General features: G+C 70.6%; 41 protein-coding genes, 2 tRNA genes, 1 pseudogene and 1 riboswitch. Of the genes and pseudogenes, 24 read left to right on the top strand and 20 right to left on the bottom strand.

Going from position 1 to position 45633, the window contains the following annotated elements:
• The 3 genes and pseudogenes from AADR41_RS08840 to AADR41_RS08830 form a co-directional block, all read left to right on the top strand.
• Nucleotides 1-902 (top strand): annotated as a pseudogene (locus AADR41_RS08840) (AIM24 family protein); the annotation flags it as partial.
• Between the two features lie 11 nt (nt 903-913).
• Nucleotides 914-1594 carry an AIM24 family protein gene (locus AADR41_RS08835; protein ID WP_342280750.1) on the top strand — a complete coding sequence of 227 codons (681 nt, stop codon included), beginning with the start codon at nt 914-916 and terminating at the stop codon, nt 1592-1594.
• A 19-nt stretch (nt 1595-1613) separates the two neighbouring features.
• On the top strand, nt 1614-2369 hold the full coding sequence (locus tag AADR41_RS08830) for an AIM24 family protein (protein WP_259928763.1): 756 nt from the start codon (nt 1614-1616) through the stop codon (nt 2367-2369).
• 82 nt (nt 2370-2451) lie between these two features.
• On the opposite strand, the gene AADR41_RS08825 is transcribed toward AADR41_RS08830, so the two are convergent.
• Together AADR41_RS08825 and AADR41_RS08820 are read right to left on the bottom strand one after the other, a co-directional pair.
• A complete protein-coding gene (locus AADR41_RS08825) occupies nt 2452-2997 on the bottom strand; it encodes an NUDIX hydrolase (protein WP_342280749.1) in 546 nt (181 codons plus the stop codon).
• The gene (locus AADR41_RS08820; protein WP_342280748.1) at nt 2994-4454 is read right to left on the bottom strand and encodes a zinc-dependent metalloprotease; all 1461 of its coding nucleotides are present in this window, start codon (nt 4452-4454) and stop codon (nt 2994-2996) included. Before AADR41_RS08820 ends, AADR41_RS08825 begins: the two co-directional genes overlap by 4 nt.
• Nucleotides 4455-4646: 192 nt before the next feature.
• Between AADR41_RS08820 and AADR41_RS08815 the strand changes: the two genes are divergently transcribed.
• From AADR41_RS08815 to AADR41_RS08800, 4 genes are all read left to right on the top strand, one after another.
• Nucleotides 4647-5789 (top strand): SDR family oxidoreductase, encoded by a 1143-nt coding sequence (locus tag AADR41_RS08815; RefSeq protein ID WP_342280747.1) that lies wholly within the window; start codon nt 4647-4649, stop codon nt 5787-5789.
• 120 nt (nt 5790-5909) lie between these two features.
• Nucleotides 5910-6371, top strand: a complete 462-nt coding sequence (locus tag AADR41_RS08810) for a molybdenum cofactor biosynthesis protein MoaE (protein WP_342280746.1) — start codon at nt 5910-5912, stop codon at nt 6369-6371.
• Between the two features lie 127 nt (nt 6372-6498).
• A complete protein-coding gene (locus tag AADR41_RS08805) occupies nt 6499-6669 on the top strand; it encodes a hypothetical protein (protein ID WP_266912420.1) in 171 nt (56 codons plus the stop codon).
• A gap of 144 nt (nt 6670-6813) precedes the next feature.
• Complete coding sequence (locus tag AADR41_RS08800; protein ID WP_342280745.1) at nt 6814-7902, top strand: YlbL family protein; 1089 nt, start codon at nt 6814-6816, stop codon at nt 7900-7902.
• Nucleotides 7903-7933: 31 nt separating this feature from the next.
• Here AADR41_RS08800 and AADR41_RS08795 read toward each other — a convergent pair whose 3' ends face one another.
• Complete coding sequence (locus AADR41_RS08795; RefSeq protein ID WP_342280744.1) at nt 7934-8503, bottom strand: PPA1309 family protein; 570 nt, start codon at nt 8501-8503, stop codon at nt 7934-7936.
• A 128-nt stretch (nt 8504-8631) separates the two neighbouring features.
• On the opposite strand from AADR41_RS08795, the gene AADR41_RS08790 reads away from it, so the two are divergent.
• The 4 genes from AADR41_RS08790 to AADR41_RS08775 all read left to right on the top strand — a co-directional run bounded on the left by AADR41_RS08790 (nt 8632) and on the right by AADR41_RS08775 (nt 14284).
• Nucleotides 8632-11637, top strand: coding sequence for a UPF0182 family protein (locus tag AADR41_RS08790; protein ID WP_342280753.1), 3006 nt, complete (start codon nt 8632-8634; stop codon nt 11635-11637).
• A 52-nt stretch (nt 11638-11689) separates the two neighbouring features.
• A tRNA-Met gene (locus AADR41_RS08785) sits at nt 11690-11763 on the top strand.
• Nucleotides 11764-11976: 213 nt separating this feature from the next.
• Entirely contained in the window at nt 11977-14097 is a 2121-nt protein-coding gene (locus tag AADR41_RS08780; RefSeq protein ID WP_446750999.1) for a tetratricopeptide repeat protein, read from the top strand.
• Nucleotides 14098-14210: 113 nt separating this feature from the next.
• Nucleotides 14211-14284, top strand: a tRNA-Met gene (locus AADR41_RS08775).
• Nucleotides 14285-14365: 81 nt separating this feature from the next.
• Here the strand turns inward: AADR41_RS08775 and AADR41_RS08770 are convergent.
• From AADR41_RS08770 to AADR41_RS08755, 4 genes are all read right to left on the bottom strand, one after another.
• Nucleotides 14366-15508, bottom strand: a complete 1143-nt coding sequence (locus tag AADR41_RS08770) for an ABC transporter substrate-binding protein (RefSeq protein WP_342280742.1) — start codon at nt 15506-15508, stop codon at nt 14366-14368.
• A gap of 32 nt (nt 15509-15540) precedes the next feature.
• Complete coding sequence (locus tag AADR41_RS08765) at nt 15541-16410, bottom strand: ABC transporter permease (RefSeq protein WP_342280741.1); 870 nt, start codon at nt 16408-16410, stop codon at nt 15541-15543.
• Nucleotides 16407-17216, bottom strand: a complete 810-nt coding sequence (locus AADR41_RS08760; protein ID WP_342280740.1) for an ABC transporter ATP-binding protein — start codon at nt 17214-17216, stop codon at nt 16407-16409. The genes AADR41_RS08765 and AADR41_RS08760 overlap by 4 nt, the downstream gene beginning before the upstream one ends.
• Nucleotides 17217-17423: 207 nt before the next feature.
• A complete protein-coding gene (locus AADR41_RS08755) occupies nt 17424-17843 on the bottom strand; it encodes a Fur family transcriptional regulator (RefSeq protein WP_342280739.1) in 420 nt (139 codons plus the stop codon).
• A gap of 161 nt (nt 17844-18004) precedes the next feature.
• Between AADR41_RS08755 and AADR41_RS08750 the strand changes: the two genes are divergently transcribed.
• Nucleotides 18005-19456: a catalase gene (locus tag AADR41_RS08750; RefSeq protein ID WP_342280738.1), complete on the top strand. Its 1452-nt coding sequence runs from the start codon at nt 18005-18007 to the stop codon at nt 19454-19456.
• Between the two features lie 71 nt (nt 19457-19527).
• Here AADR41_RS08750 and AADR41_RS08745 read toward each other — a convergent pair whose 3' ends face one another.
• Nucleotides 19528-19932: a CBS domain-containing protein gene (locus tag AADR41_RS08745; protein ID WP_342280737.1), complete on the bottom strand. Its 405-nt coding sequence runs from the start codon at nt 19930-19932 to the stop codon at nt 19528-19530.
• Nucleotides 19933-20162: 230 nt separating this feature from the next.
• Nucleotides 20163-20963, bottom strand: a complete 801-nt coding sequence (hisN, locus tag AADR41_RS08740) for a histidinol-phosphatase (protein ID WP_342280736.1) — start codon at nt 20961-20963, stop codon at nt 20163-20165.
• A 136-nt stretch (nt 20964-21099) separates the two neighbouring features.
• Between hisN and AADR41_RS08735 the strand changes: the two genes are divergently transcribed.
• A complete protein-coding gene (locus AADR41_RS08735) occupies nt 21100-21756 on the top strand; it encodes a TetR/AcrR family transcriptional regulator (RefSeq protein ID WP_342280735.1) in 657 nt (218 codons plus the stop codon).
• Here AADR41_RS08735 and AADR41_RS08730 read toward each other — a convergent pair.
• From AADR41_RS08730 to AADR41_RS08715, 4 genes are all read right to left on the bottom strand, one after another.
• The gene (locus AADR41_RS08730) at nt 21713-22036 is read right to left on the bottom strand and encodes a DMT family transporter (protein ID WP_342280734.1); all 324 of its coding nucleotides are present in this window, start codon (nt 22034-22036) and stop codon (nt 21713-21715) included. The two genes, AADR41_RS08735 and AADR41_RS08730, sit on opposite strands and share 44 nt — an antisense overlap.
• An 89-nt stretch (nt 22037-22125) precedes the next feature.
• The gene (gene rsgA, locus AADR41_RS08725) at nt 22126-23142 is read right to left on the bottom strand and encodes a ribosome small subunit-dependent GTPase A (protein ID WP_342280733.1); all 1017 of its coding nucleotides are present in this window, start codon (nt 23140-23142) and stop codon (nt 22126-22128) included.
• 3 nt (nt 23143-23145) lie between these two features.
• Nucleotides 23146-24462, bottom strand: a complete 1317-nt coding sequence (gene aroA, locus AADR41_RS08720) for a 3-phosphoshikimate 1-carboxyvinyltransferase (protein WP_259928747.1) — start codon at nt 24460-24462, stop codon at nt 23146-23148.
• Nucleotides 24463-24653: 191 nt separating this feature from the next.
• On the bottom strand, nt 24654-25367 hold the full coding sequence (locus AADR41_RS08715) for a M50 family metallopeptidase (RefSeq protein ID WP_342280732.1): 714 nt from the start codon (nt 25365-25367) through the stop codon (nt 24654-24656).
• 78 nt (nt 25368-25445) lie between these two features.
• Between AADR41_RS08715 and AADR41_RS08710 the strand changes: the two genes are divergently transcribed.
• The 9 genes from AADR41_RS08710 to AADR41_RS08670 all read left to right on the top strand — a co-directional run bounded on the left by AADR41_RS08710 (nt 25446) and on the right by AADR41_RS08670 (nt 33937).
• On the top strand, nt 25446-26261 hold the full coding sequence (locus AADR41_RS08710) for an SOS response-associated peptidase (protein WP_342280731.1): 816 nt from the start codon (nt 25446-25448) through the stop codon (nt 26259-26261).
• Between the two features lie 16 nt (nt 26262-26277).
• Nucleotides 26278-26970 carry an alpha/beta hydrolase family protein gene (locus AADR41_RS08705; RefSeq protein ID WP_446750997.1) on the top strand — a complete coding sequence of 231 codons (693 nt, stop codon included), beginning with the start codon at nt 26278-26280 and terminating at the stop codon, nt 26968-26970.
• A gap of 323 nt (nt 26971-27293) precedes the next feature.
• Nucleotides 27294-27950, top strand: coding sequence for a sigma-70 family RNA polymerase sigma factor (locus tag AADR41_RS08700; protein WP_266729806.1), 657 nt, complete (start codon nt 27294-27296; stop codon nt 27948-27950).
• Nucleotides 27947-28267: a mycothiol system anti-sigma-R factor gene (rsrA, locus tag AADR41_RS08695; protein ID WP_342280729.1), complete on the top strand. Its 321-nt coding sequence runs from the start codon at nt 27947-27949 to the stop codon at nt 28265-28267. The genes AADR41_RS08700 and rsrA overlap by 4 nt, the downstream gene beginning before the upstream one ends.
• A gap of 137 nt (nt 28268-28404) precedes the next feature.
• Nucleotides 28405-29835 (top strand): HD-GYP domain-containing protein, encoded by a 1431-nt coding sequence (locus AADR41_RS08690; RefSeq protein ID WP_342280728.1) that lies wholly within the window; start codon nt 28405-28407, stop codon nt 29833-29835.
• Nucleotides 29836-29879: 44 nt separating this feature from the next.
• Complete coding sequence (locus AADR41_RS08685; protein WP_446750996.1) at nt 29880-31163, top strand: HD-GYP domain-containing protein; 1284 nt, start codon at nt 29880-29882, stop codon at nt 31161-31163.
• A gap of 91 nt (nt 31164-31254) precedes the next feature.
• A complete protein-coding gene (locus AADR41_RS08680) occupies nt 31255-32247 on the top strand; it encodes a tetratricopeptide repeat protein (RefSeq protein WP_072483827.1) in 993 nt (330 codons plus the stop codon).
• A 143-nt stretch (nt 32248-32390) separates the two neighbouring features.
• Nucleotides 32391-33029 carry a peptide deformylase gene (def, locus tag AADR41_RS08675; protein WP_342280727.1) on the top strand — a complete coding sequence of 213 codons (639 nt, stop codon included), beginning with the start codon at nt 32391-32393 and terminating at the stop codon, nt 33027-33029.
• Nucleotides 33030-33205: 176 nt separating this feature from the next.
• Nucleotides 33206-33937, top strand: coding sequence for a D-Ala-D-Ala carboxypeptidase family metallohydrolase (locus AADR41_RS08670; protein WP_342280726.1), 732 nt, complete (start codon nt 33206-33208; stop codon nt 33935-33937).
• A gap of 49 nt (nt 33938-33986) precedes the next feature.
• Here the strand turns inward: AADR41_RS08670 and AADR41_RS08665 are convergent, their stop codons facing one another.
• Both AADR41_RS08665 and AADR41_RS08660 read right to left on the bottom strand, forming a co-directional pair.
• Nucleotides 33987-35906: a family 20 glycosylhydrolase gene (locus tag AADR41_RS08665; protein ID WP_446750998.1), complete on the bottom strand. Its 1920-nt coding sequence runs from the start codon at nt 35904-35906 to the stop codon at nt 33987-33989.
• Between the two features lie 109 nt (nt 35907-36015).
• On the bottom strand, nt 36016-36990 hold the full coding sequence (locus AADR41_RS08660; RefSeq protein WP_342280724.1) for a GlxA family transcriptional regulator: 975 nt from the start codon (nt 36988-36990) through the stop codon (nt 36016-36018).
• Nucleotides 36991-37071: 81 nt separating this feature from the next.
• Between AADR41_RS08660 and AADR41_RS08655 the strand changes: the two genes are divergently transcribed.
• Nucleotides 37072-37284 (top strand): hypothetical protein, encoded by a 213-nt coding sequence (locus tag AADR41_RS08655; RefSeq protein ID WP_342280723.1) that lies wholly within the window; start codon nt 37072-37074, stop codon nt 37282-37284.
• A 24-nt stretch (nt 37285-37308) separates the two neighbouring features.
• On the opposite strand, the gene AADR41_RS08650 is transcribed toward AADR41_RS08655, so the two are convergent.
• From AADR41_RS08650 to AADR41_RS08630, 5 genes are all read right to left on the bottom strand, one after another.
• Nucleotides 37309-38328, bottom strand: coding sequence for a ribonucleotide-diphosphate reductase subunit beta (locus AADR41_RS08650; RefSeq protein WP_259928740.1), 1020 nt, complete (start codon nt 38326-38328; stop codon nt 37309-37311).
• The gene (locus AADR41_RS08645) at nt 38328-40739 is read right to left on the bottom strand and encodes a ribonucleoside-diphosphate reductase subunit alpha (protein ID WP_342280722.1); all 2412 of its coding nucleotides are present in this window, start codon (nt 40737-40739) and stop codon (nt 38328-38330) included. The genes AADR41_RS08650 and AADR41_RS08645 overlap by 1 nt, the downstream gene beginning before the upstream one ends.
• Before the next feature lie 140 nt (nt 40740-40879).
• A riboswitch (cobalamin riboswitch) is annotated at nt 40880-41007 on the bottom strand.
• A 178-nt stretch (nt 41008-41185) separates the two neighbouring features.
• Nucleotides 41186-42820 carry a monocarboxylate uptake permease MctP gene (mctP, locus tag AADR41_RS08640; RefSeq protein WP_342280721.1) on the bottom strand — a complete coding sequence of 545 codons (1635 nt, stop codon included), beginning with the start codon at nt 42818-42820 and terminating at the stop codon, nt 41186-41188.
• A complete protein-coding gene (locus AADR41_RS08635) occupies nt 42817-43071 on the bottom strand; it encodes a DUF3311 domain-containing protein (protein ID WP_342280720.1) in 255 nt (84 codons plus the stop codon). The genes mctP and AADR41_RS08635 overlap by 4 nt, the downstream gene beginning before the upstream one ends.
• A 225-nt stretch (nt 43072-43296) precedes the next feature.
• Nucleotides 43297-44061: a GntR family transcriptional regulator gene (locus AADR41_RS08630; protein WP_342280719.1), complete on the bottom strand. Its 765-nt coding sequence runs from the start codon at nt 44059-44061 to the stop codon at nt 43297-43299.
• Between the two features lie 279 nt (nt 44062-44340).
• Here AADR41_RS08630 and AADR41_RS08625 point away from each other — a divergent pair, with 279 nt between their 5' ends.
• Nucleotides 44341-45624, top strand: a complete 1284-nt coding sequence (locus AADR41_RS08625) for an extracellular solute-binding protein (RefSeq protein WP_342280718.1) — start codon at nt 44341-44343, stop codon at nt 45622-45624.
• The last annotated feature ends 9 nt before the right edge of the window (nt 45625-45633 follow it).

The raw sequence follows: 45633 nt of genomic DNA, 5'->3' as shown, positions 1-45633 counted from the left end.
GTGCCGCCCACGCCGCAGCAGCAGATGCACGCCGCGCCGACGATGGCCGCGCCGCTGGCGCCGCAGGGCGGCACGGTGCCGCCGCCCCGTACGGCCAGCAGCCTCCCGGCCCGTACGGTCAGCAGGCCCCGGCTCCGTACGGTCAGCAGCCCCCCGGCATGCAGCCCCCCGGTATGCAGCCGCCGGGGATGCAGCCGCCCGGTGTGCCCCAGGGCGTGCCGCAAGGCGTTCCGCAGGCCGGTGCCGGTCTCCAGGCGGCGCTCCAGCCGTACAAGGAGACGCCCACCGGTCAGCGCTGGACCCCGCAGAACCAGCAGCTCATGCGCGTCGACCTCACCATGGGTGGTACGCCGGTGCTCGCCCGCCAGGGCAGCATGGTGATGTACCAGGGCAAGGTCGACTTCGGGTACAAGGGCGCCGGTTTCGCCGGCCGCATCGTCGGCAACGCCACCGGCCAGGAAATGCAGCTGATGCGCTGCAGCGGCCGCGGACAGGTCTTCCTCGCCGAGGACGGTTCCCATCTGCACGCCATCGAGCTCCAGGGCGACGGCATCTGCGTCTCGGCGGAGAACGTCCTCGCCTTCGACGAGTCGTTGCAGCACGAGGTCCGCCGGATCGAGGGCCACGGCATCCCCGGCGGGGCCCTGTTCACCATGCAGTTCCAGGGCACCGGCACGGTCGTCGTCAAGACCCACGGCGTCCCCGTCGTCCTGCCGGTCACGCCGACCACCTTCGCCGACTGCAACGCCGTCGTGGCCTGGTCGGCCGCGTCCCAGGTGATCATCTCCAGCCAGGTCCGGCTGCGCCGCAACGCGTACCCGGGACACAGCGGGGAGACCGTGAACCTCCAGTTCCGGGGCGCTCCCGGCAACTTCATCGTCGTCCAGCCCTACGAGGTCTGAGGGAGCCCGTCATGAACCAGCAGCTCGCGGGCTACGCCCCGACCCCCGTCACGGCCCGTATGGAGAACCACGGCCACACGATGCTCAAGGTCGCCATGGCCACCGGCCAGGACCTCTACGCACGTACCGGCTCGATGGTCGCGTACGAGGGCTTCATCCAGTACGAACCCAACCCGCCCGCCGTCCGGCAGATCGCCTCCCAGTGGATCACCGGCGAGGGCGCGCCGATCATGAAGTGCTCCGGCGACGGGCTGCTCTACCTCGCCGACTACGGCGCCGATGTGGTCGTCATCAACCTCAACAACGACTCCCTCTCGGTCAACGGCACCAATGTCCTGGCCTTCGACGGTCATCTCACCTGGGGCGTGGAACGCGTCAAGGGCCTCGCCAAGTTCGCCGGCCAGGGCCTGTGGAACGTCTGCATCTCGGGCACCGGCTGGGTCGCGATCACCTCGCGCGGCACGCCGATCGTCGTCGACTGCGGACGCGGCGAGGACGAGACCTACGTCGACCCGGACGCCCTCGTGGCGTGGTCCCCGAACCTCAAGGTGAAGGGCAAGCGCAGCTTCAAGGCCTCCTCGCTCATCGGGCGGGGCAGCGGCGAGGCGTACCAGATGGCGTTCTCCGGCCAGGGCATCGTCGTCGTACAGCCGAGCGAGGACAGTACCGACCGCCTGCGCGTCCGGAACTGACGGGGGAGGAGAACACACCATGCAGAGTCCGCTCTTCAGCTACACCGAACAGCAGTCCCAGGACCGGTACACCGTCCAGAACCCGCAGCTCCTGCGGGTCTCGCTGACGGGCCACGACGACGTCCTCGCCCGCAAGGGCGCCATGGTCGCGTACCAGGGGCTGATGGAGTTCGACGGCGAGTACCAGTCGCACGGACAGCGCCGCGCCCGCGCGAGCACCGGTGAGGGCCTCGACCTGATGCGCTGCTCGGGGCAGGGCACCGTCTACCTCGCCAACCTCGCGCAGTACATCCACGTCGTGGACGTCGACCACGACGGGATCACGGTGGACAGCGCCTATGTACTGGCACTGGACTCCTCGCTGCACACCGAGGTCATCGCGGTGGACAGCCAGTACGGCATCTCGGGCACCGGGAAGTACCAGCTCAACATCTCCGGCACCGGCAAGGTCGCCCTGATGACCTCCGGCCAGCCGCTGATGATGCAGGTCACGCCCGACAAGTACGTCAACGCCGACGCCGACGCGATCGTCGCCTGGTCCAGCTCGCTGCGGGTGCAGATGCAGGCCCAGACGCACTCCTCGGGCGTCTGGCGGCGGCGCGGGAACACCGGCGAGGGCTGGGAGCTCAGCTTCCTCGGCCAGGGCTTCGCCCTCGTGCAGCCGAGCGAGGTGCTGCCCCCGCAGAACCACGAGATCGGCCAGGGCGTCCGCGCCCAGTTCGGCATGGGCCAGCAGGGCGCCCACGGTCAGAACCAGAACAACTCCTGGAACTGAACCACCGCGCACCGGCAGGCGAACACGGGTGAGGGGCGGTCTCCGGGGAGCCCGCCCCTCACCCGTGTTCGCAGGGAGGTTCCTACCGGCGCCGGTCCAGCTCGGCACGGGTTTGCTCCATCAGCCGTACGACCGAGGCGTCGGCCACCGAGGCGACCTCGTCGTAGGCGAACCAGCGCAGGTCCAGCGACTCCTCGCTGATCTGCTCCGTGGCCCCGGAGGGTGCCAGCGCCGCGTACTGCACGTCCAGGTGCCAGTGGCAGGGCGCGGGGATCGGGTGGCGGTCCAGCCTCACCGGGCCGCCACCGAGCAGGGTCAGGCCGGTTATGCCGGACTCCTCGGTCGCCTCCCGCAGCGCCGCGTCGGCGACCGACGCGTCCTGGGGCTCGCAGTGACCGCCCATCTGGAGCCACATCCGAAGCTTGCGGTGCAGGGTGAGCAGCACCCGGCCGCGCTCCGGGTCGACGACCAGCGCGCTGGCCGTCAGATGGCCGGCCCCGCAGGCCTTCCACATGCCGTCGGGGTGCTGTGCCAGATGGTCGAGGTAGCCCTGGCGCAGCTCACTCTGGGCGGGGTCCGGGCTCTCGTACCCCTTCAGGACGAGAACGGCGTCGTCGTACAGGCTCACCGGTCGCTGTCGCCCTTGCCGTCGTCCTTGCGGTCCTCGGTCTCCGCGCTGTCGGCCGGGCCCTTGCCGTCCGCGTCCGCGGCGGGCTTCTGCGGGCCCTTCGCGGCCTCGCCGAGCATCTTGTCCAGCTCGGAGAAGTCCAGCTGCTCGTGGTGCACGAAGCCGTCCGGATCGTCCAGGTCCTGGGCCGTGGGCAGCATGTCGGGGTGCTCCCACAGGGCGTCGCGCCCGTCCAGACCGCGCGCGTCGGTGAGCGAGGCCCACAGGCGCGAGGCGTCACGCAGCCGCCGCGGGCGCAGCTGGAGGCCGATGAGCGTGGCGAAGGTCTGCTCGGCGGGACCGCCGGAGGCGCGGCGCCTGCGCATCGTCTCGCGCAGCGCGTCCGCCGAGGTCAGACGGGACTTCGCGGCCTCGTGCACCACGGCGTCCACCCAGCCCTCGACCAGCGCGAGAGCCGTCTCCAGCCGGGCCAGGGCGGCCTTCTGCTCCGGGGTGTCCTCCGGCTGGAACATGCCCTGCTGAAGGGCGTCCTGGAGCTGCTCGGGCTGCGACGGGTCGAACTGGCCGACCACGTCCTCCAGCTTGCTGGTGTCGACCTTGATGCCGCGCGCGTAGCCCTCGACGGCACCGAACAGATGCGAGCGCAGCCACGGAACGTGGGCGAAGAGACGCTGGTGCGCGGCCTCGCGCAGCGCGAGGTACAGCCGCACCTCGTCCTGCGGCACGCTGAGGTCCTTGCCGAACCGCTCCACGTTCAGCGGCAGCAGCGCGGCCTTGCCCGCCGGGCCCAGCGGCAGGCCGATGTCGGTGGAACCGACCACCTCGCCCGCCAGCACCCCGACGGCCTGCCCGATCTGCTGGCCGAACATGGCGCCGCCCATCGACCGCATCATGCCGATCAGCGGGCCGGCCATGGCCTGCATCTCCTCGGGCAGCACATCGCCCATCGCGAGACCGACGCGCTCCGCCACCGGGTCGACCAGCTTCTGCCAGGCGGGAAGGGACGCCTCGACCCACTCCGCACGGCTCCACGCCACGGTCGAGACCGAACCGGAGGGCAGCGACGTCACGCCGTCCAGCCAGAGATCGGCCAGGCGCAGCGCCTCGTCCACCGCGGACCGCTCGGACGGGCCGACGCTGGCGTCCTTCGTGCCGTCCGGCGTGCCCTGCGAGACCGTCTGGCGGGCGATCTGCTTGGCCATGTCCCAGTTCACGGGACCGCCCTCGTAGCTCAGCATCTGGCCGAGCTGCTGGAAGGCGGCGCCCAGGTCATTGGGGTTCATCGTGCCGAACATCGCCGCGAACGGGTTGTCCCCGCCCGCGCCGGGCCCGAAGCCGAACGGGTTCGCAGGCCCGCCCGAACCCTGCCCACCTCCGGTGGGGTCCTTCTTCTTGCCCTCGTCGCCGTTCTCCGGCTCCTCCGGCGGAAGGCCGAATCCGAATGGGGTGTCACTCACGGGTTTCCTCGGCTCGTAGGGCCGTCGGCTCGAACCGACGGCGACTGCCCGACATCACCATCCAGCGTAGACACCAAAAGTCCGCTCAGGGCCTCAGTGCTCCGCCGGCTCCCGGCCTGCGGCAGGATGGACGCCACCTGGTACGCACGCGTCATTCGGGTACGTACTGAAGACAACCGCTGGAGACGCCCGGTGAGTTCCCCAGATCCTCAGGTTCGCGCAGCGCGAAACCTGTCCGCCCCCTCGACCGAGAACAAAACAGAAAAGAACCGCTCCAAGAACCGTGGCCCGGTCGTCGCGGTCACCGGTGCGGCAGGGGGCGTGGGCGAGCTGCTCACCGCACGCCTCGCGGCATCCGAGGAGATCAAGCAGGTCATCGCCATCGACGAACGCCGAGGAGAGGTCTCCGAGGCGACCTGGCACATCCTCGACGTACGCGACCCCGCCATCGCGGAGAAACTGCGCGGCGCAGATGTCGTGGTGCATCTCGCGCTCGATCTCGACCTGGAGACCGACCCCGCCGCCCGCACCGCCTACAACGTGCGCGGCACCCAGACGGTGCTGACGGCCGCCGCGGCCGTCGGCGTCCACCGGGTGGTGCTCTGCACATCGGCGATGGTCTACGGGGCGCTGCCCGACAACGACGTGCCGCTCGCCGAGGACGCCGAGCTGCGCGCCACCGCGGAGGCCACCGGTGTCGGCGACCTCCTGGAGATCGAGCGGCTCGGCCGCCGCGCGCCCCGCGCCCACCCCGGACTCAACGTGACCGTGGTCCGGCCCACCGTGCTGGTCGGCGGTACGGACACCGCGCTGACCCGCTACTTCGAGTCGCCGCGCCTCCTGGTCGTCGCCGGATCGCGTCCGACCTGGCAGTTCTGCCACGTCGACGACCTGGTCACGGCCCTGGAGTACGCCGCGCTGGAGAAGATCGACGGCGAGTTCGCGGTCGGCTGCGACGGCTGGCTGGAGCAGGAGGAGGTCGAGGAGCTCAGCGGCGTACGGCGGATGGAGCTGCCCTCCGCGGTGGCCCTGGGCGCCGCCGCCAGGCTGCACCGGATCGGCCTCACCCCGTCCCCGGCGGGTGATCTGGCCTACACGATGCACCCCTGGGTGGTCAGCGTGAGCCGGCTGCACGACGTGGGCTGGCGCCCGGCCTGGACCAACGAGGAGGTGCTCGCCGCGCTCCTCGAAGAGGTCGAGGGCAGGCACACCGTCGCCGGACGCCGTCTCGGCCGCAAGGACGCCACCGCGGCCGGTGCCGCCGGAGCGACCGTGGCGCTGCTGGGCACCGCCGCCCTGGTCCGCCGCGCCCGCAAGGCCCGCCGCCGCATCTGAGGGCCGACCGGCGGGGACCGCCCGAGCGGGAGCTTCCGTAGAAGGCTCCAAGGCCAGGGGCGGCCCGCCGGTGGAAAACGCTATTCCGCCTTGTCGGCGCCGTGCGGCACCATGGGCCTCATGGCTCCCACCTTTGACCACCCCGGCGAGCGGGCGGCGGGCGACCCCGTCCGGCTGCTGGAGATTCGCGACACCCCGCTCTCCGTCGACGAGGTCTTCCGGGCCGTCGGGGACGACGCGGCGGGCGGCACGGCGCTCTTCGTCGGTACGGTGCGCAACCACGACGCAGGGCAGGACGTCGGCGCGCTCGGGTACTCCTGCCATCCCTCGGCGCAGGACGAGATGCGCCGGGTGGCCGAGAAGGTCGTCGCGAATTTCCCGGTCCGGGCGCTGGCCGCCGTCCACCGGGTGGGTGACCTCCAAGTGGGCGATCTCGCGGTGATCGTCGCCGTCTCCTGCCCGCACCGCGCCGAGGCGTTCGCGGCCTGCCGGAAGCTCATCGACGACCTCAAGCACGAGGTCCCGATCTGGAAGCACCAGCGCTTCTCGGACGGTACCGAGGAATGGGTCGGCGCCTGCTGAGCACAAGCGGGCCGGTAGGCCGTCCGGTCCGATTTGCGTAACCCCACCCCTGCCGTGAGCGTTGGTTGTCCAGACGGTTAATCTGCTGATCGGTCAGTTGCGGTCGCTCATGGGTAGGGAGGTCGTAATGGCAGCACTTGCCTGGTTGCTGATTCCGCTTTTCGCTGCGTTCGGTGCCGCGATATGGGGAAGCTGGGCCACCCGCAATCGAACGACCGGCGATGTCTCCGAGCTCGCCGGCTATGCCAGGTTCCGCGAGGCGATGGAGAAGCCGCACTCCGGTTCCGACGTCGTCTGAACGTTTGCTCGCGCGTACGCAGTCGCCGACCCGCATCGCGGCCCCGGCTGCCGGCGCCCTCCGGCACAGCCCGCGCCCGGTTCCCCGCCTCGTACGGACCGGCCCCGGCGGTGCACTGACAGACCCTTCCCGTACTGTCGTTCCATGCCACGCCGCACCGCGACGATGCTCGCCTCCACACTGGTCCTCATCGCGCTGCTCTGCGCAGGCGTGCTGATCAAGGTGCCGTATTCGGAGATGTCTCCCGGGCCGACCGTGAACACCCTCGGCGAGGTCGGCGGCGAACCCGTCCTGCAGATTTCCGGGCACAAGACGTACCCGACCTCCGGCAACCTCAACATGACGACGGTCAGGGTCACCGGTGCCGACTACAGCATGAATCTCGTCGAGTCCGTCTACGGCTGGCTGGCCCACGACAGCCTGGTCGTGCCGCACGACACCCTCTACCCGGACGGCAAGACCGAGCAGCAGTCGACGCAGGAGAACGCCGAGGAGTTCAGCCAGTCCCAGGAGAGCGCCAAGGTCGCCGCGCTTACCGAGCTGAAGATCCCGGTGACCTCGCGCGTCGTGGTCTCCACGGTCGTCAAGGACAGCCCCGCCCAGGGCAAGCTGCACGCCGGCGACGTGATCAAGCAGGTCGACGGCTCGCCCGTCGAGCAGCCCGAGGACGTCGCGAAGCTCGTCACCCGCCGCGACCCGGGCCAGAAGGTCACCTTCACGGTCGTCCCGGCCAAGACAGCGGAGGCCGCCGAGAAGGCGGGCAAGGAGCCCGAAGGCAGCCGGAAGATCGTCATCACCACGGCGAAGGCGCCCAAGGAGGACCGTGCGATCGTCGGGATCCAGGCCGGGACGGACCACACGTTCCCGTTCCGGATCGACATCAAGCTCGCCGATGTCGGCGGCCCGAGCGCCGGTCTGATGTTCTCGCTGGGCATCATCGACAAGCTGACCCCGGGCAAGCTCACGGGCGGCAAGTTCATCGCGGGCACCGGCACGATCGACGACAAGGGCAAGGTCGGCCCGATCGGCGGCATCAACATGAAGCTGGTCGGCGCGCGCAACGCGGGCGCCAGGTACTTCCTGACGCCGGACGAGAACTGCGGGGCCGCAGCCTCCGACACCCCGAGCGGACTCACGCTGGTGCGGGTGAAGACGATCGACGACGCCAAGAAGTCGCTGGAGAAGATCAAGGCGGGGGACACGGCCGGGCTGCCGAGCTGCTCGGCAGGCTGACCGCGCCCCCTGCGGGGGAGACGCCGGGAGGTCAGGCCTCGAAGGTCGCGGCCAGCGCGTCGGCCAGACCGGGCACCAGACCGGCGCCGGTCCGCACCTCGCTCGGGGTGTCCTTCGCGCGCAGCCGTACGGCCGACTCACGCGTACCGTCCCGGAGGACCGCCACGGTCATCCGCACCTCCTGGCGCTCCGGGTGCTTGGCGACCCACTTGGTCAGCTGGGCGTCGCTGAGCCCCTCGGGCACGGAGGCCTCGGCGGACGGCGGCAGCATCAGCCGCTCCACCGTCATCGCGCATCCGATCACCGCGTCGGGCCAGGCGATCGTGGCGAGGAACTCGTCCAGGGCGGTGCCCGGCGGCAGCTCGTCCTGCTCGATGGGGGTCAGGGCGGCAGCCGGGGATTCGGAGCTGTCCAGGCCGAGCTGGGCGGCGAGACCGGGCTCCTGGACCCGCAGCTTGGCGGTGTCGACCAGGGCGAAGAGCCGGGCCGGCTGGTCCCAGCCGAGGCCGGAGATGTACTCGTCGATTTCCAGCACGGCGACGGTGAGCGGACTGGCGGCCATCGGGGGGCCTGAGGGGGAAACGTTGGACATGGCCAACATCCTGCCTCCTTCCGCCCCGGTAACGGGAACTAGGTAAAGCCTCAGTAAGTTGCATAGGTGGGCTCTACGATCGCTGGGCCCGCTCCACACGACCCGCGAACTTCGAGGTGCGCACGTTGGCTTTCCAGATGCCGGACCGCGGCGGAGGCCCGACCGGGCCACGGATCAGAGTCGGCCGCCCGTCCCGGCGTGCCCGTACCCTGCTCATGACATTGGGCGTCCTGGCGGTTCTCGCCATGGCGTTCGTCATGTTCGCCGGGTTCTGGACTGACTGGCTGTGGTACCGGTCGGTCGCGTATTCATCCGTCTTCACCACCACCCTGTGGACCAAGATCGGGCTGTTCCTCGTCTTCGGACTGCTGATGGCCGTCGCCGTCGGCCTGAACATCTGGCTCGCGCACCGGCTCCGGCCGCCGCTGAGCGCGATGTCGCTGGAACAGCAGAGCCTGGACCGCTACCGGATGAGCCTCGCCCCGCACAAGAAGTGGGTGCTGCTCGCGATCACCGCGCTCGTCGGTCTGATCGCCGGAGCATCCGCCTCCGGCCAGTGGCGTACCTGGCTGATGTATGTGAACGGCGTGGCGTTCGGGCAGAAGGACCCCCAGTTCCACCTGGACGTGTCCTTCTACGCCTTCGATCTGCCCTGGTACCGCTTCCTGCTGGGCTTCGGCTTCGCGGCCACGGTGCTCTCGCTGATCGCCGCCGCGATGACCCACTACCTGTACGGCGGGCTGCGCATCACCAGCCCCGGAGCGCGCGCGACGGGCGCGGCCACCGGACATCTTTCGGTGCTGCTCGGCGTCTTCGTCTCGCTGAAGGCCGTGGCCTACTGGCTCGACCGGTACGGCCTGGCCGTGAAGTCCAGCGACTTCAAGGCCACGGACAACTGGACGGGCCTGCGGTACGTCGACGCCAACGCCTACCTGCCGGCGAAGACCATCCTGTTCTGCATCGCCGCGATCTGCGCCGTGCTGTTCTTCGCGACGCTCTGGCGCCGCACCTGGCAGCTCCCGGTCATCGGCTTCGGCCTGATGGTGCTCTCGGCGATCCTGATCGGCGGGCTGTACCCCGCGATCGTGCAGAAGTTCCAGGTCCAGCCGAACGAGCAGGCCAAGGAAGCCCCGTTCATCCGGAAGAACATCGAAGCGACGCGCGAGGCGTACGACATCGACGACGCCAAGGTCGACGACTACTCCGGCAAGAGCACGACGGACGACGACACCAAGCTGCGCGCCAGCGCGAACGACGCCGCCAGCTACCGGGTGATGGACCCCAACGTCGTCTCCCCGGCCTTCCAGCAGCTCCAGCAGAAGAGGAACTACTACCAGTTCCCCAAGACGCTGGATGTCGACCGCTACAAGGACGCCGCAGGCAAGGACCAGGACACGGTCATCGGTCTGCGCGAGCTCAACCTCGAAGGCATCCCCAAGCGCAACTGGATCAACGACCACTTCACCTACACCCACGGCTACGGCGCCATCGCGGCCCGGGGCACGACGACGGGCAAGAACCCGAAGGGTTCCCCGGACTTCACCGAGTCCGGGCTGCCGACCTCGGGTGAGTTCCCCGAGTACGAGCAGCAGATCTACTACGGCGAGAAGACCGAGCAGTACTCCATCGTCGGCGGGCCCCAGAAGGAGCTCGACTACGAGGAGGACGGCGAGAAGACCACCAGCTACAAGGGCGACAGCGGGGTCAGTCTCTCCAACGCGTTCAACCGCGCCGCGTACGCGGTCTCGTTCAGCGAGCCGCAGATCCTCTACTCGGGAGCCATCGGCGAGGGCTCGCGGATTCTCTACAACCGCACGCCCAAGGAGCGCGTCGAGGCGGTCGCCCCGTGGCTGACCATCGACGGCGACGCCTACCCGGCCGTGGTGAACGGCCGTATCCAGTGGGTCGTCGACGCGTACACCACCACCAACGGCTACCCGTACGCCTCCCGTACGACGCTCGGTGACACCACGGCCGACTCGCTGACCACCAACCAGCGTGCGGTCGTCGCCCAGCAGAACCAGGTCAACTACATCCGCAACTCGGTGAAGGCCACCGTCGACGCCTACGACGGCAAGGTCAAGCTCTACGAGTGGGACACCGAGGACCCGGTCCTCAAGACCTGGCGCAAGGCGTTCCCGGGGACGGTGGAGCCCAAGGCGGACATCCCGAAGCAGCTCATGGACCACCTGCGCTACCCGCAGGACCTGTTCAAGGTGCAGCGCGAACTGCTGACCCGCTACCACGTCAAGAACCCCGCGCAGTTCTACAGCGGCAGTGACGCGTGGCAGGTCCCGGACGACCCGACCAACAAGGAGTCCGGCGCCGTCCCGCCGTACTACCTGAGCATAAAGATGCCGGACCAGGACGCTCAGAAGTTCTCGCTGACGACGACCTTCACCCCGAAGGGGCGGCCCGACCTCGGGGCGTTCATGGCGGTGGACGCCGATGCGGCCAGCAAGGACTACGGCACGATAAGGCTGCTGAGAGTCACCACCACGGTGAAGGGCCCGGGACAGGTACAGAGTGAGCTCAACGGCAACGACGACGTCGCCGAGTTCGTGAGAAACCTGAAGGGGACCGACTCCGACATCGAGTACGGCAATCTTCTGACCGTGCCGCTGGAGGGGGGCTTCCTCTACATCGAGCCGGTGTACACGCGCGGTGGCACGCAGAACTATCCGCTGCTGCGCAAGGTCGCCGCCTCGTACGGGTCGAAGACCGTCTTCGAGAACAGTCTCGGGGAGGCGCTCAACGCGGTCTTCGGGGTGACGGACTCCGGCACCACCCAGCCGCCGGACACCACCAGGCCACCGGGCACCACCCAGCCGCCGGCCACCGGTGACGCGGCGCTGAAGAAGGCGATCGCGGACGCGCAGAAGGCCTACTCGGAGGGCGAGGCGGCCCTCAAGGAGCAGGACTGGGCCGCCTACGGCAAGGCCCAGGCGGACCTGCAGGACGCGCTCCAGCGTGCGGCGGCCGCCCAGCCGAAGCCGGGCAGCGAGAACAGCGCGAGCGGTTCGGACAAGGCGGACGGTGCCGACAAGGCGGGTGCCGACAAGGCCGACGGCGCAGACAAGGCCGGCGGTGCCGACAGCGCCGACAAGACGGACAAGCCGGCCGGCGCCGACAGCGGTGGCTGAGTAACCCGGTAAAGGCTCCACCCCGCGTCGTGGTACGGTTTCACCACAACGACGCGGGGTGGAGCAGCTCGGTAGCTCGCTGGGCTCATAACCCAGAGGTCGCAGGTTCAAATCCTGTCCCCGCTACTGAAAGACCAAGGCCCGGATCCTTTCGAGGATCCGGGCCTTCGTCGTGTCACGGCGGCTTTCTTGTGCAGGGTGCGTGAAGTGCGGTTCGCGGGGCACGAGTTGGCTCCGGACGTGTTTGACTTATCTCTCTGTGGGCATGTCGACAAAACGCTGAAGTGACCTAACTGGCCGCGCTATACCAGGTGTACGCGGGTGGCAGGCGGTGCGACGATGGTATTTATGGGGGACAGGGCAACTCTGTTGGAGACAGGGCGGTTTGTGCAGCGTCGCGTTGATCGTCCGGACAACGCGATGAATGCGGCTTTTGGCGTTGCCGCCACCGAGAACAACGAGACCACTGACACATCTGAGACACCCGAGACGCCTGAGATCATCAAGGCGACCGAGACAGCCGAGACTGCGGGGTGTGCCGCGACCGTCGAGAGCACGGAGTTCACAGAGAGCACGGGAAGCGCCGGGGCCGAGCGGAGCACCGGGATCGTCGGGGCCGCGGAGGCTCCCGGGGGCACCGAGAGCCCGGAGAGCGCCGAGAGCGAGGCGCGTCACCGTCGCGCCGCCGACGCCGGGGACACCGCGTCGATGAGCGTTCTCGGCGCACTGCTGCTGCGCCGCGGCGACCTGGACGGCGCCGAACCCTATCTGCGGGGAGCCACCGCGGACGGCGACCGGGCCGCGGCCAACAACCTGGGTGTCCTGCTCCACCAGCGCGGATACACCGACGACGCGGCCGGCTGGTGGCGCATCGCCGCCGTCGCGGGGTCCGCCGCAGCCGCACACGCGCTGGGCCGCCACTACCGCGAGCGGGGCGACGAGCCCGGCGCCGAGTACTGGCTGAGGCAGTCCGCCGAGCAGGGCCACGCGCTGGGCGCGTACGCCCTGGCCGACCTGCTGGAGCACCGCAGCGACGTCGGCGCGGAGCGCTGGCTGCGCGCCGCCGCCGAGCAGGGGCACCGGGAGGCCGCGTACCGCCTCGCGCGCATGCTGGACCGCAACGCCGGCGACGACCCGCACGACGCCTTCGGCCGCCCGGGGCTGGGCCCCGGCGCGGGCGACCGCTCCGGGGGGAGCGGACGGCCCGTGGCGCGCAAGGACGACGGCCCGGTGGCGGGTCCGGCGACCGGGCGGGTGGGTGAGGCCGAGCAGTGGTACCGGCAGGCCGCCGCGCGCGGCCACCGGCGTGCCGCCCTGCACCTCGGCGCCATCCTCGAACAGCGCGGCGAGCCCAAGGAGGCCGGCCGCTGGTACCTCATCTCCGCGAAGGCGGGCGAGGCGCGCGCCGCCTGTGCGCTCGGCTTCCTGCTGCGTGACGCGGGCGACGAGGAGAGCGCCGCCGTGTGGTGGCTGCGTGCCGCCCAGGACGGCGACGGGAACGCCGCCAACGCCCTGGGCGCCCTGCACGCGGCCCGCGGCGAGCAGCAGACCGCCGAGCGCTGGTACCGCGCGGCCATGGACGCGGGCGACGTCAACGGCGCCTACAACCTCGGCCTGCTCTGCGCGGCCCAGGACCGTACGCCGCAGGCCGAGCAGTGGTACCGCCGGGCCGCGTACGCGGGCCACCGTGAGGCCGCCAACGCGCTGGCCGTGCTCCTGCTCCAGGCGGGCGACGCGACCGGCGCCGAGCCCTGGTTCTCCAAGGCGGCCGAGGCGGGCAGCGTGGACGCGGCGTTCAACCTCGGCATCCTGTACGCCGGGCGCGACGAGGACCGCATGGCGCTGGTCTGGTACGAGCGCGCCGCGGCGGCCGGGCACACCGAGGCCGCCCTCCAGGTCGGCATGGCCCTGCTGCACCACGGCGAGGAGCAGGAGGCGGAGCGCCATCTGCGCTGCGCGGCCGGCGGCGGCAGCGCCGAGGCGGCCTTCCGGCTGGCCGGAGTGCTGGACTCGCGGCAGCCGCCGCCCGGCCCCCCGGCGCTCGGCGAGCCGATGCCGGAGAAGACCGAGTGCGAGGAGTGGTACGAGCGGGCCGCCGAGCAGGGCCACCGCCGTGCCCAGGTCCGGGTCGGGATGCTCGCGGCAGCCCGGGGCGACGTGGACAGCGCCGCCCGCTGGTACCGCGAGGCCGCCGAGTCCGGCAGCCGCAACGGCGCCTTCAACCTCGGGCTGCTGCTCGCCCGGGAGGGCAGCGAGCGCGAGGCCGCCCTGTGGTGGAGCCGCGCGGCTAACGACGGGCACGGCCGCGCCGCCCTGCGCCTCGCGCTGCTGGCCGCCCGCCGCGGCGAGCTGGCCGAGGGACAGCGCTGGTGTGCGCGAGCGGTGGAGCTGGGCCCGGCGGAGGTCGCCGAACGGGCCGCCCGGCTGCGGGAGGCGCTGCACCAGGAGCTGACCGCGTAGGACACGAGCGGTCCGGGGCGTCGTACGAGCGGCGCCCCGGTGCCCGCCCCGTGGGGCGCCGGAACTGATTTGCGCTGGTCGGCAGTGGTGACGTACAGTTCTAACCACAACGACGCGGGGTGGAGCAGCTCGGTAGCTCGCTGGGCTCATAACCCAGAGGTCGCAGGTTCAAATCCTGTCCCCGCTACTGAAGACAGAAGGCCGGATCCTTTCGAGGATCCGGCCTTCTGTGCATGCGTCGGCCTTCCGCGCAGGCACTGTGCGCGAGTCAGAGCTTGTGGCCCACGGCCTCCGAATACATCGCCCGGTCCACGGCCTTCTCCTCCGGCACCGGGGCTCCCTTCGACACTCCCGAGTCGGCGTACGCCTCCTGCAGCCGGTCCGTCGTGCCCTTGCGTATCTCCCAGTCCATCCGCATCGACGGGGTCGACCGCAGCGTGGCCTCGTCGGTCTTCATCAGTTTCGCCAGCTCGGTCACGAAGCCGGGATCGGACTTGTAGTCGCCGGCGAAGTAGGTGTTCACCGTCCGGATGTAGGCGCGGAGGAAGGCGACGCCCGCGTCGGGATCCTTGTTCAGCAGAGTCGGGCCGAAGAGCAGGCCGCCGAGCGGTTCGCCGACGGGCTGGCCGCCCAGGAACGCGTACTTCTTGTCGCCGTCCACCTTGCGCCAGATCGGGTCGAGCAGCCAGGCCGAGTCCACGCCGCCGTTCTGCAGCGCGGTCAGCACGTCCGCGGAGCCGAGCTGCTGGAAGCTGATCCGGTCGAGGCCGCCGCCGTGCTTCTTCAGGGAGGTGTCCATCGGGTACGCGATGACCGAGCCCTTGCCGATCATGGTGCCCAGCTTCCGGCCCGCCATCTCTACGTGATCGGCGCTCTCGCCGTCCTTGAGGCGCACCCACAGGCCGCTCTTGGAGGTGGGGTCGGGGGAGAAGTTCCCCGCGACCCACTTGATGTCGAAGCCGCCGTTGACGCCGTTCATCACGGCTGCCTCGGGGGCCGCCCACTGGGCGTCCACGTCGCCCTTGGCGAGCAGCGGCAGGGCGTCCGGGGTGGGCAGCACCTTCAGCTCGACGTCCAGTCCCTCCTTCGCGAACTCGCCCTTCGCCACCGCGACCTGGAGCGGAGCGACGTACTCCGCGCTCAGGGTGCCGGTGGCCACGGTGATCTTCCGTTTCTCGGCCAGGGGCCGGGCCGCCGGGGCGCCCTTGTCGCAGCGGGCCGCCTTTCGGTCGGGGGCGAGGTCGGCCGGGTCGGTCCAGCTCCCGGCGCCGCAGCCCGCGACGGGCTTCACTACGCGCGGCGCGGCGGCGGTGGTGTCGCCGCCGGAGTCGTGCCCGGCGCAGCCCGCGGCGCCGAGCAGGGATGCCGTGACGAGCACGACGGTGCGGGTGATGCGGGTGTGGGTACGCACAGTGCCTCCGTACGAAGAGCGTGGGGAGCCGTTCAGGACCGACCGCGGCCGCGGTCGCGCGGTGCCCACGGCGTGAGCAGCCGTCCGGCGATCCGCACCACTTCGGAGAAGATGACACCGAGGACGGCCACGCACACGATGCCGACGAACATCACGTCGTTCTGGAACAGTGCCCGGGAGTCGAAGATCAGATGGCCGAGACCGTCGGCCGCGGCGATCTGCTCGGAGGCGACGATGACGAGCACCGCCACTCCCGCCGCGATCCGCGCCCCGACCAGTACCGCGGGCAGCGAGGCGGGCAGCAGGACATGGCGGAACATCTGCCAGGGCGAGGCGCCGAAGACCTGACCGGCGTCGCGGTGCCCGGCCGGGACGGCGAGCACGGCCGCCATGGTGGAGATCCAGACGAAGAAGAAGACGGTCGCGGCGACCAGGGCGATCTGCGGCCCTTCACCGAGGCCGAACATGTTGAGGAAGACGGGCAGCAGGGCCAGCTTCGGCACGACGTACAGGGCGTCGAGCAACGGTTCCAGAGCCGCCCGTACGAGGGAGAGCGAGCCCATCAGCAGCCCGAGCGCGTATCCCGCGACGGTGCCGATCGCATAGCCGCCGAGGACCCGCTTGAGCGTGGCCCACACGTCCGGCCACAGTTCACCGGCGCCCGCCCGGTCCAGGCCGTCCGCCAGGATGGTGGAGGGGGCGGGGTAGACCCGGGCGTCGATCCAGGACTGCGTGGCTGCCAGCTGCCAGAGCAGCACGAGGAGCAGCGGCACGGCGACGGCGAGCGTGATCTCCAGGGCGCGGCGCCTGCGGTGGGTGCGTGCCGGACGCAGCTCCTGCGGGCCCGGTCTGCGGATCAGAAGGCCCTCGTCGGGCTTCGGCGTGTTCACGGTGATGGTCATGCCGGGACCGCCTCCCGGTGCACCTCGCCACGCAGGAGCTCCCACAACTCGCTCTTCAGCGCGGTGAATTCGGGTGCCGACCGGACCGTGCCGGTGCGCGGCCGGCCGAACGGCGGCCGGCGCTCGGCGATGATCCGCCCCGGTCTGGCGGACATCACCAGCACCCTGTCCCCGAGCACGATCGCCTCTTCGAGGCTGTGGGTGATGAAGAGGGTGGTGGTACGGGTGGTCTGGGTGAGGTCGAGCAGCTCGTCCTGGAGGATGGTGCGCAGCTGGGCGTCGAGCGCCGCGAACGGCTCGTCCATCAGCAGGATCTCGGGTTCGACGGCGAGGGCGCGGGCGATCGCGACCCGTTGCCGCATTCCGCCGGAGAGGGCGGCCGGGTACGCCCCCGCGAAGTCGGAGAGTCCCATCCGGGCCAGCCAGTCGCGGGCCCTGGCGTCGGCCTCCTTGCGCGGTGTGCGCTGGATGTCGAGGCCGAACCGGACATTGGCGAGCACGGTCTTCCAGTCGTAGATGCCGTAGTCCTGGAAGATCATCGCCGCCGGACGGGGCGAGACCGTACGGATGGACAGCTCGCCGGAGCTGGGGCGGAGCAGCCCGGCGGCGATCCTCAGCAGTGTGGACTTGCCGCAGCCGGACGGGCCGACGACGCAGGTGAACTCGCCCGGCGCGACGGAGAGATCGAGCGGACCGAGGGCGGACAGGGCCTTGGCCCCGCGCCCGAACGAGCGGGTGAGCGCTTCGGCGTGGAGTTTGGGACGGGTGGCTGCGGTGGCGGGTGGGGTCGGGTGCGGATCTCCCACGGGTCTCTCCTCGGGCGTATCGAGGTGCGGATCCGCCGCGGGGCGGACGTGATCGCCGCAGACGATATGACTACCCGTCAGATTCGGGAAGGGGGTGCGCACATGCCGGTGGCGGGGAGGTGTGCCGCCCTTCGCGCGGGAGCATGCGAAAGGCCCCGGTGCGAATGACGCTCGCACCGGGGCCTTCGTCGTGAGGGGCGGCCCGGCTCAGCCCGTCGCCGCGCAGTTCGGGCAGATGCCGCGGTAGGTCACCTCGACGCCGGAGACCGTGAAGCCGAAGCGCTCGTCGCTCGGCAGGTCCGCCATCGGATCGCCGGCCGGGTGCACGTCGCGGATCGTGCCGCAGCTCGCGCAGACCAGGTGGTGGTGGGGCCGGTGCGCGTTCGGGTCGTACCGCTTGGCGCGGCGGTCCGTGGAGACCTCGATGACCTCGCCGAGCGTCACCATCTCGCCGAGCGTGTTGTAGACGGTGGCGCGGGAGATCTCGGGCAGCCTGGCCACGGCCCGGGCGTGGACCTCGTCGGCCGTCAGGTGCACATGGTCCCCGTCGAGGACCTCGGCCACGACGCGCCGCTGCGCAGTCATGCGCCAGCCGCGTCCGCGAAGTCGTTCCAACAGGTCGCTCATGGAAACAAGCCTAACAGTGGTGGGACCAGGTCCCGAACGGGTGTGACTTTGGATGTTCGCTTGACTTGGACTAAGTCCATTGTAGGATCGGAACCGGCATACGCCAAGGGACAGGCTGTGCAGTTCGAGACGAATGTGCAGGAACGACGCAGGAGGCGCACGTGACGCAGGGACCGCTCACCACGGAGGCCGGCGCGCCGGTCGCCGACAACCAGAACAGCCAGACCGCGGGCGTCGGCGGTCCCGTCCTGGTGCAGGACCAGTCGCTGCTGGAGAAGCTCGCGCACTTCAACCGTGAGCGCATTCCGGAGCGCATCGTGCACGCCCGCGGCGCCGGCGCGTACGGCACGTTCACGCTGACCCGTGACGTCTCGCAGTGGACCCGGGCCAAGTTCCTCTCCGAGGTCGGCAAGCAGACCGAGACCTTCCTGCGCTTCTCGACCGTCGCGGGCAACCTCGGCTCGGCCGACGCGGTGCGCGACCCCCGCGGTTTCGCGCTGAAGTTCTACACCGAAGAGGGCAACTACGACCTCGTCGGCAACAACACCCCGGTGTTCTTCATCAAGGACGCCATCAAGTTCCCCGACTTCATCCACACCCAGAAGCGCGACCCGTACACCGGCTCGCAGGAGGCGGACAACGTCTGGGACTTCTGGGGTCTGTCGCCCGAGTCCACCCACCAGGTGACCTGGCTCTTCGGCGACCGGGGCATCCCGGCCACGCTGCGCCACATGAACGGGTACGGCTCGCACACGTTCCAGTGGAACAATGAGGCCGGCGAGGTCTTCTGGGTCAAGTACCACTTCAAGACCGACCAGGGCATCAAGAACCTCACCCAGGACGAGGCCAACAAGCTCGCCGGTGAGGACCCGGACAGCCACCAGCGCGATCTGCGCGAGGCGATCGAGCGCGGCGACTTCCCGTCCTGGACGGTGCAGGTCCAGATCATGCCGGCGGCCGAGGCGGCCACGTACCGCTTCAACCCGTTCGACCTCACCAAGGTGTGGCCGCACGAGGACTACCCGCCGATCGAGATCGGGAAGCTGGAGCTCAACCGGAACCCGGAGAACATCTTCGCGGAGACCGAGCAGTCGATCTTCAGCCCCGCGCACTTCGTGCCGGGCATCGGCCCGTCCCCCGACAAGATGCTCCAGGGCCGTCTCTTCGCGTACGGCGACGCCCACCGCTACCGCGTCGGCATCAACGCCGACCACCTGCCGGTGAACCGCCCGCACGCCACCGAGGCGCGTACCAACAGCCGGGACGGCTACCTGTACGACGGCCGCCACAAGGGTGCGAAGAACTACGAGCCGAACAGCTTCGGCGGTCCGGCCCAGACCGACCGCCCGCTGTGGGAGCCCACCACCGTCACCGGCGAGGTCGCCACGCACGTGGCCCCGAGCCACGCCGAGGACAACGACTTCGTGCAGGCCGGAAACCTGTACCGGCTCTACTCCGAGGACGAGAAGGCCCGGCTGATCGACAACCTCGCCGGGTTCATCGCCAAGGTCTCGCGCGACGACATCGCCGAGCGCGCGATCAACAACTTCCGCCAGGCGGACGGCGACTTCGGCAAGCGTCTGGAGGCCGCGGTCCAGGCCCTTCGCGGCTGATCCGGGCGGCTGCCGTCGGCGGTGGGCCGGCCTCCCCGGAGGAGAGACCGGCCCACCGGTCGTTCGGGGGCTCAGCCGATGAGCTCGGCGCGGTGGCGGCGCCGGGTGGGCGCCCAGCAGCGCAGGATGTCGCGGACGGAGACGATGCCCACGGGGCCGTGGCCGTCCAGCACGATCAGATGCCGGAACCCGCCGTGTGTCATGGCCACCGCGGCCTCTTCCAGGGTCCAGGTGGGCGCGGCGAAGACCACATCGGTGGTGGTGTGGCCGGCGACGGTCTCGACGTCCGGATCCTGTCCGGAGCCGACCGCGTCGAGTATGTCGCGTTCGGTGAGGATGCCGAGCCCGCTGTGGTCCTGGTCGAGTACGACCGCGGCCCCGACATGGCGGACCGACATCAGCCGGGCGGCCTGGCGGAGCGTATGGGCGGGCCCGATGGTGAGGACCAGCGTGCTCATGGCGTCACGGACGAGCATGAAGGGAGCCACCTCCTTGGTGAAACGACTGCGTGAGCCGATTCACAAATTCACAAGCGGGGGGACTCTCAGAGTTGCACCGATACGGGGACGGAACAAGGGGGGACGAAGCTCCCCCGGAGGCGCGACAGCGCGCAACGCCCCCGGGGGACACGATCCCGGCGTGCGAGCCGGTTCATCGGCGCCGGTTCAGCAACGCAGGTTCAATGGCGCGGTTCAGTGGAGCCGGTTCAGTAGCGCTGGTTCAGATAGCCGAGCAGCTCGTGGTGGAGCAGTCCGTTCGAGGCCGCAGCGTTGCCGCCGCCGGGGCCGGAGACCCCGTCCAGGCTGGTGAACTTCCCGCCCGCCTCCTGGACGACGATCGCGTTGGCGGCCATGTCCCAGAGCGAGAGCTCCGGCTCCGCGCAGATGTCCACCGAGCCCTCGGCGACCATCATGTACGGCCAGAAGTCCCCGTACCCGCGAGTGCGCCAGCAGGCCCGGGTCAGGTCCAGGAACCCGTCGAGGCGGCCCTGCTCCTCCCAGCCGCTCAGCGAGGCGTACGCGAACGAGGAGTCCGCGATCCGCTCCACCTTCGACACCTGGAGCCTGGTCGCGGAGGTCAGACTGCGGCCGCTGTACGCGCCGGCGCCCTTGGCCGCCCACCAGCGCCGGTTCAGCGCCGGGGCCGACACCACGCCGACCACCGGCTGGAACCCGTCCTCACCGGCCTCCATCAGCGAGATGAGCGTCGCCCAGACGGGCACGCCGCGCACATAGTTCTTGGTGCCGTCGATCGGGTCGATGACCCAGCGGCGCGGGCCGGTGCCCTCGATCCCGAACTCCTCGCCCAGAATCGCGTCACGCGGGCGGGCCCGATGGAGGTGGCCGCGGATCAGCTCCTCGGCGGCCTTGTCGGCCTCGCTCACCGGGGTCATGTCCGGCTTGGTCTCGACCTTGAGGTCGAGGGCCTTGAACCGGTCCATCGTCGCCGCGTCGGCGGCGTCCGCCAGTACATGGGCAAGGCGCAGATCATCGTGGTAATCGGGCATGCCGTCACAGTATCGACCGAAGGTGAACAGAGCCACACGCCCGGGAGCCGCACGTGCCGGGAGCCGCGCGGACCATTGACAGCCCCCGGGGCCGCGCCGACGCTGGGACGCGGAGCCCTCGGCGCGGGAGGCGACGATGCCCACAGCGCGGGAAGTACTGCTGGACGCCGCCCTCTCGGCGCTGGCGACCCTGCCCTGGACGTCGGTGCGCATGGTCGACGTGGCATCCGCCGCCGGGGTCTCCCGGCAGACCCTTTACAACGAGTTCGGCGGCAAGGACGGCCTGGCCCGCGCCCTGGTGCGGGACGCCGTCGACGGCTACCTGGCCGGGGTCGAGCGCGCGCTGGGAACGGCGGGCGGTACAGCGGACAGGCTGGCCGCCACCGCCGCCTGGACCGTCCGGGCCGTACGGACGAACGTGCTGGTCAAGGCGTTGCTCACCGGCTGCTGGAACGAGCGGTTACCCCGCCCGGGCCCCCTCGCGGCCGGCTGCCCGGACCCGTTGCCCGGCCCCCGGAGTCCCGATCCCGGCCCGCCGACCCCCGCCGAACTGCTCCGCCGGGCCGGCGAACGCGCGGTGGCCGCCCTCGACGGCGAAAGGCCCCCTCACGACCCGGAGGCCCTCGCGATGACCTGCGAGATCGCGCTGCGGCTCGCCCTGAGCTACGCGCTGGTGCCCGCTCCGTCGGGAACCGGGGGCGAGCCGGCGCCGCTGGTGCGCCACGTGGTGGCGCGGGTGCCGGACGCGGTCAGTGGGACGAGCCCGACAGCTGGAGCCCGATCACCCCGATGATCACCAGGGAGATCGACACCAGCTTGAGCGTGGAGACCACGTCGTCGAGGAAGACCATGCCGTAGATCGCGGTGCCTGCCGCGCCGATACCCGTCCACACGGCATAGGCGGGGCCCACGTCGAGTTTCTTCAGCGACATCGTCAGCAGACCGAAGCTGCCGAGGGCGAAGATGCAGAACGCGATGGTCGGCCAGAGCCGGGTGAAGCCGTGCGAGAGTTTCAGACAGACGGCGAAGCCGGTCTCCAGAAGTCCTGCGACCACGACCAGCAGCCACGCCATCGTCAGTGCCCTCCCACGTCGGTGACGCCTTGCCACACTGAATGTGATTATGCATTTACCGGTGACGGCAGATCGCAAACGTTGCCCGGTCAGTCGCCTTCGCGTCGCTCCCGGGTGGCGAGCAGCCGGTGCAGCGAGTCCAGCCGGGCCGGATCGGCGTGGCCGTCCGCCACCCAGGCGGCCAGGGCGCATTCCGGTGCGTGGCTGTCGTGGGTGCAGCCGCGCGGGCACTCCTCGGTGCCCGGCTCCAGGTCCGGGAACGCGTGGATCACCCGGGACGGGTCGATGTGGTTGAGCCCGAAGGAGCGCACACCGGGGGTGTCGATCACCCAGCCCCGGTAGTCCGGCAGCGGCAGCGCCAGCGCCGATGTGGTGGTGTGCCGGCCGCGCCCGGTGACCGCGTTCACCACCCCCGTCGTACGTCGGCGGTCCTTCGGCACCAGCGCGTTGACCAGCGTGGTCTTGCCGACACCGGAGTGCCCGACGAAGGCGGTGACCCGGTCGTTCAGCTGCTCGCGGACCCGCTCCGCCGCGTCGCCGTTCTCCAGCTCCTCGCGGCTGGTCACGATGAACGGGACACCCAGCGGGGTGTACGCCTCCAGCAGCTTGTCCGGGGAGGCCAGGTCGGACTTGGTGAGGACGAGGAGCGGGGAGAGCCCGCCGTCGTACGCCGCGACCAGGCAGCGGTCGATCATCCTGGGCCGGGGTTCCGGATCGGCCAGGGCGGTCACGATCGCCAGCTGGTCCGCGTTGGCCACGACCACCCGCTCGAACGGATCGTCGTCGTCCGCCGTCCGGCGCAGCACCGAACGGCGCGCACCGATGCGGACGATGCGCGCGAGGGTGTCCTTGTCGCCGGAGAGATCACCGACGATGGAGACGGTGTCACCCACCACGGCGGCCTTCCGGCCCAGCTCACGGGCCTTCATCGCCATGACCGTACGACCGTCGACGAGACAGGTGAGGCGGCCCCGGTCGACGGTGAGGACCATGCCCTCCTCGGCGTCCTCGTGCTTCGGGCGGGTATGGGTGCGGGGCCGGTTGCCCTTCGGGTTGGGGCGGAACCGGATGTCGTCCTCGTCGGGGTTCTTGCCGTAGCGGCGCATGTCTCAGGCCCCGAGCATTCCGGTCCACATCTGCGGGAAGTCCGGCAGGGTCTTGGCGGTCGTCGCCACGTTCTCGATCTCCACTCCGGGTACGGCAAGGCCGATGATCGACCCCGCGGTCGCCATCCGGTGGTCGTCGTACGTATGGAAGGTACCGCCGTGCAGCGGACGGGGCCGGATGTGGAGGCCGTCGGCGGTCTCGGTGACGTCGCCGCCCAGCTCGTTGATCTCCTTGGTGAGCGCGGCCAGCCGGTCCGTCTCGTGCAGCCGCAGATGGGCGACCCCGCTCAGGGTGGACGGCGAATCGGCCAGGGCCGCGACCGCCGCGATGCCCGGGGTCAGCTCGCCGACCTCGCCGAGATCGACGTCGATGCCGTGGATCCGGCCCGAACCGGTGAAGGTGAGACCGCGCTCGGTCAGCTCGCAGCTGCCGCCCATCGCGGTGAAGATCTCCCGCAGCGCGTCGCCGGGCTGGGTGGTGCGCTCGGGCCAGTCCGGGACGGTGACCCGGCCGCCGGTGACCAGCGCGGCCGCGAGGAAGGGCTGGGCGTTGGACAGGTCGGGCTCGATGGTCAGGTCACGGCCGAGCAGGGCGGAGTGGGAGACCCGCCAGACGTTCGGCTCGCCGCCCGTCTCCGGCTCGTCGACCTGCGCGCCGACCGCCCGCAGCATGTCGACGGTCATCCGGATGTGCGGCATGGAGGGGAGCCGGGCGCCGGTGTGACGCACCTCCACCCCCTGGTTGAAGCGCGGCGCCGACAGCAGCAGTGCCGAGACGAACTGGGAGGACGAGGAGGCGTCGATCGCCACCGGACCGCCGTCCAGCGCACCGCTGCCGTGCACGGTCATCGGGAGCGAGCCGCGCCCCTCGTCGTCGATCCGGGCACCGAGCACCCGCAGCGCGTCGATCACACCGGTCAGCGGGCGCTCGTACGAACGCGGGTCGCCGTCGAAACGGACCGGGCCGTCGGCCAGGGCCGCGACCGGCGGCAGGAAGCGCATGACCGTGCCGGCGTTGCCGACATCGACGGTGGTGGGACCGTGCAGCCCGGCCGGGATGACCCGCCAGGCCTCGCCGGAGCCGTCCGGACCGACGCCCTCCTCGATGCCGACGCCCATCGAACGCAGCGCCTCGGCCATCAGCAGGGTGTCGCGGGAGCGCAGCGGGCGGCGCAGCCAGCCGGGCTCGGCGGCGAGCGCGGCGAGCACCAGCGCGCGATTGGTGACCGACTTCGATCCGGGCACGGTGACGGTCGCGTCGACCGCCCCGGTTGCATGCGGGGCGGGCCAGAGAGCGGGGTGCACGGAGCTTTCGGTCATGGATCTCACTTTAGACCGCCCGGCAATCGGGGAGTGGCGTCGCGGGACCGGGTGCGCGCATCCGCGGCGTTGCCGTCGGCCACCACGGCTCCGCCGTGCCCGCTCCTTCGTCCGCCCCCGACTGCCGGGCGGTCCGACGGCCTCGGCAGGGGCGGTCGGAGCCGTCGCGGGCCGCCGCGCGCCCGTATGTCTCACATGCCGAGCAGCCAGCGCCCGCCGCCGATCAGCGAGCAGAGCGACACCGCGTGGAAGAGGAAGAGCCAGAGCGCGGCCGGTACGTCGGTCAGCCGCGACAACTGGTCCGCGTCCGAGTCCGGCGCACCGCCGTGCCGCCGCTTGGACTGGAGCTCGAAGGCCGGGCGCACGCCGCCGAGCAGCAGGAACCAGACCACGGTGTACGCGAACAGCGACTGCCAGGCGGGTGAGGCCAGCCACGACACCAGCAGGAAGGCCGAACCGGTGAGGATCACCGTCAGCGCCCCGTAGACGTTGCGGATCATCACCAGCATCACCGCGAGCAGGGCGGTGGCCACCCACAGCAGCAGCGTGATCCGGCCGTCGACCAGCAGCCACGCGCCGCCCAGGCCCAGCAGCGGCGGGGCGGTGTAGCCGGCGGCCGCGGTGAGGATCATGCCGATACCGGTCGGCTTGCCACGGCTGACGGTCAGGCCGCTGGTGTCCGAGTGCAGCCGGATGCCGGACAGCTGCCGGCCGGTGAGCAGCGCGATCAGCCCGTGACCGCCCTCGTGCGCGATGGTGATCGCGTTGCGGGTCAGCCGCCAGAGCGGGTTCGGCACGACGGCGATCAGCGCGAGCGTGCCGGTCACCACCACCAGCCACTGCTCGGGGGCGGGCTGGGTGCCGATCACGCGGTCCCACAGATTGCCCAGTTCGGTGCTGTCCATGGCGCGGGCGGCTCCTTGCGGTGTCGGCTTGCGGTATCGGCGTCCTGCCGGTGTGACGGTCGTGGCAGTCTGGCACTCATGTGCGGACGGTATTCAGCGAGTCGGCGGCCCGAGGACCTGACCGGACTCTTCCAGGTCGAGAAGTGGGAGCCGGCCGAGGCCCTGGCGCCCGATTGGAACGTGGCGCCCACCAAGGAGGTCTACGCGGTACTGGAGCGTCCTGTGAAAGACGCAGACGACCAGCGTCCGGTTCGCCAGATGCGGGCCCTGAAATGGGGACTCGTGCCGTCCTGGGCGAAGTCCCCGGAGGGCGCGGCGCGGATGATCAACGCCCGGGCGGAGACCGTCCACGAGAAGCCGTCCTTCCGCCGTCCCTTCGTCTCCCGGCGCTGCATCCTGCCCGCCGACGGCTACTACGAGTGGGTCACCGGCGCGGACGAACGGCAGCTGGAGGAGAAGGGGAAGAAGAAGCGCCCGCGCAAGCAGCCGTACTTCGTGACCCCCGCCGACGGGTCGGTCTTCGCGATGGCCGGGCTGTACGAGTTCTGGCGCGACCGGACCCTGCCCGACGACCACCCGATGGCCTGGTGGGTGACGTGCACGGTGATCACCACCGAGGCGGAGACCACCCCGCTCGCCGTCGCCCCCGCGGACGGCCCGGCCTCGCTCGCCGACATCCACCCCCGGATGCCGCTGATGCTGACGCCGGACCGCTGGGACGACTGGCTGGACCCGTCCCGCACCGACGTCGAGGAGCTGAGGGCGCTGCTCGCCCCGCCGCCGGGCGGGCTGATGCGGGCCTACCCGGTGGCCACGGCCGTCAGCAACGTCCGCAACAACGGCCCCGAACTGCTGGAAGAACTGGCCGCGCCGGAGGTGGGCACCCTCTTCTGAGCCCCCTGCGGGGAAGATGGGGCGCGTGACCACTGAAGAGACGGGCCGCGGGGCCGGGACCGCCGAAACGGCCGACACCGATGCCGGGCCGGCCAGGATCACCTGGTTCCCGGCGCCCGGTACGACGAAGGCGGCGAGAGCCCGGCTGGTGCTCGCCCTCGGCCATGGCGCGGGCGGCGGCATCGAGGCCCGCGACCTGCGGGCCCTGGCCGCCGTGCTGCCCGCCCACGGGGTGACCGTCGCCCTGGTGGAGCAGCCGTGGCGGGTCGCCGGGAAGCGGCTCGCGCCCGCCCCGAAGACCCTGGACACCGGGTGGCGGGGGCTGTGGCCCGCGCTCACCGCCGCCGGGCTGCCCGTCGTCGCGGGCGGGCGGAGCGCCGGGGCCCGGGTGGCCTGCCGGACCGCCGCGGAGCTCGGCGCCCGTGCCGTGCTCGCGCTGAGCTTCCCGCTGCACCCACCGGGCAGGCCGGAGAAGTCCCGTGCGGACGAACTGCTCGGCTCCGGGGTGCCGACGCTCGTCGTGCAGGGCGGCCACGACCCGTTCGGGCGGCCCGCCGAATTCCCTCCGGGGGAGTACGGGCTGACCGAAGTCCCGTACGCCGACCACGGGTTCGCCGTCCCGAAGAAGGCCGGGCCGAGCCAGGACGAGGCGATGGAGATCATCACCGGCGCGGTGACCGGGTGGCTGTCCGCCCTGGAGGGTGTCTGACACATGCCTGCGGCGTCGCGGGGTCATGAATCGGACACCCCCTCGTGTGACGTACGCCCCGGGAATGTTGGGAGAGGGGCCACTGTTGTCGGTGTCATCGGTACATCAACGTCGTACGTGGAGAGGGAGTCCGTCGCATGGGTTCGACCATCTGCCCGCGCCGCTCGAACGCCGCTGACCTGGAGTGGACGGTGCTGCACGCGGCCAGGACCACTCCCGAGCGGGCCCAGGGCGGATCGGATCGACAGCCCGTCTCGAAGCAAGGTCGACTATTCTCCGATTCGAGCGGGTCCGGTTTCGGCTCCGCCACAGCGTTGGAGGAGGTGGGTCCGGTCACTGGGACCGACACAGGGACCGACGACGGCCGCGCGCAGGAGACGTCCGCCGAGCGCAACGCGCGCTTCGAGCGGGACGCGCTCGGTTTCCTCGACCAGATGTACTCGGCCGCGCTGCGCATGACGCGCAATCCCGCGGACGCCGAGGACCTGGTCCAGGAGACGTATGCCAAGGCGTACGGCTCCTTCCACCAGTTCCGTGAGGGCACCAACCTCAAGGCGTGGATGTACCGCATCCTCACCAATACGTTCATCAACTCGTACCGCAAGAAGCAGCGCGAACCCCAGCGCAGCGCCGCCGAGGAGATCGAGGACTGGCAGCTGGCGCGCGCCGAGTCGCACATGTCGACCGGTCTGCGTTCCGCCGAGTCGCAGGCGCTCGACCACCTGCCCGACTCGGACGTGAAGTCCGCTCTGCAGGCGATCCCCGAAGAGTTCCGCATCGCCGTGTATCTCGCCGACGTCGAGGGCTTTGCCTACAAGGAGATCGCGGACATCATGGGGACTCCCATCGGTACGGTGATGTCCCGACTGCACCGGGGCCGCCGCCAGCTGCGCGGCATGCTGGAGGACTACGCCCGTGAGCGCGGGCTCGTCCCGGCCGGTGCCGGTGAGTCGGACGATCGGAAAGGCTCGGGCTCATGAGCTGCGGAGAGCCGCACGAGACGGACTGCTCGGAAGTCCTCGATCATCTCTACGAGTTCCTCGACCACGAGATGCCCGACAGTGACTGCACCAAGTTCGAGGTGCACTTCGAGGAGTGCTCCCCGTGCCTGGAGAAGTACGGCCTGGAACAGGCCGTCAAGAAGCTGGTGAAGCGGTGCTGCGGCCAGGACGACGTGCCGAGTGACCTGCGGTCCAAGGTGATGGGCCGGATCGATCTGATCCGCTCGGGGCAGGCCGTGCCCGAGCAGGACGTGACGGCGGCCGAGAGCGAACAGCCGACAGCCGCCAAGGAGTGACACCCGGCGGCCGGACCGTACCGGCCGCCGCCACCGAATCACCCGAATGTGCTAATCGGGCTCATTGACGCTCGACCGGTCGCACAACTCGCTAGCGTGGCGCCTCCATTGACCATGTCGGAGGGCGGGCCGAGCGGGTGAGAGCCACACGCGGGGCGGCGCGCACGTTCATCGCGGCGGTCGCACTGGTCGCCCTGCTCTGTGCGCTCCCCGCACTGCGCGGCGGCGCGGGAACCCCCTGGATCACCGTCGCACTGCTCACCGGGCTCTGTCTCGCCTGTGAACTCCCCGGGCGCCGCCCCTTCTTCGGAAGCTCCGTGCCGATCCGTGCCGGATCGTTCTTTCCCCTGCTGCTGGCTGCCGCGTTCCTGCTGCCGCCCGCCGCCGCCGCACTCGTCGCGGTGCCCGGAGCGCTCGTCGGCCGGGTCGAACAGCCGCCCTTCACCGCACGGCGCGTCTGGCGGGCCGCGCAGCTCGCCCTCACGGTCTGGGCCGCCTCGTCCGTCCACGGACTGTTCGGCGGTACCGCCACGCTCGGCGGCCCCGGCCTCCGCCCCGAGCTGCCCTACGCGATCCTGCCCGCCTGCGCCGCCGCACTGGCCTTCAGCCTCGTACTGACCGCGCTGGACGGCGCCATCCTGGTGGCGGCCGAACGGCTGCCCCTGCGGCGGGCCTGGGGCGGGCTGCTGCCCCGCTCGCTGGGGCCGCATCTGGTGCACGGACTGGCGGGGCTGATGATGGCGGTCCTGTGGCGCGGCCCGTACGGCCCGCTGTCCGCGCTGATCGTCCTGCTGCCGATGTACATCTCCTGCTGGGTCTTCGCCCAGTACCACCGTGAGCACGCAGCGCACCGCGCCACGATCAGGGCGCTGGTGCAGGCCGTCGACATCAAGGACACCTACACCCGGGGCCACAGCGAACGGGTCGGGCGGGCCTCCGTCCTCATCGCCCGTGAACTGGGCATGGGCCAGGACCGTCTGGAGGTCGTCCGGTTCGCCGGCATCCTGCACGACGTGGGCAAGCTCGGCGTCCCGACCCGGGTGCTCCGCAAGGACGGTCCGCTCACGCCGGAGGAACGACAGGTGATCGAACTGCATCCGGAGTACGGGCACGAGATCGTCCGCGGCATCGGCTTCCTCGGCGAGGCGCGGGCCGCGATCCTGCACCATCACGAACGGCTGGACGGCAGCGGCTACCCGTACGGGCTCAGCGGGCGCGAGATCCCGGAGTTCGCCCGGGTCGTCGCGGTGGCGGACGCCTTCGACGCGATGACCTCGACCCGGTCCTACCGGCGGGGGCGGCCGGTGCCGGCCGCGCTGGAGGAGCTGAAGCGCTGCGCGGGTACGCAGTTCGATCCGCAGATGGTCCGGGCGCTGGCGCGCGGACTCGAACGGCACGGCTGGTCGGCGGCGACGACGACCGGGGCGGCGGACGAGCCCGGCCTCCCGGGGCCGCGGGGCGGGGGTGCGCAGGCCGGGGCCCCGCGGCGGTCCGGCGGGCTCGACCACGTACCGCCGCCGCAGTCCCCGGTGTCTGCCCCGCAGTCGCCCGCGGACCGCCGAGGATGACCCGGACCGGAGCCGGGCCCGGAACCCGTGCAGGAGCCACCGGCGTGGTCGGGGCCGGAGGCGGGCCCGGAGCCAGGGGCAGGACCCGGCTGCCGCCCGCCGTCCTCACCGTCCGCGCCGCCGCGGCCCTGCTCGCCGTCGCGGGGCTCGGCCACACCCTCTGGACCGGTGTCCACGACCCCGGCCACGCCCTTGCCTTCGGGGTGCTCATCACCGTCGGCGAGCTCGCCCGCTGGGGCGCGCTGCCCGGCGAGCGGGAGCCCGCACCGCTCGGTGCCGCCGGAGCCCTCGCGTACGCCCTCCTCGGCCGCAGCGGCGGCGAATCCACCCATCACGGGTTCCTCCAGGTGGTCGCCGTGCTCGTCGCGGCGCACCTCGTCGCCTGCGTGCCCCATGTGGCCCGCGGCACCGGGCCCGCCCCGGACCAGGTGGCCCGCCGTGTGCTGACCGTCACCTTCGCCGCCGTGTGCTTCCAGCCGCTGTACAACAGCAGCCGCACCGCGAGCTGGTCCGGCGAGGGCCCGTACTACGTGCTCGTCCTGCTCGCGATCCTCGTCCTGACCGCGCTGTGCGACGCGGTGCTCGCGGCCCTGCTGCTGCGCTCGCGCACCCGCCACCCCTACTCGCCGCTGCTGCGGGACGAGCTGCGCGGGATGCTCGGCATCGGGTCGGCGGTCTGCGCGACCGGGGTCGTGATGGCCCTCGGGGTGGCCGTCGCCGGGCTGTGGGCGCTGCCGGTCCTGTGCGTACCGCTGCTGCTGACCCATGTCTCGTTCCGCCGGTTCGTCGCGGTGCGCACCACCTACCGGCAGACGATCGCCTCGCTCGCCAGGTCCACCGAGATCGCCGGGTACACCCCGCACGGACACGCCCGCCGGGTCGCGGTGCTCTGCCGGGCCGTCGGCCGTGAGCTGGGGCTCTCCGGCAACCGGCTGACCGTGCTGGAGCACGCCGCCCTGATGCACGACATCGGCCAGCTCTCGCTCGTCGACCCGGTCCCGGACGGGGCGACGGCCACCCTGCCGGCCGCCGAGCAGCGCCGCATCGCGCTGCTCGGCGGTGCGGTGGTCCGGCAGACCGGGGTGGACCCCGAGGTCGCCGTCGTCGTGGAACGGCAGGCCGACCCCTACCGCGAGCAGCCGTTGTCCGCCAGGATCGTCAGGGCCGTCAACGCATACGACGACCTGTGCGGGGAAAGTCTCATCGGGCCGCTGGGCGCGCTGGAACAGCTCAGGCTCGGGACCGCCCACGACTTTTCGCCCGAAGTCGTGGAATCACTGGCCAGGGTCCTCGCCCGGGGCGGTCCGGCCCCGGTCCTGCCCGGGTAACCCATGGGTAATGAGCGAGCGTCCGGCTCGGCATGGTTGGATGCGAAGAAGAGCGGAAAACGAGGGTGTCCAGTCGGGACAGGCGGGAATCGTGAGGATCTTCGGGAAGGTACGGCATCGGCCCTCCGCCTCTTGGCGGCAGGCCACGGACCGCGCGTTCACGCTGATCGGCGACGGCCGGTACGAGGACGCGGGCGCACTGCTGACACGTGCGGCGGATCTGGAACCCTGGCTCTCCGAGTCGTGGTTCAACCTGGCGCTGCTGCACAAGTTCCGGCACGACTGGGAACAGGCGAGAGCCGCCGGCCTGCGGGCCGTCGCGCTGCTCGACAAGGAGTCCGGCGCTCCCGACTGGTGGAACGTCGGGATCGCCGCCACCGCGCTGCAGGACTGGCCGCTGGCCCGCCGGGCCTGGCAGGCGTACGGCCTGAAGGTGCCGGGCGCCGGTCAGCACACCTCGGCGGCCAACAGCGAGCCGGTCGGCATGGAGCTGGGCAGCGCCGCGGTACGGCTGTCGCCGGAGGGCGAGGCCGAGGTCGTCTGGGGCCGCAGGCTCGACCCGGCCCGGATGGAGGTGCTCTCCATCCCGCTGCCGTCGTCCGGCCGCCGCTGGGGCGAGGTCGTCCTGCACGACGGGGTGCCGCACGGCGAGCGGGTCACCGCGGCGGGGCCCTCCTACCCCGTCTTCGACGAGATCGAGCTGTGGGCGCCGTCCCCGGTGCCGACCTGGGTGGTGCTGCTCGAAGCGGCCACCGAGGCGGACCGGGACGCGCTGGAGCAGCTTGCCTCCGACGCCGGGTTCGCCGCCGAGGACTGGTCGTCCTCCGTACGGCTGCTCTGCCGGGCCTGCTCGGAGAGCCGGATGGAGAGCGACGAGGGCGACGGCGAGCACCTCGACCCGCACGACCACAGCGAGCCGGGGCATCCGGGCCCGCTGGGCCACCGCACCGCCGGTGAGCTGTGGGTGCCCGAGCGGGAGTGCGGGATAGCGGCACCGGCCGGGCTGGTGCGCGGTCTGCTGGACGGCTGGGTGGCGGACAGCCCGGACAGCCGCGAGTGGCGGGATCTCGAAGAAGTCTGCTGACCGGTGCCCGTAGGCTGTACGGGCACCGGCCGCGGTGCTCGGGTGCCCGTGCCCCGGAGCAAGTCGGGCGGCCGGGCTTCAGGCAGGGCCGGGCTTCGGGCCCAGGGCCGGGTTTCAGGTTTTGAGGAAGGCGTACGGCGGACATGGCGCAGCAGGAGACGGACGAGCAGATCAGCGTCGACGACGAGGGTTTCGTCGTGGACACCGAGGACTGTGAGGCGCGCGAGGAGGCACACCGCGAGCGCGGTACCTCCCGTCCGATCACGGTCGTGGGCAACCCGGTGCTCCACACGGAGTGCAAGGACGTCACCGAGTTCGACGACGAGCTGGGCCGGCTGATCGACGACATGTTCGCGAGCCAGCGGACGGCGGAGGGCGTCGGCCTGGCCGCCAACCAGATCGGTGTCGACCTCAAGGTCTTCGTCTACGACTGCCCGGACGACGACGGTGTGCGGCACGTGGGCGCCGTCTGCAACCCGGTGCTCGAAGAGCTGGCGCCCGAGGACCGGGTCCTGGACGACTCCAACGAGGGCTGCCTCTCCGTCCCGACGGCGTACGCCTCGCTGGCCCGCCCGGACTACGCGGTGGTCCGCGGCCAGGACGCCAAGGGCAATCCGGTCAAGGTCCGGGGCAGCGGCTACTTCGCCCGCTGCCTCCAGCACGAGACGGACCACCTGTACGGCTACCTGTACATCGACCGGCTCTCGAAGCGGGACCGCAAGGACGCGCTGCGGCAGATGGCGGAGAACACGCCGCGCTACGAGGTCGTGCCGAACGACTGAGCGCGCGCCCGGCCGTCACCGACGGGCCCGGCCTCCTCGCGTCCCGCGGGGGGTCCGGGCCCGTCGCTTTCGCTCCCGGAGGGACGTCAACTGCCTTTCATCCATGGGTGGTTGACGCGCGTCGACTCGTCCGACAAGCTCTCTGACCACACTTCCGTCACAGCGGGGAGCCCCACATGCTCAGACGCGTCGCACGACTGCTGCTCGGTATTGTCATGACCATGGCTTTCGCCTTGGGTGGTGCCGTGGTGACCGCCGGCACCGCACAGGCCGACGGCTGCTACACCTGGACCCGCACGATGTCCCCCGGTGCCACCGGCAACGACGTCGTCCAGCTCCAGATCCGGGTGGCCGGCTACCCCGGCTACAACTCCGTACTCGCCATCGACGGCTCCTACGGACCGGCCACCACCGCCGCCGTCAAGCGCTTCCAGGCCGCCTACGGGCTGGCAGCCGACGGCATCGCGGGCCCGGCCACCCAGGCCAAGATCTACGAGCTCCAGGACAACGACTGCACCCCGGCGCACTTCACGTACGCCGAGCTCAACCACTGCAACAGCACCTGGGCCGGTGGTGCCGTCGCTGCGGGAACGGCCAAGGCCAACGCGCTGAGCACCATGTGGAAGCTGGAGGCGCTGCGGCACGCGCTCGGTGACCGGCCCATCACCGTCAACAGCGGCTTCCGCTCCACCTCCTGCAACAGCGCGGTCGGCGGGGCGTCGAACAGCCGTCATCTGTACGGCGACGCGGCCGACCTGGGCGGGATCGCCTTCTGCACCCTGGCCCAGCAGGCCCGCAACCACGGGTTCAACGGGATCCTCGGCCCGGGCTACCCGGACCACAACGACCACGTCCATGTGAACCAGGGCCCCAGCCACTTCTGGTCCGCGCCCAACTGCGGCATCTGACACACGGGTGGGGCCCGCCGACGGCGGGCCCCACCCGTGCGCGGGACGGTCAGGCGGACTTCGCCGTCAGCCGCGCACCGGCCGTCGTCTGGACCGCGGCGCCGTCCGACGCCCGCTCCGTCAGCCGCAGCTGCGAGATGGCGTTGCGCAGGGTCAGCGCCCCGGCCCCGGCGTCCAGCTGCCAGCGCTGGGTGCGCGAGCTCGCCGAGCAGTCGACGAGCGACAGCTCGGCCCCCACCTCCAGCGGTGCGCCCAGATACTTCTTGCCGCGCACCGCGTCCAGGCACCGGTCCGTGCCGGCCGAGCGCACCGTGTAGTACCCGTCGGCGGTCGCCGTCAGCTCCCAGGCGGCCGTGCTGCCCCGGACCAGGGCCACGCCCGGGTCCGCCCCGGGGGCGAGGGCCCTGTCCCCGGCGGTCAGCCGGTACGTGCCGTCGGCGAGCGGGGTGCGGTCGGTGTTCGACCAGCCCGGCGCGTGGCCGATCCGCCGGGCCATCGCCTCGAAGCCGTCGTACGTCGGGCTCGGCTTCGGGCCGCCCCAGGTGGCCTGCGCCAGGAAGCGCAGCGGCATGAAGGTCTTCGCCTCCACCTCGTTCTCGGTCTCGGCCGCGGCGCTGTCCGGCCACAGGCTGATCTTGGCCCCGGTGAGGTTCGCCGCCTTCGCGGGCAGCGTCTCGCCCTCGAAGCGCAGCGGGGTCCAGTCGCTCTCGTAGAGCTGCCGGGTCTGCGTGGTGTAGCCGCCGCGCACCAGGTACAGCGCGTAGGCGGAGTTCATCACCGGCCGGCCCTCGGCGAGCAGCGCGGACGGCTTCTGGATGGCGCCACCGCCCAGCCAGTGCTCGACGGTGATGTCACGGTCGAGCGGCACCACGCCGTTCCTGCCCGCCAGACCGTCGTTCCAGATCCGCAGCGACCGGCCGCCGGCCTTCACGTGCGCGTCGACCTGGTTGATGAAGTCGACGAAGAGATCGTCGGGGGTGGCGTCCGCACCGAACTTCGCGGTCGCCGCGGTCTGCAGCTGCGGATAGTTCGGGTACGAGGAGCCGATCATGTACTCGTCCGCACCCATGTGCCAGGTGCGGGTGTCCCACACCTCCAGCGCCTCGTCCACCATCGAGGTGTAGTACGCGAGCGCCTCGGGCCGGGAGATGTCGAGCCGGGGCGGCGAGGCGACCCCGTCCCTGTCCTTGAGCTGGAGCTCCGGGTGGTTCTCCAGATAGGTGTCCATGTGGCCGGGTGAGTTGATCTCCGGCACCAGTTCGACGTGGTACTTCTTCGCCAGCGCGACCAGGGTGCGGACCTGCGGCTTGGTGTAGTAGCCCCAGAACGCCGACGCCGGGTCGGTGTCGCTCCTGACCTTGGCCTCGATCCACAGCTGGTTGAGCTTCTGGGACGCCATGTCCTTCATCAGCCGCTCGAACCACGGGACGGACACGTTGATGTAGCAGGCGCAGACGCCGACGCCGCGCTCCCGGTAGGCCGGAACGTCGGTCGCTGAACCGCGCGCGGCCCTGCCGTCGTCGTTCAGCAGTTGCAGTACGGTCCGGGAGCCGTAGAAGACGCCGGTGGAGGTCGCGGCCGTGACGGTCACCCGGTCGCCGACGTCGAGCCGGTAGCCCTCCGCGCCCAATGAGCCCTTCAGGGACGGGTCCTGGCGCAGCACGACGTCGCCGGTACGGGCCGCCGCGGAGCCCCGTGACACCGAGGCCCGGCCGGTGGCCAGCTCACCGGCGAACCGGCGCGCGTCGGCGGTCGTACGGCTGTCGCGCACCCCGTCCAGCACGATCCGGGCCCGGTCGGCCAGCGTGAACTCGCCCTCCCCGGGCCGCCACTGCCGCAGCGAGGGCAGCACTTCGGGTGGGGGCGCGGCGGAGGCGGTGTCCCCGGCCGAAGCGCTCTGCCAGGGCAGCAGCGCGGCGGCGAGCGCGGCCACCACGGCCCCGACGGTCCTTCGTCTTGTCATCCACATGTCCATGCCATCGACCCTGTGGGCTCCGCCGGGGCACGGTCCATGGACAGGTGTGCCGAGGAGTTGGACGATTGATCCGACGTCAGATCTATGGCCGGCCGGGCGCGGGTCAGGCCGCTCCGATCGCCGTGGTCGGGCCGCGGAAGGTACGGCGATACGTGTTCGGGGTGGTGCCCAAGGAGCGTACGAACTGGTGGCGCAGGGCGGCGGCAGTGCCGAAACCGGTGCGCCCGGCGATCGTGTCCACCGTTTCATCGGATGTCTCCAGCAGGTGCTGTGCCAGCAGCACCCGCTGGCGCAGCAACCAGCGGTACGGAGTGGTGCCCGTCTCCTGCTGGAAGCGGCGGGCGAAGGTGCGCGGCGACATGTGGGCCTGGGCGGCGAGCTGCTCGACGGTCATGTCCTGGTCGAGGTGGCGCTCCATCCAGACCAGCGTCTCGCCGACGGTGTCGCAGGACGTGCGGGGCAGCGGCCGCTCGATGTACTGCGCCTGGCCGCCGTCCCGGTGCGGCGGCACCACCATCCGGCGGGCGATCGCGTTGGCGGTGTCGGGGCCGTACGCCTGCCGCACCAGATGCAGACAGGCGTCGATCCCGGCCGCCGTGCCCGCCGAGGTGATGACCTGGCCGTCGTCCACGTACAGCACGTCGGGTTCGACGACGGCCCGGGGGAAGCGGCGGGCCAGCTCCGCCGCATGGCGCCAGTGGGTGGTGCAGCGGCGCCCGTCCAGCAGCCCGGCCGCGCCGAGGACGTACGCGCCGGAGCAGACGCTCATGACCCTGGCCCCCCGGTCCACGGCCCGGCGCAGCGCGTCGAGGACCTCCTCGGGATACCCCCGGTCCGTGAAGTGGCTGCCGGCCGGTACGGCGATGAGATCGGCCTCGTCCAGGCGGTCGAGGCCGTACGGCGTGCTGATGGTGAAGCCGGCATGGGTGCGCAGCTGCGGACCCTCGGCGGAAACCACGGCGAAATCGTGGACCGGCAGGCCCACGTCGCTGCGATCGAGGCCGAAGACCTCGCACAGCACGCCCAGTTCGAAGGGGTGGACCTCGTCGAGCAGCAGGGCGGCGACATTTTTCAGCATGGAGACAGTGTGGCAGTAATTCGATGTTCCATGACAGTCCTGCCACTGCCGCAATGTGTCCGCGCGGACGAGAGTAGAGCCATGAACACATTCACGAACGTCCTGGGCACAGCCGCACTTATCGCCCTCGTCCTGCTGCCCGCTCTCGCCGGACTCGCCCGCGAGCGCCGCATCGACCGCGAGCTGCGGGCCGCGGAACGGGCCCGCAGCGACGGACCCCCGCAAACGACGGGCGCCGCGCAGCCCGTCACGGCTGCGCGGCGCCCCCACCTCGGAAGCTGGGCCAGGATCTAGACCCTTTGGCCCCGGAAGCGGGATCTAGAAGTCGTCGTCGAAGGCGACCGAGCCCTCCACCGCCACCTGGTACGCGGACGGCCGGCGCTCGAAGAAGTTCGTCAGCTCCTGGACGCCCTGGAGCTCCATGAACGAGAACGGGTTCTCCGAGCCGTAGACCGCCGGGAAGCCGAGGCGGGTGAGCCGCTGGTCGGCGACGCACTCCAGGTACTGCCGCATCGACTCGGTGTTCATGCCGGGCAGCCCGTCACCGCACAGATCGCGGCCGAACTGCAGCTCCGCGGCCACGGCCTCCTTCAGCATGTCGGTGACCTGCTGCTGGAGCTCGTCGTCGAAGAGGTCGGGCTCCTCCTTGCGGACGGTGTCCACGACCTCGAACGCGAAGTTCATGTGCATCGTCTCGTCACGGAAGACCCAGTTGGTGCCCGTGGCGAGACCGTGCAGCAGACCCCGCGAGCGGAACCAGTAGACGTACGCGAACGCGCCGTAGAAGAACAGCCCCTCGATGCACGCCGCGAAGCAGATCAGGTTCAGCAGGAAGCGGCGGCGGTCGGCCTTCGTCTCCAGCCGGTCGATCTTCTCGACCGAGTCCATCCACTTGAAGCAGAACTGCGCCTTCTCACGGATCGACGGGATCTCCTCGACCGCGTCGAACGCCGCCGCCCGGTCGTCCGGGTCGGGCAGGTAGGTGTCCAGCAGCGTCAGATAGAACTGGACGTGCACGGCCTCCTCGAAGAGCTGCCGCGACAGATACAGCCGCGCCTCGGGGGAGTTGATGTGCTTGTACAGCGTCAGCACGAGGTTGTTGGAGACGATCGAGTCACCCGTCGCGAAGAACGCGACCAGCCGGCCGATCATGTGCTGCTCGCCGGGGGACAGCTTGGCGAGGTCGGCGACGTCGGAGTGCAGGTCGACCTCCTCCACCGTCCAGGTGTTCTTGATCGCGTCCCGGTAGCGCTCGTAGAAGTCCGGGTAGCGCATCGGCCGCAGGGTCAGCTCGAAGCCCGGGTCCAGCAGGTTCTTGTCGGAGTTGGTGGAGCTCATTACTGGCAGGCCTCGCAGGACTCGGGGTTTTCGAGGGAACAGGCGATCGCGTCCGCGTCGGGCGCCGACGCCTGCTGTACGGGAATGGGGGCGGCGGCCGCGGCCTGGCCGGAGGCGGCGCGGGCGATCCGGGTCGCCGGGCGCGAACGCAGGTAGTACGTCGTCTTCAGCCCCTGCTTCCAGGCGTACGCGTACATCGAGGAGAGCTTGCCGATCGTCGGCGTCTCCAGGAACAGGTTCAGCGACTGGCTCTGGTCCAGGAACGGCGTGCGGGCCGCCGCCATGTCGATCAGGCCGCGCTGCGGGATCTCCCACGCGGTGCGGTACAGCGCCCGCACGTCCTCGGGGATCCAGGCGAAGTCCTGCACCGAGCCGCTGGCCTCGCGCAACGCCTCCCGGGTGCGCGCGTCCCACACGCCGAGCTTCTTCAGCTCGTCCACCAGATAGGCGTTGACCTGGAGGAACTCACCGCTGAGCGTCTCGCGCTTGAAGAGGTTGGAGACCTGCGGCTCGATGCACTCGTACACGCCCGCGATCGAGGCGATCGTCGCCGTCGGCGCGATGGCGAGCAGCAGCGAGTTGCGCATCCCGCTCTTCGCGACCCGGGCGCGCAGCGCGTCCCAGCGCTCCGGCCAGTTCAGCGCGGTGTCGTAGTGGTCGGGGTGCAGCACCCCGCGCGACGCCCGCGTCCGCGACCAGGCCGGCAGCGGGCCCGAGCGCTCGGCGAGCTCGCAGGACGCCTCGTACGCGGCGAGCATGATCCGCTCGGAGATCTTCGTGGACAGCGCCCGCGCCTCGGGGGAGTCGAAGGGCAGCCGCAGCTGGAAGAAGACGTCCTGGAGGCCCATGGCGCCCAGGCCCACGGGGCGCCACTTCGCGTTGGAGCGGCCGGCCTGCTCGGTCGGGTAGAAGTTGATGTCGACGACCCGGTCGAGGAAGGTCACGGCGGTGCGGACGGTGGCGTCCAGCCGCTCCCAGTCGATCCCGCCGTCGGCGACGAACGCGCCGAGGTTGACCGAGCCCAGGTTGCAGACCGCGGTCTCGCCGTCGTCGGTGACTTCGAGGATCTCGGTGCACAGATTCGACGAGTGGACGACGCTGCCCGGCTCGGCGGTCTGGTTCGCGGTCCGGTTGGAGGCGTCCTTGAACGTCATCCAGCCCTGGCCGGTCTGCGCGAGGGTGCGCATCATCCGGCCGTACAGCTCGCGCGCCGGCATCGACTTGCGGGCCAGGCCCCTGGCCTCGGCCGCCCGGTACGCGGCGTCGAACTCGTCGCCCCACAGGTCGACCAGCTCGGGCACGTCGGCGGGCGAGAACAGCGACCAGTCGCCGTCCGCGTCGACCCGGCGCATGAACTCGTCCGGGATCCAGTGCGCCAGATTGAGGTTGTGGGTGCGCCGCTGGTCCTCACCCGTGTTGTCGCGCAGCTCCAGGAACTCCTCGATGTCCGCGTGCCAGGTCTCCAGGTAGACGGCGGCGGCGCCCTTGCGGCGGCCCCCCTGGTTGACCGCGGCGACGGAGGCGTCGAGCGTCTTCAGGAACGGCACGATGCCGTTGGAGTGCCCGTTGGTGCCCCGGATCAGCGAACCGCGGGAGCGGATGCGGGAGTACGACAGACCGATGCCGCCCGCGTGCTTCGAGAGCCGCGCCACCTGGTGATAGCGGTCGTAGATCGAGTCGAGCTCGTCCAGCGGGGAGTCCAGCAGGTAGCAGGAGGACATCTGCGGGTGCCGGGTGCCGGAGTTGAAGAGGGTGGGGGAGGAGGGCAGGTAGTCGAGCCGGCTCATCAGCCCGTACAGCGCCGCCACCTCGTCCACGGCGCGCTGCGACTCGTCCTCGGCCAGCCCGGCCGCGACCCGCAGCATGAAGTGCTGGGGCGTCTCGACGACCTGACGGGTGTGCGGGTGGCGCAGCAGGTACCGGCTGTGCAGGGTCCGCAGCCCGAAGTAGCCGAAGCGGTCGTCCGCGCCGTCGGCGAGCGAGCGGGCCACCAACGCGTCGAGGGCGGCCGCGTGGGTGGCGACGAACGCGGCGGTACGGTCCGCGATCAGGCCCTCGCGGTGGCCGACGGCGACCGAGGCGGAGAAGGAGACCGCGCCCTGGCCGGCCGCCTCGTCCGCGATGGCGAGGGTCAGCAGCCGGGCGGCGAGCCGGGAGTACGCGGGGTCCTCGGAGATCAGCCCCGCGGCGGCCTCGGTGGCCAGCGACCGCAGTTCGGCCTCGTCCGCGCGGGCGCTGCGGCCACGCAGCGCGGCGGCGGCGACCCGGCCGGGGTCGGTGTCGGGCAGATCGGCGGTCAGGTCGGTCAGGGTCCGCAGCAGTGCGGTTCCCGGTCCGTCCTGTGCGGCGGCCTCGGACTCGGCTGCTGCGGACACGGCGACTGAAGCCGGATCGGCTGGCGCGATGGTCACGTGGTGCTCTCCCTCGCTCGGCTCGGGGCCGGCGGGGAACGGGGCAGCCCTGCGCAAGCACACCCGGGACAGGGCAGCACTCCGCACGGCGTCCACCGGCCCAACCGCGAGGCCCGGACGTCTGGGCATCCGGTTCGGTCGAGCCGGATGCGCTGCCGGCAGGTCATCGGACTGACTCGGGGGTGCACAAAAGCGCACTGAATACACCGTTGCGGGACAGTTCCGGATTCGCACCGGATTCCCCTGCGGCGACAGCGAGGACGAGCATACATGTGGGGGCTGCCCGATGAGGAAGCCCCCACATGTTGTGTCGTGCGTTCGAGTCGGGCCCACAGAACGGGCCGTGCGGCCCTTTCCCGGGCCGCCCGGCCGGATCACGCCGACGGCCCGCCGCGCCCCGTTGCAGGGGGCTCGACGGGCCGTCGGAAGGCCGTGGGCGACGGTCGTCAGTGGCCGCCCGGAGCCCCCGCGGTGGCCGGCGGGAGCTCGGTGGCGACGCCCGGGTCGCCCGCGTCGGCGGTGTAGTCGGACGGGGAGGTCTCGTCGATCCCGGCGGGCGCCTTCAGGGCGTTCAGGACGAAGGTGAGCACCACCGTCACCACCACGTTCAGCACGAACGCGGTGAGACCGATGTAGCCGATCTCGCCGATTCCCGGGATCTCCTTGGACGAGCCGCCGAAGTGCGCCTGGGTCGGACTGGCGACCCCGTACGCGGCCACCGTCCCGTACACCATGCCGACCGCCCAGCCCGCGAGCAGCGCCCAGCGGTGGAACCAGCGGGTGAACAGGCCGCCGACCAGGGCCGGCATGGTCTGGAGGATCCAGATGCCGCCGAGCAGCTGGAAGTTGATCGCGACCGTCTTGTCCATGGTGAGGACGAAGGCCAGTGCGCCGACCTTGACCAGCAGCGACACCAGCTTGGAGACCTTGGTCTCCTGCTCCGGGGTCGCGTCCGGCCTCAGGAAGTCCTTGTAGATGTTGCGGGTGAACAGGTTGGCCGCGGCGATCGACATGATCGCGGCGGGCACCAGCGCGCCGATGCCGATGGCGGCGAACGCGACGCCCGCGAACCAGTCCGGGAACATGTTCTCGAACAGCTGCGGAATGGCCAGCTGGCCGTTGTCCACCTTGATCCCGGCGGCGATGGCCATGAAGCCGAGCAGCGCCAGCAGACCCAGCATCAGCGAGTACAGCGGCAGGATCGTGGTGTTGCGCCGGATCACGTCGCGGCTGCGGCTGGAGAGCGTCGCCGTGATCGAGTGCGGATACATGAACAGCGCCAGCGCCGAGCCCAGTGCCAGGGTGGCGTAGCCCCACTGGCCCGCCTCACCGGGTGCGAGTCCGGCCACCGGCTTTCCGGCCGCCTCGTTCTTCTGCGAGAACGCCTCGCCCGCCTTGGCGAAGATGTCGTCGAAGCCGCCGAGCTTGATCGGGATGTAGATGATCGCCACCGCGATGACCAGGTAGATCAGCCCGTCCTTGACGAAGGCGATCAGCGCGGGCGCGCGCAGCCCGGACGAGTAGGTGTACGCGGCGAGCACCGCGAACGCGATCAGCAGCGGCAGGTCCTTGACGAACCAGTGGGTGTTCTCGCCGCCGCCGACGCCCATCACGTCCAGCACCGCCTGGATGCCGACCAGTTGGAGCGCGATGTACGGCATCGTGGCGAGGATGCCGGTGATCGCGACCGCCAGCGAGAGGCTCTTCGAGCCGAACCGCCCGCGGACGAAGTCCGAGGTGGTGACGTAGCCGTGCTTGTGCGAGACCGACCACAGTCGCGGCAGGAAGGTGAAGATCAGCGGATACACGAGGATCGTGTACGGCACGGCGAAGAAGCCCGCCGCGCCCGCCGCGTAGATCGCCGCGGGAACGGCGACGAAGGTGTACGCGGTGTACAGGTCGCCGCCGAGCAGGAACCAGGTGACCCAGGTGCCGAAGGACCGTCCGCCCAGGCCCCATTCGTCGAGGCTGGCCTCGTTCTCGGCCTTGCGCCAGCGCGCGGCCAGGAAGCCCATGACCGTGACGGCCACGAAGAAGAAGATGAAGACGCCGAGCGCGACGCCGTTCACGCCGTCCTTCATGCCGACGCACCCCCCTTGCGGGCGCGCTGGTCACGCTGCCACAGCTTGTACGCGGTCATCGTGAGCGCGGTGGAGATGAGCACCCAGAGCATCTGGTACCAGTAGAAGAACGGAATGCCGATGAAGGTGGGGTCCACCTTCGCGTACGAACTCACCCAGAGCATCGCCACGAACGGCGCGACGAGACAGAGGGCGATGACCACCCGCACCGGTGTGACGGTGGGTGGTTTTCCTTCTGGTCCTGCTGGCATGTGGCGACTCCGTCCCCTCGCTGAGCACCTTGTAATGCGCAGGAAATCTAGGGGAGGTTTCCGGTCAGCGTCACCCCCCGTCCGCATTGCGGTCCGGCAACGGTCGGCCGAGTGGGCACCCATGCTCGAAATCCGGCCGGACATACGATGGCCGGTCCGCACCAGGACACGCGAAAGGCCCCCGCGGAGCGATGCGTTCCACGGGGGCCGACCGGTGGTGCGGACTCAGTCCGCGGGCCGCTTCAGGCGCGCCACGAACTTGTACCGGTCGCCGCGGTAGACCGAGCGCACCCACTCCACCGGTTCGCCCTGTCCGTCGATCGAGTGCCGGGAGAGCATCAGCATCGGCAGGCCCACGTCCGTACCGAGCAGCCCGGCCTCGCGCGGGGTGGCCAGCGAGGTCTCGATGGTCTCCTCGGCCTCGGCCAGCCGGACGTCGTACACCTCCGCGAGCGCGGTGTAGAGGGAGGTGTACTTCACCAGTGAACGGCGCAGCGCCGGAAAGCGTTTGGCCGAAAGGTGGGTGGTCTCGATCGCCATCGGCTCGCCGCTGGCGAGCCGCAGCCGCTCGATCCGCAGCACCCGGCCGCCCGCGGTGATGTCGAGCAGTCCCGCGAGGGTGTCGTCGGCCGTCACATAGCCGATGTCCAGCAGCTGGGACGTCGGCTCAAGGCCCTGGGCGCGCATGTCCTCGGTGTACGAGGTCAGTTGCAGCGCCTGTGAGACCTTCGGCTTGGCCACGAAGGTGCCCTTGCCCTGGATGCGTTCCAGCCGGCCCTCGACGACCAGCTCCTGGAGCGCCTGGCGCACGGTGGTGCGCGAGGTGTCGAACTCGGCGGCCAGGGTCCGCTCCGGCGGCACGGGAGTGCCCGGCGGCATGGTGTCCGTCATGTCGAGCAGATGTCGCTTCAGCCGGTAGTACTTCGGGACGCGTGCCGTCCGTGTGGCCGCGCCCGTCTCGTTCTCCGTACTGCCCCCGTCGGCACCCATGGTCCGCCTTCCCGACGCTTGCGTTGCTGCCGTCACCGGCTCCTCCGTCTGTCGCGGCTCACATGGTGGCACGGTCCCGTCACGGCTGGTCGCCCTCCCTTAGGTGTCGGTCCTATAACGGACGCGAGTGCACTTCTTATACACCCTTGACACCCCTAAAGGTCTAGGCCAAGCTCCCCGTACTGGTCTAAACCATTAAAGACCAGGTCCAGCCCCAGCAGTACTCGTCGAATGTCTTCGCGGTGGGCGGGGTTGCAGTATCCCTGAGGAGGGTTTGGCGTGAAGCGCAAGCTCATCGCGGCGATCGGCGTCGCGGGCATGATGATCGGCCTCGCGGCGTGTGGGTCCGACGACGGCGGCGACAGCGGCAAGAAGGCCGGTCCGGACGCGTACAAGGGCCAGACCCTGACGGTATGGACGATGTCCGGCTCGAACCCGGACGGTTGGACCAAGACGGTCACCGAGGAGTTCGAGAAGAAGACCAAGGCCAAGCTGAAGATCGAGGTCCAGGACTGGAACGGCATTCAGCAGAAGGTCACCACCGCCCTCTCCGAGTCCAACCCGCCGGACGTCCTGGAGATCGGCAACACCCAGACCCCGGCGTACGCCAAGACCGGCGGCCTCGCCGACCTCGGTGAGCTGAAGAAGGAGATCGGCTCCGCCTGGGCCGACGGCGTCAACCAGCCCTCCATCTACGACGGCAAGCAGTACGCCCTGCCGTGGTACGTGGGCAACCGCGTCGTCATGTACAACAAGAAGGTCTTCAAGGACGCCGGTGTCACCGAGACGCCGAAGACCCGCGCCGACCTCTTCAAGGCCTTCGAGGCCATCGAGAAGAAGGGCGACGCCGAGCCGGTCTACCTGCCCGGCCAGAACTGGTACTTCTTCGACGGCCTGCTCGTCGGCAAGGGCGTCGAGCCGGTCAAGAAGGAAGGCGACAAGTACGTCTCCAACCTGGCCGACCCCAAGGTCGGCGAGGCCATGGAGCTGTACAAGAAGTACCAGGACTTCTCCAAGGCCCCCAAGGACAAGGACGAGGCCACCCCGCAGCAGGCCGAGGTCTTCGCCAAGGGCAAGACCGGCGCCATCTTCGCGATGGGCTACGAGGCCGGCACGGCCATCAAGGCCAACCCGAAGCTCAAGGACGACATCGGCTTCTTCACCATCCCCGGTGAGACGGCCGACAAGCCCGAGGGCGTCTTCCTCGGCGGCTCGAACCTCGCCGTGGCCGCGGGCAGCAAGAACCAGGACCTGGCCAAGGAGTTCCTGAAGATCGCGCTCTCCGAGAAGAACGACGGCGCGCTCATCAAGGAGGCCGGCTGGTCTCCCAAGAACGACGCCATGCAGAAGTACACCGTCGGCCAGCCCGCCGCCGAGGCCGCCGGTCCGGCCGCCGCCAAGTCCGGTGGCACCACGCCGCTGATCCCGGAGTGGGCGCCGGTCGAGAACCCCCCGAACCCGATCAAGACCTACATGACGCTGGTCCTGCAGGGCAAGTCGTCCGCCGAGGCCGCCAAGCAGGTCGAGGGCGAGCTCAACAAGCGCCTCAGCCAGCAGCAGTAGTCGCAGAAG

The organism is Streptomyces sp. CLV115 (assembly GCF_038448545.1).
Classification (GTDB): Bacteria; Actinomycetota; Actinomycetes; order Streptomycetales; family Streptomycetaceae; genus Streptomyces; species Streptomyces sanglieri.
This window is presented reverse-complemented; position numbering and strand designations above follow the sequence as displayed.

What these genes read in the sequence shown, in the direction of transcription:
- AADR41_RS08790 (WP_342280753.1), top strand. Translation starts at nt 8,632, where the DNA reads ATGCCGGACCGCGGCGGAGGCCCGACCGGGCCACGGATCAGAGTCGGC.
- hisN (WP_342280736.1), bottom strand. Translation starts at nt 20,963, where the DNA reads ATGCCCGATTACCACGATGATCTGCGCCTTGCCCATGTACTGGCGGAC.
- AADR41_RS08650 (WP_259928740.1), bottom strand. Translation starts at nt 38,328, where the DNA reads ATGAGCTCCACCAACTCCGACAAGAACCTGCTGGACCCGGGCTTCGAG.
- AADR41_RS08710 (WP_342280731.1), top strand. Translation starts at nt 25,446, where the DNA reads ATGTGCGGACGGTATTCAGCGAGTCGGCGGCCCGAGGACCTGACCGGA.
- AADR41_RS08635 (WP_342280720.1), bottom strand. Translation starts at nt 43,071, where the DNA reads ATGCCAGCAGGACCAGAAGGAAAACCACCCACCGTCACACCGGTGCGG.
- AADR41_RS08670 (WP_342280726.1), top strand. Translation starts at nt 33,206, where the DNA reads ATGCTCAGACGCGTCGCACGACTGCTGCTCGGTATTGTCATGACCATG.
- AADR41_RS08745 (WP_342280737.1), bottom strand. Translation starts at nt 19,932, where the DNA reads ATGCTCGTCCGTGACGCCATGAGCACGCTGGTCCTCACCATCGGGCCC.
- AADR41_RS08660 (WP_342280724.1), bottom strand. Translation starts at nt 36,990, where the DNA reads ATGCTGAAAAATGTCGCCGCCCTGCTGCTCGACGAGGTCCACCCCTTC.
- AADR41_RS08805 (WP_266912420.1), top strand. Translation starts at nt 6,499, where the DNA reads ATGGCAGCACTTGCCTGGTTGCTGATTCCGCTTTTCGCTGCGTTCGGT.
- AADR41_RS08795 (WP_342280744.1), bottom strand. Translation starts at nt 8,503, where the DNA reads ATGTTGGCCATGTCCAACGTTTCCCCCTCAGGCCCCCCGATGGCCGCC.
- AADR41_RS08655 (WP_342280723.1), top strand. Translation starts at nt 37,072, where the DNA reads ATGAACACATTCACGAACGTCCTGGGCACAGCCGCACTTATCGCCCTC.
- AADR41_RS08810 (WP_342280746.1), top strand. Translation starts at nt 5,910, where the DNA reads ATGGCTCCCACCTTTGACCACCCCGGCGAGCGGGCGGCGGGCGACCCC.
- AADR41_RS08665 (WP_446750998.1), bottom strand. Translation starts at nt 35,906, where the DNA reads ATGTGGATGACAAGACGAAGGACCGTCGGGGCCGTGGTGGCCGCGCTC.
- AADR41_RS08735 (WP_342280735.1), top strand. Translation starts at nt 21,100, where the DNA reads ATGCCCACAGCGCGGGAAGTACTGCTGGACGCCGCCCTCTCGGCGCTG.
- mctP (WP_342280721.1), bottom strand. Translation starts at nt 42,820, where the DNA reads ATGAAGGACGGCGTGAACGGCGTCGCGCTCGGCGTCTTCATCTTCTTC.
- AADR41_RS08780 (WP_446750999.1), top strand. Translation starts at nt 11,977, where the DNA reads ATGGTATTTATGGGGGACAGGGCAACTCTGTTGGAGACAGGGCGGTTT.
- rsrA (WP_342280729.1), top strand. Translation starts at nt 27,947, where the DNA reads ATGAGCTGCGGAGAGCCGCACGAGACGGACTGCTCGGAAGTCCTCGAT.
- AADR41_RS08705 (WP_446750997.1), top strand. Translation starts at nt 26,278, where the DNA reads ATGGGGCGCGTGACCACTGAAGAGACGGGCCGCGGGGCCGGGACCGCC.
- AADR41_RS08715 (WP_342280732.1), bottom strand. Translation starts at nt 25,367, where the DNA reads ATGGACAGCACCGAACTGGGCAATCTGTGGGACCGCGTGATCGGCACC.
- aroA (WP_259928747.1), bottom strand. Translation starts at nt 24,462, where the DNA reads ATGACCGAAAGCTCCGTGCACCCCGCTCTCTGGCCCGCCCCGCATGCA.
- AADR41_RS08755 (WP_342280739.1), bottom strand. Translation starts at nt 17,843, where the DNA reads ATGAGCGACCTGTTGGAACGACTTCGCGGACGCGGCTGGCGCATGACT.
- rsgA (WP_342280733.1), bottom strand. Translation starts at nt 23,142, where the DNA reads ATGCGCCGCTACGGCAAGAACCCCGACGAGGACGACATCCGGTTCCGC.
- AADR41_RS08730 (WP_342280734.1), bottom strand. Translation starts at nt 22,036, where the DNA reads ATGGCGTGGCTGCTGGTCGTGGTCGCAGGACTTCTGGAGACCGGCTTC.
- AADR41_RS08800 (WP_342280745.1), top strand. Translation starts at nt 6,814, where the DNA reads ATGCCACGCCGCACCGCGACGATGCTCGCCTCCACACTGGTCCTCATC.
- AADR41_RS08830 (WP_259928763.1), top strand. Translation starts at nt 1,614, where the DNA reads ATGCAGAGTCCGCTCTTCAGCTACACCGAACAGCAGTCCCAGGACCGG.
- AADR41_RS08630 (WP_342280719.1), bottom strand. Translation starts at nt 44,061, where the DNA reads ATGGGTGCCGACGGGGGCAGTACGGAGAACGAGACGGGCGCGGCCACA.
- def (WP_342280727.1), top strand. Translation starts at nt 32,391, where the DNA reads ATGGCGCAGCAGGAGACGGACGAGCAGATCAGCGTCGACGACGAGGGT.
- AADR41_RS08765 (WP_342280741.1), bottom strand. Translation starts at nt 16,410, where the DNA reads ATGACCATCACCGTGAACACGCCGAAGCCCGACGAGGGCCTTCTGATC.
- AADR41_RS08835 (WP_342280750.1), top strand. Translation starts at nt 914, where the DNA reads ATGAACCAGCAGCTCGCGGGCTACGCCCCGACCCCCGTCACGGCCCGT.